The organism is Marinobacter sp. R17, assembly GCF_003789045.1.
Classification (GTDB): domain Bacteria; phylum Pseudomonadota; class Gammaproteobacteria; order Pseudomonadales; family Oleiphilaceae; genus Marinobacter_A; species Marinobacter_A mangrovi.
The window spans coordinates 1-56,234 of the sequence record NZ_RHGZ01000027.1; the positions used below are offsets into that span (position 1 = coordinate 1).

At 62.6% G+C, this 56,234-nt stretch carries 53 protein-coding genes and 1 other RNA gene (1 of these 54 running past the window's edge); 37 read left to right on the forward strand and 17 right to left on the reverse strand.

Going from position 1 to position 56,234, the window contains the following annotated elements; all coding sequences use genetic code 11:
- Positions 1-145: 145 nt before the first annotated feature.
- The 3 genes from EB809_RS16765 to EB809_RS16775 are packed head-to-tail and all read right to left on the reverse strand — an operon-like array spanning position 146 to position 3,052.
- The gene (locus tag EB809_RS16765; RefSeq protein WP_123635992.1) at positions 146-742 is read right to left on the reverse strand and encodes an SIS domain-containing protein; all 597 of its coding nucleotides are present in this window, start codon (positions 740-742) and stop codon (positions 146-148) included.
- Positions 739-1,119: a YraN family protein gene (locus tag EB809_RS16770; RefSeq protein WP_123635993.1), complete on the reverse strand. Its 381-nt coding sequence runs from the start codon at positions 1,117-1,119 to the stop codon at positions 739-741. The genes EB809_RS16765 and EB809_RS16770 overlap by 4 nt, the downstream gene beginning before the upstream one ends.
- A 4-nt stretch (positions 1,120-1,123) precedes the next feature.
- A complete protein-coding gene (locus EB809_RS16775) occupies positions 1,124-3,052 on the reverse strand; it encodes a penicillin-binding protein activator (RefSeq protein ID WP_123635994.1) in 1,929 nt (642 codons plus the stop codon).
- A gap of 215 nt (positions 3,053-3,267) precedes the next feature.
- On the opposite strand from EB809_RS16775, the gene rsmI reads away from it, so the two are divergent.
- The 18 genes from rsmI to lpxC all read left to right on the forward strand — a co-directional run bounded on the left by rsmI (position 3,268) and on the right by lpxC (position 22,905).
- On the forward strand, positions 3,268-4,125 hold the full coding sequence (gene rsmI, locus EB809_RS16780; protein ID WP_123635995.1) for a 16S rRNA (cytidine(1402)-2'-O)-methyltransferase: 858 nt from the start codon (positions 3,268-3,270) through the stop codon (positions 4,123-4,125).
- Positions 4,126-4,178: 53 nt separating this feature from the next.
- Positions 4,179-4,537: RNase P RNA component class A (rnpB, locus tag EB809_RS16785), an RNA gene on the forward strand.
- 367 nt (positions 4,538-4,904) lie between these two features.
- Positions 4,905-5,357, forward strand: coding sequence for a division/cell wall cluster transcriptional repressor MraZ (mraZ, locus tag EB809_RS16790; RefSeq protein ID WP_123635996.1), 453 nt, complete (start codon positions 4,905-4,907; stop codon positions 5,355-5,357).
- Positions 5,354-6,313: a 16S rRNA (cytosine(1402)-N(4))-methyltransferase RsmH gene (gene rsmH, locus EB809_RS16795; protein WP_123635997.1), complete on the forward strand. Its 960-nt coding sequence runs from the start codon at positions 5,354-5,356 to the stop codon at positions 6,311-6,313. Before mraZ ends, rsmH begins: the two co-directional genes overlap by 4 nt.
- Before the next feature lie 2 nt (positions 6,314-6,315).
- Positions 6,316-6,711, forward strand: a complete 396-nt coding sequence (gene ftsL / locus EB809_RS16800) for a cell division protein FtsL (protein ID WP_123635998.1) — start codon at positions 6,316-6,318, stop codon at positions 6,709-6,711.
- Between the two features lie 64 nt (positions 6,712-6,775).
- Complete coding sequence (locus tag EB809_RS16805; RefSeq protein WP_190294946.1) at positions 6,776-8,488, forward strand: peptidoglycan D,D-transpeptidase FtsI family protein; 1,713 nt, start codon at positions 6,776-6,778, stop codon at positions 8,486-8,488.
- Between the two features lie 3 nt (positions 8,489-8,491).
- A complete protein-coding gene (locus tag EB809_RS16810) occupies positions 8,492-9,979 on the forward strand; it encodes a UDP-N-acetylmuramoyl-L-alanyl-D-glutamate--2,6-diaminopimelate ligase (protein WP_123636000.1) in 1,488 nt (495 codons plus the stop codon).
- Positions 9,976-11,343 carry a UDP-N-acetylmuramoyl-tripeptide--D-alanyl-D-alanine ligase gene (locus tag EB809_RS16815; protein ID WP_123636001.1) on the forward strand — a complete coding sequence of 456 codons (1,368 nt, stop codon included), beginning with the start codon at positions 9,976-9,978 and terminating at the stop codon, positions 11,341-11,343. Before EB809_RS16810 ends, EB809_RS16815 begins: the two co-directional genes overlap by 4 nt.
- The gene (gene mraY, locus EB809_RS16820) at positions 11,343-12,428 is read left to right on the forward strand and encodes a phospho-N-acetylmuramoyl-pentapeptide-transferase (RefSeq protein WP_123636002.1); all 1,086 of its coding nucleotides are present in this window, start codon (positions 11,343-11,345) and stop codon (positions 12,426-12,428) included. Before EB809_RS16815 ends, mraY begins: the two co-directional genes overlap by 1 nt.
- Before the next feature lie 15 nt (positions 12,429-12,443).
- Positions 12,444-13,787, forward strand: a complete 1,344-nt coding sequence (gene murD / locus EB809_RS16825) for a UDP-N-acetylmuramoyl-L-alanine--D-glutamate ligase (RefSeq protein ID WP_123636003.1) — start codon at positions 12,444-12,446, stop codon at positions 13,785-13,787.
- The gene (ftsW, locus tag EB809_RS16830; protein ID WP_123636004.1) at positions 13,784-14,986 is read left to right on the forward strand and encodes a putative lipid II flippase FtsW; all 1,203 of its coding nucleotides are present in this window, start codon (positions 13,784-13,786) and stop codon (positions 14,984-14,986) included. The genes murD and ftsW overlap by 4 nt, the downstream gene beginning before the upstream one ends.
- The gene (gene murG / locus EB809_RS16835) at positions 14,976-16,058 is read left to right on the forward strand and encodes an undecaprenyldiphospho-muramoylpentapeptide beta-N-acetylglucosaminyltransferase (RefSeq protein ID WP_123636005.1); all 1,083 of its coding nucleotides are present in this window, start codon (positions 14,976-14,978) and stop codon (positions 16,056-16,058) included. Before ftsW ends, murG begins: the two co-directional genes overlap by 11 nt.
- Complete coding sequence (murC, locus tag EB809_RS16840) at positions 16,051-17,502, forward strand: UDP-N-acetylmuramate--L-alanine ligase (protein WP_123636006.1); 1,452 nt, start codon at positions 16,051-16,053, stop codon at positions 17,500-17,502. Before murG ends, murC begins: the two co-directional genes overlap by 8 nt.
- Positions 17,499-18,455 carry a D-alanine--D-alanine ligase gene (locus EB809_RS16845; RefSeq protein ID WP_123636007.1) on the forward strand — a complete coding sequence of 319 codons (957 nt, stop codon included), beginning with the start codon at positions 17,499-17,501 and terminating at the stop codon, positions 18,453-18,455. Before murC ends, EB809_RS16845 begins: the two co-directional genes overlap by 4 nt.
- The gene (locus EB809_RS16850; protein ID WP_123636008.1) at positions 18,448-19,293 is read left to right on the forward strand and encodes a cell division protein FtsQ/DivIB; all 846 of its coding nucleotides are present in this window, start codon (positions 18,448-18,450) and stop codon (positions 19,291-19,293) included. Before EB809_RS16845 ends, EB809_RS16850 begins: the two co-directional genes overlap by 8 nt.
- 20 nt (positions 19,294-19,313) lie before the next feature.
- Entirely contained in the window at positions 19,314-20,549 is a 1,236-nt protein-coding gene (ftsA, locus tag EB809_RS16855) for a cell division protein FtsA (protein WP_123636009.1), read from the forward strand.
- Between the two features lie 110 nt (positions 20,550-20,659).
- A complete protein-coding gene (ftsZ, locus tag EB809_RS16860) occupies positions 20,660-21,817 on the forward strand; it encodes a cell division protein FtsZ (RefSeq protein ID WP_123636010.1) in 1,158 nt (385 codons plus the stop codon).
- A gap of 170 nt (positions 21,818-21,987) precedes the next feature.
- On the forward strand, positions 21,988-22,905 hold the full coding sequence (lpxC, locus tag EB809_RS16865) for a UDP-3-O-acyl-N-acetylglucosamine deacetylase (RefSeq protein WP_123636011.1): 918 nt from the start codon (positions 21,988-21,990) through the stop codon (positions 22,903-22,905).
- 10 nt (positions 22,906-22,915) lie between these two features.
- Here lpxC and EB809_RS16870 read toward each other — a convergent pair whose 3' ends face one another.
- Positions 22,916-23,371, reverse strand: a complete 456-nt coding sequence (locus EB809_RS16870) for a DciA family protein (protein WP_123636012.1) — start codon at positions 23,369-23,371, stop codon at positions 22,916-22,918.
- 297 nt (positions 23,372-23,668) lie between these two features.
- Between EB809_RS16870 and EB809_RS16875 the strand changes: the two genes are divergently transcribed.
- The 7 genes from EB809_RS16875 (at position 23,669) to ribA (ending at position 32,249) form a co-directional block, all read left to right on the forward strand.
- Entirely contained in the window at positions 23,669-24,607 is a 939-nt protein-coding gene (locus tag EB809_RS16875; protein ID WP_123636013.1) for a M23 family metallopeptidase, read from the forward strand.
- A 383-nt stretch (positions 24,608-24,990) separates the two neighbouring features.
- The gene (secA, locus tag EB809_RS16880; protein ID WP_123636014.1) at positions 24,991-27,735 is read left to right on the forward strand and encodes a preprotein translocase subunit SecA; all 2,745 of its coding nucleotides are present in this window, start codon (positions 24,991-24,993) and stop codon (positions 27,733-27,735) included.
- A 153-nt stretch (positions 27,736-27,888) separates the two neighbouring features.
- Entirely contained in the window at positions 27,889-29,106 is a 1,218-nt protein-coding gene (gene argJ, locus EB809_RS16885; RefSeq protein ID WP_123636015.1) for a bifunctional glutamate N-acetyltransferase/amino-acid acetyltransferase ArgJ, read from the forward strand.
- A gap of 1 nt (position 29,107) precedes the next feature.
- Positions 29,108-30,055, forward strand: coding sequence for a Nudix family hydrolase (locus EB809_RS16890; protein WP_123636016.1), 948 nt, complete (start codon positions 29,108-29,110; stop codon positions 30,053-30,055).
- Positions 30,056-30,072: 17 nt separating this feature from the next.
- Positions 30,073-30,552, forward strand: coding sequence for a cyclic pyranopterin monophosphate synthase MoaC (moaC, locus tag EB809_RS16895; protein WP_123636017.1), 480 nt, complete (start codon positions 30,073-30,075; stop codon positions 30,550-30,552).
- 1 nt (position 30,553) lies between these two features.
- Positions 30,554-31,546, forward strand: a complete 993-nt coding sequence (moaA, locus tag EB809_RS16900; protein WP_123636018.1) for a GTP 3',8-cyclase MoaA — start codon at positions 30,554-30,556, stop codon at positions 31,544-31,546.
- A 94-nt stretch (positions 31,547-31,640) separates the two neighbouring features.
- Complete coding sequence (ribA, locus tag EB809_RS16905) at positions 31,641-32,249, forward strand: GTP cyclohydrolase II (RefSeq protein WP_123636019.1); 609 nt, start codon at positions 31,641-31,643, stop codon at positions 32,247-32,249.
- A gap of 307 nt (positions 32,250-32,556) precedes the next feature.
- Here ribA and dxs read toward each other — a convergent pair whose 3' ends face one another.
- The 3 genes from dxs to EB809_RS16920 all read right to left on the reverse strand — a co-directional run bounded on the left by dxs (position 32,557) and on the right by EB809_RS16920 (position 35,741).
- Positions 32,557-34,491: a 1-deoxy-D-xylulose-5-phosphate synthase gene (gene dxs / locus EB809_RS16910; RefSeq protein WP_123636020.1), complete on the reverse strand. Its 1,935-nt coding sequence runs from the start codon at positions 34,489-34,491 to the stop codon at positions 32,557-32,559.
- Positions 34,492-34,596: 105 nt separating this feature from the next.
- Positions 34,597-35,490: a polyprenyl synthetase family protein gene (locus EB809_RS16915; RefSeq protein WP_123636021.1), complete on the reverse strand. Its 894-nt coding sequence runs from the start codon at positions 35,488-35,490 to the stop codon at positions 34,597-34,599.
- Positions 35,487-35,741: an exodeoxyribonuclease VII small subunit gene (locus EB809_RS16920; RefSeq protein ID WP_123636022.1), complete on the reverse strand. Its 255-nt coding sequence runs from the start codon at positions 35,739-35,741 to the stop codon at positions 35,487-35,489. The genes EB809_RS16915 and EB809_RS16920 overlap by 4 nt, the downstream gene beginning before the upstream one ends.
- Positions 35,742-35,862: 121 nt before the next feature.
- On the opposite strand from EB809_RS16920, the gene EB809_RS16925 reads away from it, so the two are divergent.
- Positions 35,863-36,438, forward strand: coding sequence for a PilZ domain-containing protein (locus EB809_RS16925; RefSeq protein WP_123636023.1), 576 nt, complete (start codon positions 35,863-35,865; stop codon positions 36,436-36,438).
- On the opposite strand, the gene EB809_RS16930 is transcribed toward EB809_RS16925, so the two are convergent.
- Positions 36,417-37,205, reverse strand: a complete 789-nt coding sequence (locus EB809_RS16930; RefSeq protein WP_123636024.1) for an NRDE family protein — start codon at positions 37,203-37,205, stop codon at positions 36,417-36,419. The genes EB809_RS16925 and EB809_RS16930 overlap by 22 nt on opposite strands.
- 110 nt (positions 37,206-37,315) lie before the next feature.
- Between EB809_RS16930 and EB809_RS16935 the strand changes: the two genes are divergently transcribed.
- The 4 genes from EB809_RS16935 to EB809_RS16950 are packed head-to-tail and all read left to right on the forward strand — an operon-like array spanning position 37,316 to position 40,278.
- A complete protein-coding gene (locus EB809_RS16935) occupies positions 37,316-38,098 on the forward strand; it encodes a sulfite exporter TauE/SafE family protein (RefSeq protein WP_263317006.1) in 783 nt (260 codons plus the stop codon).
- 27 nt (positions 38,099-38,125) lie between these two features.
- A complete protein-coding gene (gene lgt, locus EB809_RS16940) occupies positions 38,126-38,914 on the forward strand; it encodes a prolipoprotein diacylglyceryl transferase (protein ID WP_123636026.1) in 789 nt (262 codons plus the stop codon).
- Positions 38,911-39,750 carry a thymidylate synthase gene (locus EB809_RS16945; RefSeq protein ID WP_123636027.1) on the forward strand — a complete coding sequence of 280 codons (840 nt, stop codon included), beginning with the start codon at positions 38,911-38,913 and terminating at the stop codon, positions 39,748-39,750. The genes lgt and EB809_RS16945 overlap by 4 nt, the downstream gene beginning before the upstream one ends.
- Before the next feature lie 12 nt (positions 39,751-39,762).
- Positions 39,763-40,278 (forward strand): dihydrofolate reductase, encoded by a 516-nt coding sequence (locus EB809_RS16950; protein ID WP_123636028.1) that lies wholly within the window; start codon positions 39,763-39,765, stop codon positions 40,276-40,278.
- On the opposite strand, the gene EB809_RS16955 is transcribed toward EB809_RS16950, so the two are convergent.
- The gene (locus EB809_RS16955; RefSeq protein WP_123636029.1) at positions 40,257-41,753 is read right to left on the reverse strand and encodes a DEAD/DEAH box helicase; all 1,497 of its coding nucleotides are present in this window, start codon (positions 41,751-41,753) and stop codon (positions 40,257-40,259) included. The two genes, EB809_RS16950 and EB809_RS16955, sit on opposite strands and share 22 nt — an antisense overlap.
- Before the next feature lie 229 nt (positions 41,754-41,982).
- Here EB809_RS16955 and EB809_RS16960 point away from each other — a divergent pair, with 229 nt between their 5' ends.
- A complete protein-coding gene (locus tag EB809_RS16960) occupies positions 41,983-42,768 on the forward strand; it encodes an acyl-CoA thioesterase (RefSeq protein WP_123636030.1) in 786 nt (261 codons plus the stop codon).
- Here the strand turns inward: EB809_RS16960 and EB809_RS16965 are convergent.
- The 4 genes from EB809_RS16965 to EB809_RS16980 form a co-directional block, all read right to left on the reverse strand.
- Positions 42,765-43,652: a haloalkane dehalogenase gene (locus EB809_RS16965; protein WP_123636031.1), complete on the reverse strand. Its 888-nt coding sequence runs from the start codon at positions 43,650-43,652 to the stop codon at positions 42,765-42,767. The genes EB809_RS16960 and EB809_RS16965 overlap by 4 nt on opposite strands.
- Positions 43,653-43,775: 123 nt before the next feature.
- Positions 43,776-44,024, reverse strand: a complete 249-nt coding sequence (locus EB809_RS16970; RefSeq protein ID WP_123636032.1) for a hypothetical protein — start codon at positions 44,022-44,024, stop codon at positions 43,776-43,778.
- 137 nt (positions 44,025-44,161) lie between these two features.
- Complete coding sequence (locus tag EB809_RS16975) at positions 44,162-45,304, reverse strand: amidohydrolase (protein ID WP_123636033.1); 1,143 nt, start codon at positions 45,302-45,304, stop codon at positions 44,162-44,164.
- A 12-nt stretch (positions 45,305-45,316) separates the two neighbouring features.
- The gene (locus EB809_RS16980; protein WP_123636034.1) at positions 45,317-45,658 is read right to left on the reverse strand and encodes a hypothetical protein; all 342 of its coding nucleotides are present in this window, start codon (positions 45,656-45,658) and stop codon (positions 45,317-45,319) included.
- Between the two features lie 215 nt (positions 45,659-45,873).
- Here EB809_RS16980 and EB809_RS16985 point away from each other — a divergent pair, with 215 nt between their 5' ends.
- The 3 genes from EB809_RS16985 (at position 45,874) to EB809_RS16995 (ending at position 47,980) form a co-directional block, all read left to right on the forward strand.
- Complete coding sequence (locus EB809_RS16985; protein ID WP_123636035.1) at positions 45,874-46,971, forward strand: AI-2E family transporter; 1,098 nt, start codon at positions 45,874-45,876, stop codon at positions 46,969-46,971.
- 87 nt (positions 46,972-47,058) lie between these two features.
- Positions 47,059-47,475: a peptidoglycan-binding domain-containing protein gene (locus EB809_RS16990; RefSeq protein ID WP_123636036.1), complete on the forward strand. Its 417-nt coding sequence runs from the start codon at positions 47,059-47,061 to the stop codon at positions 47,473-47,475.
- Entirely contained in the window at positions 47,396-47,980 is a 585-nt protein-coding gene (locus EB809_RS16995) for a DUF523 domain-containing protein (RefSeq protein WP_317848730.1), read from the forward strand. The genes EB809_RS16990 and EB809_RS16995 overlap by 80 nt, the downstream gene beginning before the upstream one ends.
- A 15-nt stretch (positions 47,981-47,995) precedes the next feature.
- On the opposite strand, the gene ilvD is transcribed toward EB809_RS16995, so the two are convergent.
- Entirely contained in the window at positions 47,996-49,831 is a 1,836-nt protein-coding gene (gene ilvD, locus EB809_RS17000) for a dihydroxy-acid dehydratase (RefSeq protein ID WP_123636037.1), read from the reverse strand.
- Between the two features lie 213 nt (positions 49,832-50,044).
- Here ilvD and EB809_RS17005 point away from each other — a divergent pair, with 213 nt between their 5' ends.
- Both EB809_RS17005 and EB809_RS17010 read left to right on the forward strand, forming a co-directional pair.
- Entirely contained in the window at positions 50,045-51,298 is a 1,254-nt protein-coding gene (locus EB809_RS17005) for an HDOD domain-containing protein (RefSeq protein WP_123636038.1), read from the forward strand.
- Positions 51,299-51,329: 31 nt separating this feature from the next.
- The gene (locus EB809_RS17010) at positions 51,330-51,902 is read left to right on the forward strand and encodes an LON peptidase substrate-binding domain-containing protein (protein WP_123636039.1); all 573 of its coding nucleotides are present in this window, start codon (positions 51,330-51,332) and stop codon (positions 51,900-51,902) included.
- An 11-nt stretch (positions 51,903-51,913) separates the two neighbouring features.
- Here the strand turns inward: EB809_RS17010 and EB809_RS17015 are convergent, their stop codons facing one another.
- From EB809_RS17015 to EB809_RS17025, 3 genes are read right to left on the reverse strand one after another with little or no spacing between them, the layout of a single operon-like run.
- Positions 51,914-53,359: a bifunctional DedA family/phosphatase PAP2 family protein gene (locus EB809_RS17015; RefSeq protein WP_123636040.1), complete on the reverse strand. Its 1,446-nt coding sequence runs from the start codon at positions 53,357-53,359 to the stop codon at positions 51,914-51,916.
- The gene (locus EB809_RS17020; protein ID WP_123636041.1) at positions 53,356-54,354 is read right to left on the reverse strand and encodes a GGDEF domain-containing protein; all 999 of its coding nucleotides are present in this window, start codon (positions 54,352-54,354) and stop codon (positions 53,356-53,358) included. The genes EB809_RS17015 and EB809_RS17020 overlap by 4 nt, the downstream gene beginning before the upstream one ends.
- Entirely contained in the window at positions 54,347-55,366 is a 1,020-nt protein-coding gene (locus tag EB809_RS17025; protein ID WP_123636042.1) for a GGDEF domain-containing protein, read from the reverse strand. The genes EB809_RS17020 and EB809_RS17025 overlap by 8 nt, the downstream gene beginning before the upstream one ends.
- 307 nt (positions 55,367-55,673) lie before the next feature.
- Here EB809_RS17025 and EB809_RS17030 point away from each other — a divergent pair, with 307 nt between their 5' ends.
- Positions 55,674-56,234, forward strand: partial view of a glutamate-5-semialdehyde dehydrogenase gene (locus EB809_RS17030; RefSeq protein WP_123636043.1) — the start only. 696 nt of this gene lie beyond the right edge of the window; the window shows 561 of its 1,257 coding nt (coding positions 1-561); it begins with the start codon at positions 55,674-55,676; its stop codon lies off the right edge, out of view.

Genomic DNA, 56,234 nt, shown 5'->3' on the forward strand with positions numbered 1-56,234 from the left:
TCGACCGGTTAGGCGTGCCGCGTCTCTCGTAAACCTCAACTTCTCGAACCGCCCGGTGCGGACCCGCTTGCCGGGTGGTGTGGGAGGGGCGGAGCCAGAAGGCTCCCCCCTATCCCGATATGGGCGAAAGATTGTCGCGATCGGCTCAGCCGCCGAAGATCTTCTGGTCGATCAGGGCCGAGAGGGCGTTCATGATCAGGACAAATACCCCGGTGGCCTGGGCATTGCCCAGATTGTGCAGGGCTAACTCATGGTCGTCCGGATGGAGCAGGGAAGTGACGTCGGTCTTTTCCCGGGCGCTGAGAACCACCACTCTCATGCCGCGGTCGTGGGCCGCCTGGATCGCCTGGATCAGGTTGGCCTTATGACCGTCGTCGACCACCACGAACAGCGTATCGCCGTCTTTGCCCAGGGCTCTCACCTGCCGCGAGAAAGTCTCATTGAAGCGATTGTCCCGGCAGATGGCGGAGAAGGTGGTGGCGTCCGCACCCAGATTAATCGCCGGTAAGGCGGGGCGATCCTGGTCGAAGCGGTTCAGCAGGTTGGTGCAGAAGTACTGCGTCAGGCAGTTGGCGCCGCCGTTGGCGCACATCAGGATCTTGGCATCGGTCAGCAGTGACGCCACCAGCGTATCGGCGACCGCATCCAGTGCAGGGCCCACTTCGGCCGCGGCATGGGCGGCATTTTCCATGTGCTCGGCGAACATGGCGTTGATCAGCGAATCGGCAGATTGTTCAGTCATGATGAGGCATCAAAAGCATTCTTGATCCAATGGGCCTGATAGCGGCGTAAACGTCCCGGCTGGATGGCGATGACATCGAAGCGACAGGGATATTGCCATAGTTGGTGCCGCTGCAGGTAGTAATTGGCGGCTCGAATCAGGCGTTGCTGTTTGCGTGGGGTGACCGACTCCATGGGATTTTCGTAACTGGTCGTCCCGCGATAGCGGACTTCGATGAAGACCAGTGTCTCGCCATCCCGGGCGATGATGTCCAGCTCGCCACCCCGACAATGAAAGTTGCGTCCAACGATGTGCAGGCCTTTGCGTGCCAGGTAGCGAGCAGCGGCCTCTTCGGCTTGCTCGCCCTGCTTGCGCCGACCGTCCCTGGTCTCGCGCATGGGGTTACTCGCTGGTTGGCGCCGTCGCGCTGGTCGCCGGCGCGGGTGTTGTCCTGTCAATGGCTGCGTCGCGCGAAGGTGCGTCCTGGCGCGTTTCATCCGCTGGCTCGTCAGTGACCGGTTCGTCCAGCGGTGCCGGGACGCCCTTCTGGAAAATCGCCCAGCCCTGTTCCCGGCGTACCAGGCCGTCCGGCGTCATGCTCAGTGTCCCCGTCAGCCCGTCGACGTCGCTGCCCTGGACCTGCGACAGCAGCTGCAGCTTGGAGGACAGGGCATAAGCATCCATGCCCATGGCGAACAGGCGTCCATAGCGTTGGGTGACGTCGGGTAACGCGGCGCTGGCCCGCTGGCGACGCTCGTTGTCCGGATTCAGCATCCACGGGATGTCGGTGAAGCGCACCCGTTCCAGGTCGCCATCACGACTCGGGTCCGGCTGGCCGGTGTAGATCGTGGAGGGCGAGTAGACGGGCAGGTCGCCACCGAAATAGAACGCAAACAGCGGGTTGAACTGACGGCCGATCGTCGGGGACGCCACCAGCACGATGGCGTCGATGTCCTGCCGGCGGCGGGCTTCGAACTCCACGTTCTGGGCGATGGTGTGCTCGATGGTGATGGCCCGCTGACGGCTCTGGTCGATGCCGAACAGGTCCGCCACCGTCTTGCGCAGATTTTCGTTCGGGTCGTAACGAACGGCGTTGAGGATTTTGCCGCCATCCTGGTTCATGCGCTGGATCAGCGCACTTTCCACGCGGTCTCCCCAGTCGCCCCAGGGGATCAGGGCAACGGCTTGCGTGCGATCATCCGCCATCAGGCGATCCGCAATCTGACGAGCTTCGTCTTCAGCAGACAGGCCGTACTGATACAGTTGATCCGGATGCGACTGGCCGTCTTCCAGGTAGTTCAGGGCCAGCACCGGCGTTGGCAGGGAGGTGCGGTCGGCGACCTTGGCCAGGGCGGATTTGTCGAGCGGACCGACGATCAGGTCCGGCTTGGTTTGCTGGATGCGGTCGTAGAGCGCATCAAACGCCTGATCGTTGGTGTCGAAGACCTGGATGCGGGTTTTCGTGCCCTCATTGCGCTTGTCGTCCTCATAGAAGGCGGCAAAAAAACCATCGCGAATGGCTTGGCCTGCTTCGGCCAGCGGCCCGCTGAGGGGCAGTGCCAATGCAATGTGCCCGGGGCGCTCTTCCGAAAGCGTGATAATCAGGCGCAGTTCGCTGGGCAGCGGGTTGGCTGCCGGATGATCCGGCCAGTTTTTCTGCCATTGGCGAATCGTGCGGCCCTGGGTGTCCAGCGTCACACCGGGCTGGCGCAGGGACAGGGCCAGCTCCAGCCAGCCCTGCTGCTCGTAGCCGATGGCGGTCTGGGCCGCCGCGTTCAGTTGACTGTCCGGCGCCCGCTTGAGCAGCTGCCAGATCCGATCGTTGTCGGCCAGAGTGCCGCCATTGGGACGAATCGGGCTGGAGGCAATCAGTGTCTGTGCCGCCTTCAGATATTGCCCCACAATTTCGAAGGTGCTGGTTTGCAGGCGTGCCGCCTGGGTCTGGCGGTTATCGGGATACTTCGAGAACTGATCCACCGGCAGGGCGTCGGCGAAGTCCGCGGCCCAGCCCCGGTCATCGAGCGCGATGATGCTGCCCATGGCCAGCAGACGATACTGGTTGAGCGTATCCCCCTGAGCCTTGTCGAAGGCTTCGCTGCGCAGGATGGTGCGGGCGTCCTTATGACGGTCGGCGTCCTGGTAGCGGGCGGCGGTGCTCAGAAGACCACGCAGGGCGGTGTCGGAATAGCCGGAGGATTCGGCAATCGCCAGCGCGCCCTCCGGAGTGTCAGCCTGGTCGGGCTGGATGCCCATGGGGGTGCAGCCGGCCATCAAGACGGCCAGGGCCAGGAAAAACGCAGGGCGAAGGCGAAGAAACTCTCTCATCGTCATGCAATGCTCACAGTAGGGCGAATGGTTCGGAATTCCGCGGCCGCAACCGATCCCGCGGGACGTCCTGCCATGCCGCCGCTTGTGGTGCCGGCGGAACATGGGCATCATGCCGGAAATTTGCCAAGAAGCGAGTTTACCAGTTCGCCGTGGATTTCTCATGACGTCGCTGTCATTCGCAAACCCGGCGTGTATCGCGCAACTTCAGGAAGGACACCATGCCCGAAAGTGCTGCTGACTGCGGCCTTCTCTATATTGTGGCCACCCCCATCGGCAACCTGGGCGATATCAGTCAGCGGGCGGCCGATATTCTGGCCAGGGTGGATTGTATTGCTGCAGAGGATACGCGCCACACGCAACGCCTCCTGCAGGTGCTGGGCCTGCACCGGCCTCTGGTGGCCCTGCATGAGCACAATGAGCGGGAGCGTCATGAATCGGTCCTGCAACGTCTGCGACAGGGCGAGTCGGTGGCGCTGGTTTCCGATGCCGGCACACCGCTGATTTCCGATCCGGGATTCATCCTGGTCCGTGCCGCGCGCGAGCAGGGGCTGACGGTGGTGCCCATTCCCGGTCCCTGTGCCATCACCACGGCCCTCAGTGCGGCCGGTCTGCCAACGGACCGGTTTACTTTCGAAGGATTTCTGCCCACCAAGCGTAAGGCGCGGCTGGACGCTCTCAAGGCCTTGCGGCACGAATCCCGAACCCTGGTCTTCTATGAAGCGCCACATCGCATTCGGGAAACGGCGGTGGCGCTGGCCGAAGCCTTCGGTGCTGAGCGCTCTGTGGTGCTCGCCCGGGAGCTGACCAAGGCGTTCGAAACGTTTTACAGCGGGACGGCTGGGGATGTGGTCGAGCAGCTCGCCGAGGACGATTACGCCGAGAAGGGCGAGTATGTGGTCATGGTGGCGGGCGCGCCGGCGTCGTCGGAGGATGCCGCCACCGAAATCGATCCCGATGAGCTGCTGACGGTGCTGCTGCGCGAGGTGCCGGTCAAGGTCGCGGCGCGGATGGCGTCCGAGCTGACCGGCTTGTCCCGCAATGAGCTTTACCAGAGGGCGCTCGCCCTGAAGGCGTGATGTTGCGGTCTTTTTCGCTTGCACGCCTGGGGCGGGCGGCGTATTGTCTCGCCTGAGCTCGCCGGGCAGTCGCCGCCGGCCGCCATTGGCGGACGGGGGAGGAAAGTCCGGGCTCCACAGGGCAAGGTGCCAGGTAACGCCTGGGCGGCGTGAGCCGACGGAAAGTGCAGCAGAAAGGAAACCGCCTAAGCGCCTTCGGGCGCCGGTAAGGTTGAAAAGGTGCGGTAAGAGCGCACCGCGTGACTGGCAACAGTTCACGGCGATGGTAAACCCCACCTGGAGCAAGACCAAATAGGAGTCCGATGGCGTGGCCCGCGCTGGACTCGGGTAGGTTGCTTGAGGCTTGTGGTGACGCAAGCCCTAGATGAATGACTGTTCTCGACAGAACCCGGCTTACAGGCGAGCTCGCTTTTCTTTTCTTCCGTGTGATCTCTGTTGTTCGAATTTCCCTCCTGATATAGCGAAAAATTCTTACTCCTCAGGTTTTTTGTATAAATAGTGCTTCAGCTACTTGATTTATCGAAGGTTCTTGTCTCCATTTCCGAGTAGCTTCTCCTCTTCTCCTTCTAAACCCTTGTCATAACAGGAAGTTTTACAGGTGGGCCGCCTCTGACGGCGCTTGCATTGTATTTTTCGTGTTTCTATAGTGTGCAGAAGTGGGAAAAAGTGGATAGAAGTGGTTTTTTGTGGTTTTTGGAGGGCGAGAGTGGGAAAATTGCCCGCTCTTGATTTTGGCCCCGGCGATCCAGCCGGTTTGAGGCCAGCAACTGGCAGCATTTATGAGCAACTTTCTCGGCAGTCATGCCATCAACATGGACGCGAAGGGGCGCATTGCGATCCCGACCCGCGTGCGCGAGGAGCTCGCCGAAGTGTGCGGCGGCCGCATCGTGTTGACGGCCAATGCCGACGAGGAGCGTTGCCTGCTGGTTTACCCCGAGCCGCAATGGGACGAAATCCGCCCCCAGATTGAGGCGTTGCCGAACATGAACAAGGCGGCGCGCCGGCTGCAGCGCAAGATGCTGGGCCACGCCACGCCGCTGGAACTGGACGGTGCCGGCCGGGTGCTGGTGCCGCCGACGCTGCGCAGTTACGCGCGGCTGGAAAAGAAACTGATGCTGGTCGGTCAGGGCAAAAAGCTGGAGCTGTGGAGCGAAGAGCGCTGGTTCGCATGGCTGGATGAGTCCGAGGATGACGACGATATGCCGCCGGAGATGGAGTCACTTTCCCTATGACCGTGCAAAAAGGCGCCTCACCCAAGCATCTTTCGGTGCTCTTGAGTGAGGCGGTCGACGCATTGGTGGTCCGTGCCGACGGGCGTTATGTCGACGGAACCTTCGGGCGCGGCGGCCACAGTCGCCTGGTCCTGGAGAGGCTTTCCGACAGCGGGAGGCTGCTCGGGGTGGACAAGGACCCCGAGGCCATCGCAGTCGGCAGGGAGTTGGCGCAAGCCGACTCCCGTTTTCATATTGGTCACGGCTCTTTTGCCGAGCTTGAACGGTTTCTGATGGAGAGCGGCTGGCAAAGCATCAGCGGCATGCTGATGGATCTCGGCGTGTCATCGCCACAACTGGACGATGCCGCGCGTGGTTTCAGCTTCATGCGGGAAGGGCCGCTGGATATGCGGATGAATCCCCAGCAGTCGCCCAGTGCGGCGGAGTGGCTCAACAACGCGCCGGAAGCCGAAATCGCGGATGTCATCTGGCGCTACGGTGAAGAGCGTTTTTCCCGCCGTATCGCGCGGGCCGTCGTGGCGCGGAGGGCGGAAGAGCCGCTGGCGACCACCCGCGAATTTGCCGAGCTGATTGCCGGCGCCGTGCCCAAAAAGGAAAAGCACAAACACCCGGCGACACGGACATTTCAGGCCGTGCGCATTTTTATTAATCGGGAACTGGAAGACCTGGAAGCCGGCCTGCAAACCGCGGTCGATCACCTCGAACCGGGCGGCCGTCTGGTGGTGATCAGCTTCCACTCATTGGAAGACCGCATCGTCAAGCGGTTCATGCGGGATCTGGCGCGAGGGCCTCAGTTGCCCCGCGGGTTGCCGGTGACGGCCGATCAGGCGGCATCGGACTTCCGCCTGATCGGTAAGGCCGTCAAGGCAGAAACAGACGAAGTGACCGACAACGTTCGGGCCCGGAGCGCCGTCATGCGTGTCCTGGAGCGTCGGTCAGGGAAGAGTGAGGTATAGCAATGGCAGCGGTAACGATTGAACGGCCCCAGGTCCAGACCCGCAAGCGTCTGCACCCGGAAACCATGAAGGCCGGCGTCAACACGGCCATGCGCCTGTCGCGCCGGATTTTTGCCGGACTGTGCCAGCGTCATGTGCTGATTTCTGCGGGCCTGGCCAGCGTGCTGGTGTTCTCGGCGATTGGCGTCGTCTACAGCGCCCACGAGAACCGGGTGCTGTTCAACGACCTGGCCCAGCTCCAGGCGCAGCGGGATGGCTACCAGCGGGAGTGGAGTCAGCTGCTGCTGGAGCAGAGTGCACTCAGTGCCCATAGCCGCGTCGAGGCGCGGGCTTCTCAGGGCATGGACATGGTTGTGCCCGGCAAGCAGGACATTGTCCTGGTGCAGTCGCAGCCATAACAACGATTATATCGAGCCGTCAGGGTAGGGAAACGTGTCCACATCGCAGTCGACACCCAGCACCATGCAGAAGCTGAAAGCGCATCTGGCCGGTTGGCGTCATGCCACCGTGCTGGGCGCGTTTGTGCTTGTCATGGTGGCGCTGGCGGCGCGGCTGGTGCAGTTGCATGTGGTTGATCAGGATTTCCTGCGGCGCCAGGGCGAAGTCCGCACCGTCCGCACCGAGACCATCGATGCCCATCGCGGCATGATCACCGATCGTCACGGCGAACCGCTGGCGGTCAGCACCCCGGTTCAGACCATCTGGGCCAACCCCAGTGAAATGGATCCCAACGATCCCCGGATTGCGCCACTGGCCCGGATGCTCGGCGTCAGTGAGGGCGACCTGCGATCGCGTCTGAAGCGTTATGCCAGTCGCGAATTCATCTACGTCAGTCGCAAGATCCAGCCGGGTCTGGCGCGCAAAGCCATGGCGCTGGATATTCCCGGTATCTACAGCCGCCGGGAATACCGTCGTTACTATCCGACCGGCGAAGTGACCGCTCATGTCGTGGGCTTCACCAATATCGACGAGCACGGTCAGGAAGGCATGGAGCTGGCCTACAACGACTGGCTGTCCGGTGAGCGCGGCAGCAAGCGGGTGCTGAAGGATCGGCGTGGCCACGTCATCAAGGACCTGAGCCTGGTCAAAGACGCCAAGCCGGGTCGCAACCTGGAGCTCAGCCTGGACCTGCGGCTGCAGTATCTGGCTTACCGGGAGCTCAAGGCGGTCGTACAGGCCCATCATGCCCGGGGCGGAACGCTGGTGATGCTGGATGTCGACACCGGCGAGGTGCTCTCCATGGTGAATCAGGGGTCATACAACCCCAACGACAGGAGTCAGCTGGACCCGGCCAATCTCAGGAACAAGGCCATTACGGATCTGTTCGAACCCGGATCCACGATAAAACCCATCACGATGGCGGCCGCCCTGGAGGCCGGTGTGGTGACCCCGAAAACCCGGATCGATACGAATCCGGGTTATCTTCGTTTTGGGCGCTACACCATCCGGGACACCAGCGACCACGGCGTGCTTGATCTCAAGGGCATCATTGCCAAGTCGAGCAACGTGGGGATGAGCAAGATTGCGGCGAAAATGGGTGGCGATCCGATCCGTGACATGTTCCTCAGTGTCGGGCTCGGGCAATCCACCGGTATCGGTTTCCCGGGCGAGGCCGTCGGCGTGCTGCCGGCGCCTACCCAGTGGCACCCGGTGGAAGTGGCGACCCTGTCCTACGGCTACGGCCTCAGCGTCAATGCGCTGCAATTGGCAGAGGCCTATATGGTCCTGGCCAATGGCGGTATCCGCTATCCGCTGAGCCTGATCAAGCGGGACGAACCACCCCAGGGGCAACGCGTCATTCCGGAGCACATTACCGCCCAGGTGCGGGAGATGCTCCAGGCGGTGATTGAAGACGGCACCGGCAAGCGCGCCCAGATCGGTTTCTATGAGGCGGGCGGCAAAACCGGCACCGTCCACCTGGTCGGTCAGCACGGCTACGAGGACAGTGAGTACAAGGCTATTTTCGCCGGTATGGCGCCTGTGGATAACCCCCGCATTGTGTGTGTTGTCGCTGTCGATGCGCCCAAGGGCGGGGAGTATTATGGAGGGGAAGTTGCCGCTCCCGTCTTTTCCCGGGTCATGGGTGACGCGCTGCGTTTGCTGAACGTGCGCCCGGACCTCGATGATAATCCTGTGGCATCCCAGCCACGGGACACATCCGGGGGCAGGGGGTAAGCCATGAGCATGACATCCCTGAACCATCTCCTGACCGGTATCGTCGACGTTCCGTCGGTATTCGATGTCACGATTCATGGGCTGACTGCGGATAGCCGCAAAGTTCAATCCGGCGATGCCTTCGTGGCGATCGCCGGCGCCACTTCGTCAGCGGATCACTATGTGGCCGATGCCATTGAGACGGGCGCCGTTGCCGTCCTGCTCGACGTGGATGACGCCGAGCCGGCCTGTTACGAGCAGTCGGGGGCTCTGATCGTGGCCGTGCCGTCGCTGAAACAACAGATGGGCGTCATTGCCGATCGATTCTATGGATCACCGTCCAATGAACTGGATGTGATCGGCGTGACCGGGACTAACGGCAAGACGTCGGTGACCTATTTCGTCAGCCAGCTGCTGAGCGCCGCCGGCCACAGTTGCGGCATCATCGGCACGCTGGGTTACGGCGTGGGCGGTCAGATGGCGCCGGCGACCCATACCACGCCCGATGTGATCACCATCAACCAGGCGTTGCGCAAGATCCGCGTTTCCGGTGGCAAGGCCGTGGCGATGGAAGTGTCGTCCCATGCGCTGGATCAGGGACGGGTGAACGATGTGCGCATTCGCGGCGCCATTTTCACCAACCTGACCCGGGATCACCTCGACTATCACGGCAGTATGGAGGCCTATGCCGAGGCCAAGAGCCTCCTGTTCCGTCGTGATGGGCTCGAGTTCGCCGTGATCAATTTTGACGATCCGTTCGGGCGTCAGCTCTACGGCCAGCTGGACGGGCAATGCGACCGGGTCCGCTATAGCCTGCACGAATCCCAGACCGAGCTGTGGCTGAAGTCGCTGACCGCCCATGCCGATGGCTTCGACGCCACCTTCGACGGCGCCTGGGGTGAGTTCTCGCTGTCGGCGCCGCTGCTGGGAACGTTTAACGTCAGTAATGTGATGGCGGCGATCGCCACAGCGTTGCAGCTGGGGCTGTCGCGGGATGACGTGGTCTCGGCCGCCAAAAAATTGATGCCTCCGCCGGGCCGGCTTGAAGTGTTTGCCGGTGCCGCCGGCATTCGCGTGGTGGTGGACTACGCCCATACCCCGGATGCGCTTCAGAACGCCCTGCAGGCTCTCAAGCCGCATGTGGAGGGTGATCTTTGGTGCGTCTTTGGTTGCGGGGGGGACCGTGATACCGGGAAGCGTCCGGAAATGGCGTCCGTTGCGGAAAAACTGGCGGATCGCATCATCGTGACCGATGACAATCCCCGCACCGAAGACCCGGGGGCCATTGTCAGTCAGATCATGGCGGGATTCGCCAACCCCGGCCGGGCCGAGGTGATCCACGAGCGGGAAGCCGCGATCCGGCAGGCGGTTTTCGAAGCCCTGCCGGGCGATGTGGTTCTGGTGGCTGGAAAAGGGCACGAAACCTATCAGGAAATCCAGGGCGAGCGGCACGATTTCAGCGATGCCGGCGTCGTGCGTCAGGCGTTGGTCGACAGGGAGGCAGAACAATGATGCAGCGGTTCACCCTCCAGGATGCGGCCGAGATGGCCGGTGCCAGCCCGCAATCGGCGACCGTTGAATTCAGCGGCGTGTCGACCGACACCCGGACGATCAATCCCGGGGATCTTTTCGTCGCCCTGCGCGGTGATCGATTCGACGGCCATCTCTATGTGCTGGATGCGGCCCAGGCGGGTGCCGTGGCGGCGGTGGTCGATCAGCCGGTGGACGGCGTCGCGATCCCGCAACTGGTGGTGGACGACACCCTCAAGGCGCTGGGTCGCCTGGCGCTGGGCAACCGGCTGGCCAGTTCGGCCCGCTGTGTGGCGGTTACCGGTAGCAGCGGCAAGACCACCGTCAAGGAAATGCTGGCCAGCATCCTGCGCCACCAGGGTGAAACCCTGGCCACCCAGGGCAACCTGAACAACCACATTGGGGTGCCGCTGACCCTGTTCCGGTTGTCGCCGGAACACCAGTACGCCGTGATCGAACTGGGAGCGAGCGGGGTCGGCGAGATCGCCTACACCGTCAACCTGGCCCGACCTGAAGTGGCGATGATCACCAATGCCGGTGAAGCCCACCTGGAGGGCTTCGGCAGCTATGAGAACATCGTCGAAGGCAAGGGTGAAATCGTGGAGGGTGTCGACCTGGATGGTGCCGTCGTTCTCAATGCCGACGACCCGGCCTGTCCGATCTGGCGCAAGCGCGCCGGCCAGCGCCGGGTGCTCACGGTGGCAACGACCGACGATAAGGGCGCGGACTATCACTATCGTAATGTTCGTTCAGAAAATGGCCAGGTGACCTTCGAGGCAGTCGGTCCGGGCGGCTGGATTGCGCCGGTGCGACTCAACCTCCCGGGAACCCACAACTTATTGAATGCATTGATGGCCATCGCGGCGACCCGCGAGTTGGGCGCCACCGACGACGCCATCTATCGCGGGCTGGATGAATTAAAACCCGTTAAAGGTCGACTGGAGCAGATTGAGTTACAGTCCGGCGTCAATCTCATCGATGACAGCTACAACGCCAATCCCACATCGATGAAGGCGGCCGTGGATTACCTGTCCCGACAGCCAGGCACGGGCGTGGCTGTGCTCGGATGCATGGCCGAACTTGGCCCCGACGCCCATAAACTGCATGCCGATATCGGCACGTTTGCCCGTAAGCAGGGGGTGTCGCATCTGCTGGCGGTCGGACCCAATACCGACGGTTACCTCGCCGGTTTTGGCGAAGGCGGCCAGGCGTTTGCCACCCACGACGAGGCGGTGGCATGGCTGCTCGCGCACCAGGCGGCGCCCATGACCATTCTCGTAAAAGGTTCTCGCAGTTCTGCCATGGATAACGTGGTCAGAGCATTGATCAAGAAGGTGAAAGACTGATGTTGCTCTGGCTAGCAGACTTCCTCGCGCAGTATTTTGACGAGCTGACGGTCTTCCGTTACCTCACCCTGCGAGGCATTCTCGGCGTGCTGACGGCACTGCTGATCGCATTGATTATCGGGCCCTACATGATCCGCAAGCTGGGTCAGTACCAGATTGGTCAGGCGGTGCGGGACGACGGCCCGCAAACCCACCTGAGCAAGGCCGGTACGCCCACGATGGGGGGCTCGCTGATCCTCGTGGCGATCGCGGTCAGCACCCTGCTCTGGGCCGACCTGACCAACCGCTATGTCTGGATCACCCTGCTGGTGACGCTGCTGTTCGGGGCCGTCGGCTGGGTGGACGACTATCGCAAGGTGGTCGAGCGGAACCCGCGGGGCCTGCCGGCACGCTGGAAGTATCTCTGGCAGTCCGTGATTGGCGCTGGTGCGGCTATTGCCCTGTTCTATTCATCGAGCCTGCCGCAGGAAACATCGCTGTACCTGCCGTTCTTCAAGAACGTCAGCATTGTGATGGGCCCCGCCGCCTTTATCCTGCTGACTTATTTCGTGATTGTGGGCAGCAGCAACGCCGTCAACCTGACCGATGGCCTGGATGGTCTGGCGATCATGCCGACGGTCATGGTGGCCGCGGCCCTGGCCATCTTCTGTTATCTGTCCGGCCACGCGCAATTCGCCTCCTATCTGTTGATTCCGCACCTGCCGGGCAGCGGCGAGCTGATCGTGTTCTGTGGTTCTCTGGTCGGCGCCGGATTGGGCTTCCTCTGGTTCAACACCTATCCCGCCCAGGTCTTTATGGGCGATGTGGGCGCGTTGGCGCTGGGTGCCGCGCTGGGTGTCGTGGCGGTGATCGTTCGTCAGGAGTTGGTGCTGTTCATTATGGGCGGCGTGTTCGTGATGGAAACGGTTTCGGTGATCCTGCAGGTGGCATCCTACCGCCTGACCGGGCGGCGCATCTTCCGGATGGCGCCGTTGCATCACCATTTTGAATTGAAGGGCTGGCCCGAGCCGCGCGTCATCGTGCGGTTTTGGGTCGTGACGGTGGTTCTGGTCCTGGTTGGACTGGCCACGTTGAAGATTCGTTAAGCGGTTGGATCGTCGATGAGTGTCATTGTTTCAGATCGTCGCACATTGATCGTAGGGCTCGGTAAGACCGGGCTCTCGTGCGTGCGCTACCTGTGTGAACAGGGGCGGTCTGTTGCCGTGGCGGATTCCCGGCAGCAACCGCCGGGCCTGGACGAATTGCGCCAGAACTGGCCGGACGTGCCGGTTCATTTGGGTGAATTCGATGCCGAGTTGTTTGCCGGCTTTAACGAGCTGGTGGTCAGCCCCGGTATCAGCATTGCGACTCCGGCGATCAAGGAAGCCAAGGAGAAGGGCGCGCACATTCGCGGGGATATCGACCTGTTCAGCGAGGCGGCCCGGGCCCCGATCGTGGCGATCACCGGTTCCAACGGCAAGACGACCGTCACCACCCTGGTGGGCGAAATGGCCCGTGGTGCCGGAGTGAACGTCGCGGTCGGTGGCAACATCGGCACGCCGGCGCTGGATCTGCTGGCGGAGGACGTCGAGCTGTACGTGCTCGAACTGTCCAGCTTCCAGTTGGAAACCACCGAAGAGCTGAACGCCGCGGCGGCGACCATCCTCAACGTGACCGACGACCATATGGATCGCTATCCCACCAAGATGGCGTATTTCCAGGCCAAGCAGCGCATCTACAACGGCTGCGAGAAGGCGGTGATCAACCTGGACGATGCCCTGAGCCAGCCCATGGCCCGGGACAACCTGACGTTCCGTTGTTATGGCGAACACCGCATCAACCCGGACACCTTCAGCCTGCGCGAGGATGACGGTCAGCTCTGGATCACCTACGGCTTCGATAACCTGATCCGCACCGATGAGCTGCGGTTGATCGGTCGCCACAATCTGCTGAATGTGATGGCAGCGCTGGCATTGGGGGACTGTGTGGGGCTCCCGATGGAGGCCATGTTGAACGTCGCCCGCCAGTTCAAGGGGCTGCCTCACCGTTGCCAGTTTGTCCGCACGTTGAATGGCGTGGAGTACATCAACGACTCCAAGGGCACCAACGTGGGAGCCACCGTGGCGGCTCTGGAAAGCCTGCGGCCGGCCCGGGGCAAGCTGGTACTGATTGCCGGCGGTGACGGTAAAGGCGCCGATTTCACACCGCTGAAGGCGCCGGTGCGCCAAAGCTGCCGGGCAGTCATAGTATTTGGCAAGGACGCGGGCCTGCTGGAAGAGGCTCTGTCCAGCGAGGCCGATGTGCGCCGCGTGGATGATCTGGCCGGCGCGGTCCGTGAAGCAAGCCAGTTGGCTCAACCGGGCGATCGCGTCCTGTTGTCGCCGGCCTGTGCCAGCCTGGACATGTTCACCAATTACGAGGCGCGCGGTGCTGCCTTTATTGAGCAGGTGGAGGCGCTGTCATGAACGCAACGCTTGCCATGAAGCTCCCCCGTACCGGCGGCCTGCAACCGCTGCCGCTGTTGATTTTCAGTGCTGTGACGCTGTTGCTGATCGGCGTGGTGATGATTGGCTCTTCGTCCATGGATACCGCGGCGCAGAACATGGATAACGCCTACTACTACATCAGCCGGCAGTTCGTGTATGCCTTTATGGGCGCTGCACTCTGCCTGGTGGTGGCCAACGTGCCCCTGAGCTGGTGGGAGCGCAGCGGCTGGCTGTTGCTGGGCATCGGTTTGTTGACCCTGGCGCTGGTGTTGACGCCGCTGGGTCGGACGGTCAATGGCTCGACCCGCTGGATTCCGCTGGGCCTGTTCAACGTGCAGGTGTCCGAGGTAGCCAAGATCTGCCTGATCGCCTACCTCGCCGGTTATGTGGTGCGCCGCCGCGACGAACTGGTGAATACCTGGTTCGGCTTCCTCAAGCCGGTGCTGGTGCTCGGTTTCGCCTCCATGCTGTTGGTCATCGAGCCGGACTTCGGTGCGACGGTCGTGCTGATGACCGCGGCGCTGGGCATGATCTTCCTGTCCGGCGTGCGCCTGAGCCGCTTCCTGCCGCTGATCGCCGTGTGCCTGGCCTTGGGTGTGGCGCTGGTGGTATTCCAGCCCTACCGGCTGAAGCGGGTGGTGTCGTATCTCGATCCCTGGCAGGACCAGTTCGACACAGGCTACCAGTTGACCCAGTCGCTGATCGCCTTCGGTCGGGGTGAGTGGTTTGGTGTCGGACTGGGCAATTCGGTGCAGAAGCTCTTCTATCTGCCGGAGGCCCACACCGACTTTATCTTCGCGATCATCGCCGAGGAATTCGGACTGATCGGCTCGCTGTGCATCCTGCTGCTGTTCGGGCTGCTGGTGTGGGTGGGACTGGTGATTTCGCGCCGCGCCGAGCAGGCGGGGATGCCGTTTGCGTCCTGTTTCGGCTACGGCCTGACGCTGCTGATCGGCCTGCAGGCGGCGATCAACATCGCGGTGAATACGGGCCTGTTGCCCACCAAGGGGCTGACCTTGCCGCTGGTCAGTTATGGCGGCAGCAGTCTGCTGGCCACCTGTGTCTGTGTCGGGGTTCTGGCGCGCATCGAGATGGAGCGTCTGGACAAGCTGGAGCAGGCCAGCGAGGCCGGTAAAGGCAAGGCGAAAACCAAAGGAGGGGCCAGTTATGACGACTAGGCGCTTCCTGATCATGGCCGGTGGCACCGGCGGGCACGTGTTCCCGGCGCTGGCAACGGCCCGTCGTCTGCAGGAACAGGGCCATGAGGTGTTCTGGCTCGGCTCCCGCGGCGGTATGGAAGAACGGCTTATCGGCGAAACGGATATCCCGATGGCAACGATTACCGTCTCCGGACTGCGCGGTAAGGGCCGGCTGGCTCTGCTGCTGGCGCCGTTCAAGCTGGGGCGGGCACTGGTCCAGGCGATGGGTGTCATGCGCCGAATCAAACCGCATTGCGTGATCGGTATGGGCGGCTTTGTGACCGGTCCCGGCGGTGTGGCGGCCTGGCTGACCCGGACGCCACTGCTGGTTCACGAACAGAACGCGATCGCCGGCATGACCAACCGGATCCTGGCCCGCTTTGCCGAGACGGTGATGGAGGCGTTTCCCGGCAGCTTTGGCAAGCAGGTGGTGACTCGCTATACCGGCAACCCGGTACGGGGCGACCTGGCCCAAATGGCGGCGCCGGAGGCCCGGTTTGCCGAGCGGAATGGACCGGTTCGTCTGCTGGTACTGGGCGGCAGTCTCGGAGCCCAGGCGATCAATACGACACTGCCGCGTGCACTGGCGTTGATGCCGGAAGACCAGCGCCCCGCCGTGCGTCACCAGTGCGGAACGCGCAACCTGGAGACCACCGAGGCGGCCTATGAGGCGGCGGGTGTGACGGCGACGTTGGAGCCGTTTATCAGCGACATGGCCGAGGCCTATGGTTGGGCCGATATCGTGTTGTGCCGGGCCGGGGCGTTGACGATTACCGAGCTCTGCGCGGTGGGGCTGGGCGCCATTCTGGTGCCGTTCCCCCACGCGGTGGACGATCACCAGACCCTGAACGGGCAGCAAATGGTACAGGCGGGGGCAGCGATCCTGATCCCGCAGAGCAAACTGACAGATGACGTGTTGGCCGACACCCTGAGCACCCTCTGCAGCGACCGCCAGAAAGTGGCGGCGCTGGCGGACGCGGCCCGCTCACTGGCCCGGGCCGACGCTACGGAGCGAGTTGTGAATTATTGTCTGGAGGCGGCCCATGGCTGAATCAACCAATCCGCCGCTGGTGTATCAGGTTCCGGAAATGCGCCGGATCCGCCGCATCCATTTCGTCGGCATCGGCGGCGCGGGCATGTGTGGTATTGCGGAAGTCCTGCATAACCAGGGGTATGAGGTGTCCGGCTCCGATTTGAAAGCCGGCGCCGTGACCGAACGCCTGAAAAGCCTGGGTGTGCAGATCTTTATCGGCCACCGCGAGGAAAACAGTGCGGACGCTGACGTGGTCGTGGTATCGACGGCCGTCAACGCGGAGAACCCGGAAGTGAAAGCGGCCCGGGATCGTCGTGTGCCGATCGTTCCGCGGGCGGAAATGCTGGCGGAGATCATGCGCTATCGCCACGGCATTGCGGTCGCCGGGACCCACGGCAAGACCACCACCACCAGCCTGATTGCTTCGGTGCTGGGCGAGGCCGGCCTGGATCCGACCTTTGTGATCGGTGGCAAGCTCAACAGCGCCGGCACCAATGCCCAACTGGGCGGATCGCGCTATCTGGTGGCGGAAGCGGACGAAAGCGATGCGTCGTTCCTGCACCTGACGCCGGTGATTTCGGTGGTGACCAACATCGAAGCGGATCACATGCACACCTACGGCAACGATCTGGAGAAGCTTAAACAGACGTTTGTCGATTTCCTTCACAACCTCCCGTTCTACGGCGTGGCGGTGATGTGCAGTGACGACGCTTACGTGCGGGAAATTACCCCTCGGATCTCACGAGCCATCATCACCTATGGCATCGAGGATGAGGAGGCGGACTACCGCGCAACCGACATCCAGTCCGACGGTCTGCAGACACACTTTTTGGTCAAGCGGCCCGGCGGTCGGTCGGATCTCAAGGTCTCCCTGCGTATGCCTGGTCGCCACAACGTTCTCAACGCGCTGGCGGCGATTGCCGTCGCCAGTGACGAGGGCGTCGATGATGATGCGATCGTCCGTGGTCTCGCCGGCTTTGCCGGCGTCGGGCGGCGTTTCCAGGTCTATGGCGATTACCCGATCGAAGACGGCACGGTCACCCTGGTGGACGACTACGGTCATCACCCCACTGAAGTGGCCGCGGTGATCCGAGCGGCCCGGGAAGCCTGGCCGGACCGTCGTGTGGTGATGCTGTATCAACCGCATCGTTACAGCCGGACGCGGGATCTCTATGAAGACTTCGTCAAAGTGCTGTCCGACGTGGATGCGTTGTTATTGATGGACGTGTACGCCGCCGGCGAGCCGGCCATTCCCGGAGCAGACGGGCGCAGCCTGTGCCGCAGCATCCGGCAGCGCGGCAACATCGAGCCGATCTTCGTCGAGAAGGACGACGACATCCAGAAACTCCTGTCACGCACCCTGAAGGACGGCGATGTGCTGTTTACCCAGGGCGCCGGTGACATCGGCGGTGTGGCGGCGCGTTTGGCCGCTTCCGGACTCAAAGCGGGAGGTGGCGTATGACGGCACCGATCTATCGCGCCGAACCGGATCTGGTGAATGCGCTTGGCCGCGTGGCGGTCCTGATGGGGGGCAATTCCGCCGAGCGGGCGGTCTCGCTGAAAAGTGGCGACGCCGTGCTGAATGCCCTGATCGCCGCCGGCGTGGACGCGTTTGGCATTGACGTTCAGGGCAGCCTGCTCAACGCGGTTAGTCCGGAGGATTGCGACCGGGTTTTTATCGCCCTGCACGGTCGCGGCGGTGAGGACGGCACCATTCAGGCGATCCTGTCGGAGTCCGGCATCCCCTATACCGGGAGCGACGTGCTGGCCTCAGCCCTGGCCATGGACAAATTGCGCACCAAATACGTGTTCGAAGGCTGCGGTCTGAAAACACCGAAGTTCCGCACCATGACCTCAGTAGAGGATGCGGACGGCATCGTGGCGGCCCTGCGTATGCCACTGAGCGTCAAGCCGGCCCGGGAAGGGTCGAGCATCGGCATCCGCAAGGTCAGCAGTCGCGAGGAACTGGTGGACGCCTATGAAGCGGCCAGCGGGCACGATCCACTCGTGCTGATCGAGGAATGGGTGGAGGGCCCGGAATTTACGGTCAGCGTGCTACAGGGCCACGCGCTGCCGGCGATCGGCCTGAGTACCGATCACGTGTTCTACGACTATGACGCCAAGTACCTGAGCGACGATACCCGTTATCAGGTGCCGTGCGGATTGGCGCCAGACGACGAGTTGCGCCTGCAACAGCTGGCGCTGGAGGCCTTCCGGGTGGTGGGCTGCCGCTCCTGGGGGCGGGTCGACATCATGCAGGACGCCGATGGCGAATTCTGGCTGCTGGAAGTCAACACCGTACCGGGCATGACAGATCACAGTCTGGTGCCCATGGCCGCTCGCGCCGCTGGTATGAGTTTCGAGGAGCTGGTGGTCCGGATCCTTGAGGACACCCTGGAGAACGCCGATGCGTGACCTGCTGAGCCTGCGTATGCGTCAACCCCCGGAACCGCCGAGGCGGCGCGGGGCCACGTCGATGGAGCCGGATCGTCAGCGGTTCAATCCGCTGGGTGTGATCTGGGGTTGGCTACAGACGCTGCCATGGCTGCAGGTGTCACTGGGACTGGCGGTGCTGATCCTGGCCGGGCTGGTTCCCTGGGCGACCGGCTCGGCGCTGAACGCGCTGGATCGTCCCATTGTGGATGTCGAAGTGAAAGGTGATCTCAAGGGATTGGACAAGCAGCAGCTGCGCGCGGACCTGGGCAACTGGGTGGGTCGCAGCTTCTTCGCCACCGACCTGGAGGATGTAAAGCACCAGGTCGAGCGTGAGCCCTGGGTGGAATCCGCCGCGGTGCGCCGGGTCTGGCCCGACCGACTGGCGATCGACATCCGTGAGGAGCGCCCGCTGGCCTACTGGAATGACGGCGAGCTGATTGGTCGCTCGGGTCACGTGTTCCGGCCGGCCAACCCGCAAGTGGCAGGTAGCCTGCCGCATCTGGCGGGACCGGAGGAGCGGGCCGAGGAAGTGGTGTCCGTGGCCCGGAAAATGGCCAACAAGCTGCATGACAAGGACATCGGCTTCGCCGGCCTGACCCTGGAAAAGCGGGGCGCCTGGACGTTGAAACTGTCCAACGGCATTGAAGTCGCCCTGGGGCGTGACCAGGTGGACAGTCGCTTCGACCGGTTTATGACGGTCTACCAGAAACGACTGGCCTCGCGCGCCGATGAAGTGGAACGCATTGATGCCCGCTACACCAACGGTGTGGCGGTGCGCTGGAAGACGCTTGAGAAAGCGCCTGAGAAAAATTCATAGACCATTCAATTGGTGAGCACATGTCAGGGGATGAAACGGAAAACATGATTGTCGGCCTGGATATTGGCACCTCCAAGGTGGTGGCCATTGTCGGCAAGCGCAAACTCGACGGCACGATCGAAATCGTCGGGATCGGATCCAATCCATCCCGCGGTCTCAAGCGTGGTGTGGTGGTGAACATCGAAACCACGGTGCACGCGATCCAGCGGGCGGTCGAGGAAGCCGAGCTGATGGCCGGATGCCGTATCCATTCGGTCTACGCCGGTATTGCGGGCAGTCATATCCGCAGCCTCAACTCCCACGGCATTGTGGCGATCCGGGATCGGGAAGTGACCCAGGCCGATATCGACCGGGTCATCGATGCGGCCCAGGCCGTCGCGATTCCGGCGGACCAGAAAGTGCTCCACATCCTGCCCCAGGAATTCGTGATCGATAACCAGGAGGGCATCAAGGAGCCCCTGGGCATGTCCGGTGTGCGTCTGGAAGCCAAGGTGCATCTGGTGACCTGCGCGGTGAATGCGTCGCAGAACATCGAGAAATGCGTGCGCCGCTGTGGCCTGGATGTGGACGACATCATCCTCGAGCAACTGGCGTCCAGCTACGCCGTGCTGACCGAGGACGAAAAGGAACTGGGCGTGTGCGTGGTGGACATCGGCGGTGGCACCACCGATATCGCCGTCTTCACCGGCGGCGCGATCCGGCACACGGCGGTCATTCCGATTGCCGGTGACCAGGTCACCAACGACATTGCCATGGCCCTGCGGACGCCCACGCAGAACGCCGAGGAAATCAAGATCAAGTACGCCTGCGCGCTGACTCAGCTGGCCGGTGCCGATGAAACCATCAAGGTGCCGAGCGTGGGCGAACGTGCGCCGCGGGATCTGTCGCGCCAGGCGCTGGCCGAGGTGGTCGAGCCGCGCTACGAGGAGCTGTTCACCCTGGTGCAGGCGGAACTGCGCCGCTCGGGCTTTGAAGAGATGATTCCGGCCGGGATCGTCATCACGGGCGGCTCGTCCACGATGGAAGGGGTTGTGGAACTGGCCGAAGAAATTTTCCACATGCCGGTGCGCCTGGCGTCACCGCAGGCCGTGTCCGGCATGACCGATGTAGTCAATAACCCGATCTACGCCACGGGTGTCGGGTTGTTGATCTACGGGTTCCGCCAGATGGATCTGGGTAAGGGGCCGGTGCTCAAGCAGGAGGATGCCCCCTCTCTGCTGGAGCGCATGAAAGCCTGGTTCACAGGGAATTTCTGACGAACCCGGGAAACGTGGCATGACCGGCATTGCCGGAGCAGTAAAAACGAAGGTCTCTCGAAAAAATATCGGTCACCGAAGGCCGGAAAGATAACGAAGGAGTAGGGGAAATGTTCGAACTGGTCGATAACGTTCAACAGAACGCAGTCATTAAAGTCATTGGCGTCGGTGGTGGTGGCGGTAATGCCGTCCGTCACATGCTCACCAGCGACATCGAAGGTGTGGAATTCATCTGCGCCAACACAGACGCCCAGGCCCTGGCCGATATGGGCGCCAAACAGGTCATCCAGCTGGGTGGCAACATCACCAAGGGGCTGGGTGCCGGTGCCAACCCGGAAGTCGGTCGCCAGGCCGCCCTGGAAGACCGTGACCGCATCGCCGAGGCGCTGCAAGGCGCCGACATGGTGTTCATCACCGCGGGTATGGGTGGCGGAACCGGAACCGGTGCAGCGCCGATCGTGGCCGAAGTGGCCCGCGAGCTGGGCATCCTGACCGTCGCGGTTGTCACCAAGCCGTTCACCTTCGAAGGTGGCAAGCGGATGACGGTTGCCGAGTCCGGTCTGAAAGATCTGGAAGACAGCGTCGACTCGCTGATTACGATTCCTAACGAAAAACTGCTTGCAGTTCTGGGTAAGAAGACTAGTCTGCTCGATGCCTTCGCGGCCGCCAACGACGTGCTGTTGGGCGCCGTACAGGGCATTGCCGACCTGATTACCCGCAACGGCATGATCAACGTCGACTTTGCCGACGTGAAAACCGTGATGTCCGAGATGGGCATGGCGATGATGGGGACGGCCCGCGCCACGGGCGAGAATCGCGCCCGCGAAGCCGCCGAAGCCGCTGTACGCAGCCCGCTGCTGGAAGACATCAACCTGCAGGGCGCGAAAGGCATCCTGGTCAACATCACCGCTGGTATGGACCTCAACCTGGGCGAATTCTCCGAGGTGGGCGACATTGTTCGCGAGTTTGCCTCTGACGCCGCCACTGTGGTTGTGGGCACCGTGATCGATCCGGAAATGACCGACGAGCTGAAGGTGACCGTGGTTGCAACCGGCCTGGGTGGCGAGCGCGACAAGCCGACCAAGGTGGTCGACAACACCCGCACCCTGGATGGCAAGACAGACTATCACCAGCTGGATCGTCCGGCGGTCCTGCGTCGTCGCGCCGTTGCCAATGGCAATGTGGCGATCGATCAGGAGCGTGACGGCGAAGAGCAGAGTGTGGATTATCTCGATATTCCCGCATTCCTGCGCCGTCAGGCGGATTGATAAGCTGTCTCAATAGGGATTCGGGATAGAATAGAAAGAAGCTAGAAAGGTCATAGCCATAGCCTTCGGACATTACCGATTGGTTAAATGGTGTTCAGTAGGACTTTCTGGTAAGCTTCGCGCAGTTTTTGCCCGAATAATATCTAACATTTGTGACGGATTTTTGTACGATGATCAGACAACGTACGCTCAAAAACACCATCCGTGCGACCGGTGTCGGTTTGCACTCGGGTGAGAAAGTCTATCTGACGCTCAAGCCTGCGCCGGTCGAGACAGGGATTGTGTTTCGGCGGACGGATCTGGATCCGGTTGTCGAGATCAAGGCGTGCGCTGAGAACGTCGGCGAAACCATGCTGTCCACGACACTGGTCAAGAACGGTGTCCGCGTGGCAACCGTCGAGCACCTGCTCTCTGCTATGGCGGGGCTGGGCATCGACAACTGCTTCGTGGAGCTGAGTGCGGCCGAAGTGCCCATCATGGACGGCAGTGCCGGGCCTTTCGTCTTTCTCCTGCAATCGGCGGGCATTGCCGAGCAGGACGCGGCCAAGCGCTTCATCCGCATCAAGCGGGAAGTGACGCTGGAAGAAGACGACAAGAAGGCGACGTTCCTGCCGTTTGAAGGCTTCAAGGTCAGTTTCGGCATCGATTTTGACCATCCGGTCTTCAAGGGCCGTGCCCAGAACGCCACGGTAGACTTTTCCAGCACGTCGTTCGTGAAGGAAGTCAGCCGGGCCCGCACCTTCGGGTTCATGCGTGACATCGAGAAGTTGCGCTCCATGAACCTGGCGCTGGGCGGCAGCGTGGACAACGCCATCGTCGTTGACGACTACAAAATCCTCAACGAAGACGGCTTGCGTTACGAAGATGAGTTCGTCAAGCACAAGGTACTGGACGCCATCGGTGACCTGTACCTGCTGGGCAACAGCCTGATTGGCGAATTCCGCGGCGTGAAGTCAGGTCACGACCTGAACAACAAGCTGCTGCGCAAGCTGCTGGCTGAAGAAGATGCGTGGGAAGTGGTGACCTTCGAAGACGAGGCCACGGCTCCGATTTCGTATCTCAAGCCCGTTCTCGCGTCACAGGCCTGAGGCAGGATACTCAGTCCTCCCCGTCCTTGACGTGACGGGAGAGTTTTTCGAGAACTTCGCGTAAACCTTCGTCCTTCGTATGCCCGGCTTCCTCTTTGAGGAGCCGGGCATTTTCGTTACTTAACGGCTCCTTCTTGAACACGGCCTTTGCCTTCGGGCGCGGCGGTGCCACCTTGACCTTCAAGCGCCAAGCGTACTGGAAATCCGGATCCTTTCTCAGTTCCGCCAGAATCTCGCGCTGCCGCAGACGCACCTGGCTGGCCACGACGCTGCCGTCGGCCGACACGGCCAGATCGCCGTCGTGATAACTGAGAAAGCGGCAGTGGTCACGCAGGTTGGCCGGGATGGAGGCCAGCACCAGCTGTTCCGCCCGACGGTGGATCTCGGCATGGGCCAGCAACCTGCGCAGGTTAGGTTCGTGGCGGGAATCGCTGGGATCCAGTGTGAGTTGGGTCTTGCGCTTCATCGTTTTCTCACGGCATTCGATGCTCTGGACGGCGCCGGGACTCGACGGTACCCGTTACGATTGGTTACTATTTGGCACGGTTTGTGGATGTGGCCTGTATTAGACTGTTTTTACCCTCTTGAATTGGTCCCTGTCCAGCGCTGTTTCAAGGCGGAGGTCGGGGTGCCGTGATCGTCTCCATGCCGAAATGGCCCATTGTGCGGCGCCGGGGCATGTAGGCCAGACAGGCGCGTTTGTGTTGGGCGATAGCTGGCGGTAACAAGACCGGCGTCGTTCGGGGAATGTGATCGACTTATTATGAACATTATCTTCGTTGGCAAAAATCCCGGGCAGTCCCGGTCGTTGCACGTGAGCATCGGCGTTGTCGCCTGCGCATTCGTGCTGAGCGCCGCCGTGATCGGTGGTGCTGGTTGGGCCGGATACAGGCTGGCGTCCAAGGCGCCGGAGCCGGTGGCTTATGGCGCGTCGGCGCCTCTGGTTAAAAGCTGGGAATCCCGTCTGGGTGAGCAACAGGCACAGTTGCAGCATGTGCGTCAGACCGCCGGTCAGCAGGTGGATGCGTTGACACTGCGCCTGGGCCAGATGCAGGGGCGTTTGCTGCGGCTCGATGCGCTGGGGCAGCGCCTGGTGGAATCTGCTCATCTGGATAATGGTGAGTTTGATTTTGACCAGGCTCCAGCGGTGGGTGGTCCGGAAGAAGCCGGTGGTGGCGAATCCTTCCAGACCCCGGAGCTGAGCGCCATGATCGATCAGCTCGATGCCCGCATCAGTAATCGCGAGCAGCAACTGCGCCTGCTGGATCAGCTGTTGTCCCGCGAGCGTATCGAGGAAGAGCGTTTCGTGGCCGGTCGTCCCATCAAATGGGGCTGGCTGTCATCTCACTATGGCTATCGCACCGATCCGTTCACCGGCAAGCGCGCCTGGCACAGCGGCGTTGATCTGGCGGGCAAGGAAGGCAGCGATATCATTTCAGTGGCTGCGGGCGTTGTCACCTGGGCTGGTGACCGTTATGGCTACGGCAACCTGGTCGAAATCGACCACGGCAACGGCTTGCGCACCCGCTACGCCCACTGCAAGAAGGTGGACGTGTCCGTTGGCGACGTCGTCGAGAAAGGACAAGTGGTTGCCCAGATGGGCAGCACCGGTCGTTCCACCGGGCCCCACGTGCATTTCGAGGTGCGGCGCAACGGCAAGACGCTCGACCCGGAAGATTACATCCAGCGGGCCAGTCGCTGAGTCAGCGTCAGTAAAAAGCCACTGCGGGTTCGCCTCCAGTGGCTTTTTTGTGGCCGGCCCGCTCTTCAATAGCGCACTAACACCCTGTAATGTGAGCTGTCACCCGAGGACAAGGCCGTACCTTTCGCCCGCAAAAGAAATAAGGTTAGAATGCCGTCTTTGTAGGGGGACTTCTGAAAAGCTCAGCCTCGCAGGCCAACCTCCGGATTCCGGGACTTTTTCAGTCGTTCTCAAGGCATACCCGGGATGGGTCCCCTTGTCCCATCGTGCCTCGGTACGGTGTCTTCTGTGATGCCTTCCCCCGCAAGGGGTCCTGAATTGGCAGGCGCCTGTGGCCGACCGGGTCACTGGGTGCATTTCGTTAATCAAAGAAGCAGTGGTCTATGTTCACGAAGGTCGCAACGAAGTTGTTCGGCAGTAAAAACGCCCGAGAAATTAAGCGGATGCGGAAGGCCGTCTCCCGGATCAATGAGCTGGAAGAGTCCTTCGGGGCGCTGTCGGATACTGAGCTGCAGGGCAAGACAGCCGAGTTCCGGCGTCGGCTGGACGAGGGTGAAACCCTGGATCAACTGCTGCCCGAAGCCTTCGCTACGGCCCGGGAAGCGGGCAAGCGGGTGCTGGGCATGCGGCACTTCGACGTCCAGATGATCGGTGCCATGACCCTGCACGAAGGCCGCATCGCCGAGATGAAGACCGGTGAGGGTAAGACCCTGGTGGCAACGGCTTCCGTGTACCTCAATGCCCTCCCGGGGGATGGCGTTCACGTGGTGACCGTTAACGACTACCTCGCCTCCCGGGATGCCGAGTGGATGGGCAAGCTCTATCGCTTCCTCGGCCTGCAAGTGGGCGTCATCGTTGCCGGTCAGGATGCGGCGGCCAAGCGTGAAGCTTATGCTGCCGACATCACCTACGGCACCAACAACGAATTCGGTTTCGACTACCTGCGCGACAACATGGCGTTCAGCACCGCCGACAAGGTGCAGCGCGGCCTGAACTACGCCATTGTGGACGAAGTCGACTCCATCCTGATCGACGAAGCGCGTACCCCGCTGATCATCTCCGGTGCGGCGGAAGACAGCTCCAAGATCTACCTGGCGGTGAATACGCTGGTTCCGAGCCTGGATAAGGGCGAGCCGGTGGAGGAGGGCGAGCCCTCCGGTGATTTCACCATCGACGAGAAGAGCCGTCAGGTCGAGTTGACCGAAGCCGGTCATGAGAAAGTGGAAGACCTGCTGATCGAGAAGGGACTGCTGGGTAAAGAGGAAAGCCTCTACTCCGCGTCGAACCTCAGTCTTCTGCACCATGTGCATTCAGCGCTGCGGGCGCATCACCTGTTCCAGCGCGACGTGGACTACATCGTCCAGGGCGGTCAGGTGGTGATCGTTGATGAACACACCGGCCGGACCATGCCGGGCCGCCGTTGGAGTGAGGGCCTGCACCAGGCCATCGAGGCCAAAGAAGGCGTCAACATCCAGGCCGAGAGTCAGACCCTGGCCTCCACCACCTTCCAGAACTACTTCCGTCTGTATAACAAACTGGCCGGCATGACCGGTACCGCCGACACGGAAGCCTTCGAGTTCCGCCAGATCTACGGCCTGGACGTGGTGGTTATTCCGCCCAACCGTCCGATTCAGCGTATTGACTACAACGATCTGGTCTACCTGACGCAGGAAGAGAAGTACCAGGCGATCATCGACGAAATCAAGGACGTCACCAGTGAAGGTCGTCCGGTGCTGGTGGGCACCGGCTCCATCGAGGCCTCCGAACTGCTGTCGATGCTGCTGCGCAAGGCCAAGATCGACCACCAGGTCCTGAACGCCAAGCAGCACGAGAAAGAGGCCCACGTCATCGCCCAGGCCGGTCGTCCGGGAGCGGTGACCATCGCCACCAACATGGCGGGCCGGGGGACGGACATCGTGCTCGGCGGTAACTGGGAAGAAGAGGTCGCCCAGTTGGAAAATCCGACCGAAGAGCAGGTGGCCCGGGTCAAGGCGGAGTGGACCGAGACCCACAACAAGGTATTGGAAGCGGGCGGCCTGCACATTGTGGGTACCGAACGTCACGAATCCCGCCGTATCGACAACCAGCTGCGTGGTCGTGCCGGCCGTCAGGGGGATCCGGGCTCCTCCCGTTTCTTCCTGTCGCTGGAAGACAACCTGATGCGGATCTTCGCCCCGGATCGCGTGAAGAATATCATGCAGGCGATGGGCATGAAGAAGGGCGAGGCCATCGAGCACCGCATGGTCACCAATGCCATCGAAAAATCACAGCGCAAGGTTGAAGGCCGTAACTTCGACATGCGGAAGACGCTGCTGGAGTACGACGACGTCGCCAACGACCAGCGCAGTGTCATCTACGAGCAGCGTAACGAGGTCATGGCTTCCGAAGACATCAGCGAGCTGGTCGATACCGTGCGCGCCGATGTGGTCGACAGCGTGATCAGCGAGTACATCCCGCCGCAGAGCATGCCGGAACAGTGGGATGTCGCCGGTCTAGAGGCTCAGTTGCAGTCTGAACTGGCGGTGGAGCTGCCGGTCCAGAAATGGCTGGATGAAGACCAGAGTCTCTACGAAGAGAGCCTCCGGGAACGCATTCTCGAGGAAATCATCAAGGTCTACCGTGAGAAGGAAGAGGTTGCCGGCGCCGAAGCCATGCGCAACTTCGAGAAACAGGTCTTCCTGCAGGTGCTGGATACCCTCTGGAAAGAGCACCTGTCCAACATGGACCACCTGCGTCGCGGTATCCACCTGCGCGGCTACGCTCAGAAGAACCCGAAACAGGAATACAAGCGTGAGGCGTTCAACCTGTTCGAAGCCATGCTGGACGCCATGAAGCGAGACGTCACCCGGATTCTCTGCCACGTGCGGGTCCAGGGTGAGACTGAGATGGAAGAGATCGAGCGTCGGCGCCGTGAAGAGCTGGAGCGCCAGATGGCAGCTGCCAACCTGAAGCATGAGCAGGCCAGCGCCACCGGGCAATCAGCCGCCGGTGACGGCGACGATGAGCAGCAACAGGCCCAGGGCCAACCGGAGACCTACGTGCGCAGTGAACGCAAAGTCGGGCGGAACGAGCCCTGCCCGTGCGGCTCCGGTAAGAAATACAAGCAGTGTCACGGCCGGGTGGCCTGACAGACGACTTGAAAACGCACTGTCGGCCTTGGCAGGCAGTGCTCAGGAACAAGCAACGTCCGCTGAATCGGAGCCGCTGGAGCGGGCCGGGAGAGCGGACGTTTTTCGTATCTGAGGAGCCGATTGGAGGTTCCCCGAACCAGGAGAATTAGCATGGCGGTTGGATTGGGCCCCTTGCCGGATTTCTACCCCGTTGCCGGTCTGCGGTTGGGCGTGGCCCGCGCAGGCATCAAGAAGCCGGGGCGCCGCGATCTGGTGCTGATGGCGCTGGATGAAGGCGCCCGAGTGGCCGGCATATTTACGCGCAACCAGTTCTGTGCGGCACCGGTGCTGGTGACCCGAGACCATTTGGGGCAGGCGGCGCCACGTTACCTGATGATCAATACGGGCAACGCCAACGCCGGAAACGGCGAGCAGGGACGCACCGATGCCGAGGCCTGTTGTGCGGCACTGGCGGAGCTGTCCGGTGTCACCGCCCAACAGGTGCTGCCGTTCTCCACCGGGGTCATTGGCGAGCCGCTGCCGGTGGAGAAGATCCGCAATGGCCTGCCGGAAGCGCTGGATACCCTGTCGGAAACCCGCTGGGCCGAGGCCGCCGAAGGCATCATGACCACCGACACCCTGCCCAAGGGCGCCACTCGTCGGCTGGAAGTCGACGGTCAGCCGGTCCACATATCCGGCATCAGCAAGGGCGCCGGCATGATCCGCCCCAACATGGCGACCATGCTGGGCTTTATAGCCACGGATATCGCCATCGAGCCGTCGCTGCTCCAGACGCTGGTTTCGGACCTGGGGGAGCAGTCGTTCAACCGCATCACCATCGATGGCGATACCTCGACCAACGACTGTTGCATGCTGGTGGCCACTGGCAAGAGCGACGCGCCGGAGCTGACGGCCGACAGTCCGCACCTGCCGGTCTTCCGCGAAGCACTGCGGGAACTGTTCATGACCCTGGCCCACGCGATTGTGAGGGACGGCGAGGGCGCCACCAAGTTCATCACCATTCGCGTGGAGACGGCAGGCAACCAGCAGGAGGCACTGGATGTGGCTTACACGCTCGCCCATTCGCCTCTGGTCAAGACCGCCCTGTTTGCGTCGGATCCGAACTGGGGCCGCATCCTGGCGGCCGTCGGTCGCGCCGGCGTGCCGGACCTGAATCTGACGGACATCGAGATCGATCTGGGTGATGTGGCGCTGGTGCGCAACGGTGGCCGGGCAGCGGATTACACCGAAGCGCGCGGCCAGGCCGTGATGGACCAGTCCGACATCAGCATCCGTATTGCGTTGGGCCGTGGCGATGTCAACGAGACGGTCTGGACCTGCGACTTGTCCCATGATTATGTGACCATCAACGCCGAGTACCGGACCTGATATGAAGGAAGTCCATGTCGCTGTCGGTGTGGTGCGCCAGGGGAATCGCATCCTGATTGCCCGGCGCCCCGATGAGGCGCATCAGGGCGGTTTGCTGGAGTTTCCCGGTGGCAAAGTCGAGCCCGGTGAACGTGTTCAGCAAGCGCTGGTTCGCGAACTGGATGAGGAAGTCGGCATCCACATCGCCGAGGGCGACCTTCAGCCGGTGATCGGCATTCGCCACGACTACGGCGACAAGCGGGTGTTTCTCGATGTCTGGGAGACCGTGCGCTTTCAGGGCGAACCGCACGGGCGGGAAGGGCAGCCGGTGCAGTGGTTGGCGCTGGATGCCCTGAGCGATGACGATTTTCCGGCTGCAAACCGGCCGATCATCCGGGCGTCGCGATTGCCTCATCAGTACCCGATCACCGGTGGCGCCGGTCTGGATGGTGGGACGCTGGTTGCGCAGACGTGCCGGCACCTGGCGGAGCTGTCACCTTCAATCTGCCTGTTCCGCGCGCCCTGGCTGTCCCGCGAAGCCTATCTGGACGCTGCCGGCCAATTGCTCGACTGGTGTTCGGCTCGCTCGATACGTCTGATGCTCCACGGCGACCCGAAGCTCCTGGAGTCCGTGCCTGCGGCCGGTATACACCTGCCATGGCGAGTGGCCGGGCAGCTCGATACGCGACCGTTGGCCAGTTCGGGGTTGTTGGGCGTATCCTGTCATCAGGTTGATGAATTGGCGCATGCCGCTCGTTTGGGCGCTGATTTTGCCACCCTGGGCCCGGTCGCCAGAACGGCCAGCCACCCGGATATGGCGCCCATAGGATGGGCCCGATTTACGGACCTCGTGGCCACGGCCACGGTACCGGTGTATGCACTGGGCGGATTGGCGTTGAACCAGGTGAATCAGGCCCGTAAAGCCGGGGCACAGGGCGTTGCGGGCATTGGCATGTGGTGGCGGAATTGAATGCTGGAGAAAAACGATTGAGTGAACTGACCCACCTGGACGAAACCGGTGCCGCGCGCATGGTCGATGTGACGGAAAAAGCCGTCACCAGCCGTGAGGCGCGGGCCGAAGGGTTTATCGCCATGCGGCCCGAGACGGTTGCGATGATCGTCGACGGCGAGCACCCCAAGGGCGATGTGCTGGCCACGGCGCGCATTGCCGGCATCATGGCGGCCAAGAAGACCCATGAACTGATTCCGCTGTGCCATGCCCTGAACCTGACCTCGGTGAAGGTCCATCTGGCACCCGTACTTGACGGCGATACCGGCGTGCATCTGGAAGCGGTCTGCCGACTGACGGGGCAGACCGGGGTCGAAATGGAAGCGCTGACGGCGGTTAACATCGCCGCATTGACGCTTTACGACATGTGCAAAGCCGTGGACCGGGGTATGGTTATCCGGGATGTGCGTCTGCTCGAAAAGCAGGGCGGGCGGTCTGGTCACTGGAAAAGGGGGTAGCATGACGGCAGCGCTGGTGGACAATTTTGGGCGGGAGGTCACGTACGTCCGCATCTCCGTCACGGATCGCTGCGATTTTCGTTGTGTGTATTGCATGTCCGAGGACATGACCTTCCTGCCGAAGTCCGAGATCCTGTCCCTGGAAGAAATTGAGGTCATTGCCCGCAACCTGGTGGCCTGTGGCGTCCGCAAGATTCGTCTGACCGGTGGAGAGCCGCTGGTGCGGCCGGGTGTGGTCGGCTTGGCCGAGCGACTGAAAGCGCTGCCGGGGCTGCGCGAACTGTGTATGACCACCAATGGCGGCCGTCTGGAGGAATTCGCCGAGCCGCTCAAGGCGGCGGGCGTGGACCGGCTCAATATCAGCCTGGACAGCCTGGACCCCGAGCGATTCCGGGAACTGACCCGGATTGGCAAACTGGAGCGGGTACTGGCCGGCATCGATGCCGCCCAGCGAGCCGGATTCCAGCACACCAAGCTCAATGCCGTCGTCCTAAAGGGGCGTAACGCAGACGAAGTGATTCCCCTGGTTCGCTTTGCGGTGGAAAAGGGACTCGATATCAGCTTTATCGAAGAAATGCCCCTGGGGGTTATCACCGAGCACGACCGGGCCGAAGCCTTCTGCTCCAGTGACGAGATTCGCGAGACGCTGGCCACGGTTTTTGACCTGCAACCGGTTGGCGATGACACCGGCGGGCCTTCCCGTTACTGGCAGGTGGATGGCCATCCCAATCGGATTGGCTTTATCTCCCCGCACAGCCATAACTTCTGCGGCGACTGCAACCGGGTGCGTTTGACCACGGAAGGGCGTCTGCTGTTGTGCCTGGGCAACGAACACTCCATGGACCTGCGCGAGGTGATCCGCTCGCGACCGGGGGACGACCTGGCGGTGCAGAAGGCGCTGCATGAGGCCATGACGCTCAAACCGGAGCGGCATTATTTCTCCCACGATGCCGAACCCCAGATTCTTCGCTTTATGAACGCCACGGGCGGTTGATACGGATCGGGCGCATCTACGTAGGTTTCAGGGTACGCCGACCCGGTCCATTCTGCTAAAATGCGCCGCCTGTTAATCTGAGTGAGGTACCGCCGTGGCCGTTCGCTATGTCCAGAGCTGCCGACTCCCGACGCCTTTCGGCGTTTTCGACATGCATGGGTTCGAGGAACCGGACACCGGCAAGGAGCACGTTGCACTGACCCTCGGGTCGGTCGACGGGGATGCGCCCGTGCTGGCCCGTACCCACTCCGAGTGCCTCACCGGCGATGCGCTCTACAGCATGCGCTGTGACTGTGGTTATCAGCTGGAAGAAGCGTTACGCAGTATTGCCCGGGAAGGGCGGGGGATCCTCATGTACCTGCGTCAGGAAGGCCGGGGCATTGGCCTGCTGAATAAAATCCGGGCGTATCACCTGCAGGACCAGGGCGCGGACACCGTCGAAGCCAACGAGCAGTTGGGGTTTGCGGCGGATCTGCGGGATTACAGCATGTGCAAGGACATGCTGGATCACCTGGGCATCGCCCGCCTCAAGCTCATGACCAACAACCCCCGTAAGGTTAACGCCCTGCGCGGCCTGGGTATCGACATCGTCGAACGGGTGCCGCTGCACGTGGGCCGCAATCCCCATAACGAAAACTACCTCGCCACAAAGCAGAGCAAGCTGGGACATTGGTTGGAGACGCATCAGGACGACGAGGCCTGAATTCCGGCGGATTCGCTTTGGGAAGGAGAAGGAATGGCAGCCCTGGCGGGCTGCTCCGAAGCTGAAGCGTCGGCTACATTTCGAGGCACACTCGAGTATACAGTTGCCACGTAGGTTGGGCTGACGCAGGAAGCCCAACAACCGAAGCCTTCAGTTGGCTATGACATCGAGCCTGTTTCGCCCTGCCTGCTAATGCTCTGATCGGAGAAGCACCGTTTTGAAGGCTTCTCCGAGAAATCCCCTGTCGAGCTTCCTGCGTCAGCCCAAGCTACGCTACTGAACGCCCTAAAGGGGCAAGGTGCCCCGCCTATTTAACCGCCCGCAACGCCTTCAGATCGCTCATCTGGGTCAAACGATCCTCAATCCGTGTCCGAATGGCTTCGGTCGTCAGGCCGCACTCTTCAAGCTGCTCGCCGTGTTTACCGTGTTCGATGAACTGGTCGGGCAGGCCAATCTGCAGCAGTGACGCTTCGATCCCTTCGCCGTTGAGGTACTCGGACACGGCGCTACCGGCACCGCCGGCGATGACGTTTTCCTCCAGTGTCACGATCAGGTCATGCTGTTCCACCAGATCTCGAATCAGGTCGGTGTCCAGTGGTTTGACGAAGCGCATGTCGGCGACGGTGGCATCCAGTGCTTCTGCAGCCGGCAGGGCCGTGGACAGCAGGGTGCCGAAGTTCAGCAGGGCAATGCGCTTGCCTTCGCGAATGATCCGGCCCTTGCCGATCGGGGCCGTTTTCAGGGCGGTATCGATCACCGCGCCGGGACCCGTGCCACGAGGGTATCGCACCGAAGTCGGGCCTTCGTGGGCCAGACCGGTCTGCAGCAGCAGTCGGGTCTCGTTTTCATCGGACGGCGCCATCACCACCATATTGGGGATGCAGCGCAGGTAGCTGATGTCGAAAGCGCCACCGTGGGTCGGGCCGTCCTCGCCCACCAGGCCGGCGCGGTCGATGGCGAACAGGACATCCAGATTCTGGATGGCGACATCGTGGATCAGTTGGTCATAGGCGCGTTGCAGGAAGGTGGAATAGATCGCCACCACGGGCTTGGCCCCGTCGCAGGCCAGGCCGGCGGCGAGAGTGACGGCGTGCTGCTCGGCGATGGCCACATCGTAATAGCGATCGGGGAAGCGTTCGCTAAATTTGACCAGGTCCGAGCCCTCGCGCATGGCCGGCGTAATGCCCACCACGCGTTCGTCCTGCTCCGCGGAGTCGCACAACCACTGACCGAAGACGTTGGCGTACTTGGGCAGCTTGGGCGCCGGCTTGCTGTCCGCCGGTTTGACCGGCGGCTTGGGCTCGATCTTGTTGATGGCGTGGTAGCCGATGGGGTCGGCTTCCGCCGGTGCAAAGCCTTTACCTTTCTTGGTGACCACATGCAGAAACTGCGGGCCGTCCAGCTCGCGGATGTTCTGTAGCGTGTCGATCAGCAGCGGCAGATCATGACCGTCGATCGGGCCAATATAGTTGAATCCCAGCTCTTCAAAGAAAGTGCCCCCGGCGATCAGGCCCTTGAAGTGTTCTTCCGTCTTGCGTGCGAACGCCATCAGGTTGGGGGCGCCCTGCAGAAATTTCTTGCTGCCGTCGCGGACCTGGTTATACGTGCGACTGGCCAGCAGCTTGGCAAAATAGCTGGAAAGACCGCCCACGTTCTGGGAAATCGACATGTCGTTGTCGTTCAGGATCACCAGCATGTTGGTGCGCAGGTGACCGGCGTGGGTCAGGGCCTCGAAGGCCATGCCAGCGGTCATGGCGCCGTCACCGATCACGGCAATGCTCTTGCGCCGGGAGTCCTGCATGCGGGCGGCGATTGCCATGCCCAGTGCCGCACTGATGGAGGTGCTGGAGTGGCCCACACCAAAGGTGTCGTAGTCGCTTTCACCGCGCTTGGGGAACCCGGCCAGGCCGTCTTTCTTGCGAATGGTGCCCATGCGGGCGCGGCGACCGGTGAGGATCTTGTGTGGGTAGGCCTGGTGGCCCACATCCCAGACCAGGCGATCGTCCGGGGTGTTGAAGACGTAGTGCAGGGCCACCGTCAGTTCCAGCACGCCCAGCCCGGCGCCAAAGTGGCCTCCGGACTGGCCGACGCTCCACAGCAGGAACGCACGGAGCTCCCGGGCCAGTTGGGGTAACTGATCCTCACTCAGCTCACGCAGCTGATCCGGGGTGTTGACCCGGTCCAGCAGGGGCGTGTTGGGCTGGCGAGACGGAATCTCCTTAAATATGGTTGTGTCCTGCATCCGCTTAGATCTTCTGAATCGATATGGGGCGATTATACGGGATCGGTCACCGGACTTTCACATTTCCCTTTGGAAATGTGGGCCAGGGCGTTAGCCCGAGGCCTTCTAATGGGTCCGGGTGACTACAAAATCGGCAATCTGGCGCAGCGGATCGGCGCTGCGACCCAATACTGCGAGCGCCGAGACAGCTTGTTCCTGCAAGGATCGAAGATGATCGCGGGTGCCGTCAATACCCAGGCACGCCGGATAGGTGGGCTTGTTGCGCGCGGCATCCGATCCCTGGGGCTTGCCAATGGTGTCGGTAGCGCCTTCGATGTCCAGCAGGTCATCCTGCACCTGGAACGCCAGGCCCAGCGCCCGGCCATAGGTCCGCAACGCGTCGATCTGTGTCTCGTCGGCGGTTTCCGCAGCCAGGGCGCCCAGGCTGATGCTGGCTTCAATCAGAGCGCCGGTCTTGCAGCGGTGCATGCGTTGCAGATCTTCCAGCGGCAGGGTTCGGCCCACCGAGCCCAGATCGATGGCCTGGCCGCCGACCATGCCCGCCTGGCCGCTGGCCCGGCTCAGAATCTGCAGCATCCGCACGCGGGTGGGGGCACTGTAATCGCCTTCGGATCCGATCGCCTCGAACGCCAGGGCTTGCAGGGCGTCGCCGGCGAGAATCGCGGTGGCTTCGTCGTAGGCAATGTGAACCGTGGGCTTGCCGCGGCGCAGAGCGTCGTCGTCCATAGCCGGCAAGTCATCGTGGATCAGCGAATAGGCGTGGATCAGTTCAACCGCGCAGCCGGGAACGAGGGCGGTATCCGGGGGATGCCCGACGGCCATCGCCGAGGCCATGGCCAAGATCGGTCGGATCCGCTTGCCGCCGCCCAGGACCGCGTAGCGCATGGCGTCCTGCAGCCGGGGAGCCGGGGCGTCCGGGTTATCCAGCCAGCGGTCCAGGGTGGCTTCGATGACGGTGCGCCACTGGGCCTGCAGTTCGCTCATCGGTTGGCTGCTCATTGCCCCTCTTCGTCCTCATGGAACGGTTGGGTCTCGAAGTTGTCGCCGTCGGCCTTGACCAGTTTTTCCACCCGTTGCTCCGCCTGGCGCAGGGCCTGCTGGCACTCGCGGGTCAATCGGACACCGCGCTCGAACGCCGCCAGCGATTTCTCCAGGGGCAGGTCACCCTGCTCGAGGTCGCGGACCAGGGCTTCGAGCTCGTTGAGGGATTTTTCGAAGTCGGCAATGGTAACGCCTGTCTCGTCAGTCATGACGGGGATTCTCCGCGGCAGGTCTGTTTGGGGCGGAGTATATCAGAGCGGGACCTGTTTGCGTTTTCTATAGTGGTGGAGGCAGCTATTCTCTATAAACCATATCCCAGTGGAGCAGATCATGTGGCAGGGCGAGGAACGCAGGCGGTATTACCGGGTCGATGACCGGGTGGCGCTGCGCTATATCCGGTTGTCGGACGGCGAGTCGGTGGCGGGCGAATTGTCGGACCTGTCGCTGCGGTCACGGCTGGCGGATCTGGAGCTGATGCTGGATCAGGCGCTGAGCAAGCTGACGGTGGCAGCGCCGGAGGTCCGGGAGGTGGCGGATCTGCTCAACCGCAAGCTGGATCTGGCGCTGGAGGGCGCCGGTCTGGGACTCGACGGTGAGCGCCCGGCAACGCTGGTCACCCGGGATGTCAGCCTCTCCGGGAGCGGCTTTGCCTTTCCGGTCGATGAAGTCATTGAGGTGGGCGAAATGGTGTTGGTGGATCTGCTGTTCCATCCGGAGCGACGGACCATTCGCGCCCTGGCCCGGGTGGTGGCTTCGGGCCGTGAAGACTCCGATCACTACCTGCGCCTGGATATCGAGCGCATCACCGAGGCGGATCAGGAATTGCTCATGGGCCACATCATGCGGTTGCAAAGTGCCCGCTTGCGCCAACGGGATGAATCCCCTCAGTCCGATCCGGCCGAATGACTGGCGGCCTCGCGCTGCCAGGTAAAGACCTGGCGCTCGCCCCGTTCGCCCCCGCGTAGCCAGCCCTGTTCGGTGACCGACACGGTGCCGTCCCGATGCACTGAAACAATGGTGGTGGCCCGCGTTCCATAAGTCTCGCTGCGGATAAAGGGCGAGGACAGGAAGCGCTCACGCTCCAGGCCAATGCCGGTATCGGGCAGGAAAGCATCCGGCGCTGGCGTCGTGTCCATCAGTGCGTCGATCAGTACGTCGTGCAGCTGTGACTGCGGGGTATCGTGCAGGCGGTCGTGCAGGGTCTTGCGTAGCCGCACCAACTTGGGCCAGGGGCTCTGCAGCAGGTGGTTGCTCAGGCCGTAGACGCCGCGATGCAGGGTGCGTCCGGGATGGCTGTCCCGGTTGCTGAAATACCAGCCCTGGCGAGCATCCACGCGGAACAGGTTATAACCCGCAAACCGGTCTGTAATGTCCCGCTGATGCTGATCAAGCTGGTCTGAATTCTCCGTCAGCGCCTGGACCGGCAGTTGCCCCCGGGACCAATCCCCCCGCTCGGGCTGGCCGTCGCGGAAATTGGTGACGGCGGCCACCTGGCCGTCCCGGGTCACCCCCAGCCAGGTCCCGCCGGACTGCTCGTCCTTTCCGGCCAGTATCTCCGGAGACGACCACCAATGCATGGCGCGGGTCGGGCGCTGGTAGAACTCGTCGCGGTTGGCGGCGACTACCAGCGGCAGGTCAGGGTGCTGGCCAATGGCGAACAGGATGAGGCACATCGCGATTTCCGGTTGGTTTCTGGTGTCGGTGCAGTGAACCCGAAGTCTCCCCTGTGTATCATACGGGCCTTTATGCTGGCTATCGGAGCAAGGGCATTATGAGCCTGGCCATTCTGTTTGCAATCTACCTGGTGCTGGGTGCCTGTGCAGGCGTGTTGGCCGGCCTGTTCGGCATCGGGGGTGGTCTGGTGATTGTGCCGGTGCTGATCTTCAGCTTCGGGCTGCAGGGCTTCGATCCGGAGATTGCCGCCCATCTGGCCGTGGGCACCTCCCTGGCGACCATCGTCTTCACGTCAATCAGCTCGGTACGCTCCCACCATGCCCGTGGTGCGGTGGACTGGCCGGTGTTCCGGTCGATGGCTGTGGGGATCGTCATCGGTGCCATGATCGGTGCCTGGACCGCCTCCCTGTTATCCGGGGCCGCGCTGGAACTGATCATCGGCGTGTTTGTCATTCTGGTCGGGCTGAAGATGCTGTTCGACGTCAAGCCCAGGCCGGGTCGGGACGTGCCGGGCAAGCCCGGCCTGGTTGCCGCCGGTGGCGGGATCGGCTGGGCATCGGCCATCTTCGGGATCGGGGGCGGTACGCTGACCGTGCCGTTCCTGAGCTGGTGCAACGTGCGCATGCAGCGTGCCGTGGGGACGTCGTCCGCTTGCGGTCTGCCGATTGCCATCGCCGGTGCGCTGACCAATATCGCCACCGGCTGGCAGGCGCCGTCATTGCCTGAATACAGCCTGGGCTTTATCTATCTGCCGGCCCTGGTAGGCATTGTCGCGACCAGCGTCCTGTTCGCCCGGGTGGGGGCTGCGCTGGCCCACCGGCTGGATGCCATGTTACTGAAACGGATTTTTGCCATGGTCCTGCTGGTGGTGGGTATCCGCTTCCTGATCTGACCGGCTTCCATTAACGAGAGAAACTGCATGCTGCGTTATCCACAGATTGACCCGATTGCTGTCTCCATCGGCCCGCTCAAAATCCACTGGTATGGCCTGACCTACCTCGTGGGCTTTGTTATGGGCTGGTGGCTGGGCCGCATCCGCACCCGCAAACCCTGGTCGCCCATCAACGAGGAGCAAATGGGGGACCTGCTGTTCTATATTGCGCTGGGGGTCGTCCTGGGCGGGCGCTTTGGCTATGTCATCTTCTACAATTTCGATACCTTCCTGGCTGACCCGCTCTGGCTGTTCCGGGTCTGGGAAGGCGGGATGTCATTCCACGGCGGGCTGATCGGTGTCATGCTGGCCATGTGGTGGTTTGGCCGCAAGGTGAACTGCGGTTTCTTTGCCATCGCCGATTTTGTCGCGCCGCTGGTCCCCATTGGCCTGGGTGCGGGCCGTATTGGCAACTTCATCAATGGTGAACTCTGGGGCCGCCCCACCGACGTGCCCTGGGCGATGGTCTTCCCGACCGCACCGGACGCGCTGCCGCGTCATCCGTCCCAGCTGTACGAATTTGCGATGGAAGGGGTGCTGCTGTTTATCATTCTCTGGGTTTTCTCCAGCAAGCAGCGGCCGCGCATGGCCGTTTCCGGGCTGTTCCTGGTCGGCTACGCCTGCTTCCGCATCCTGGCGGAATTCTTCCGGCAACCGGATGCCCAGCTGGGCTTCCTGGCCTTTGACTGGGTGACCATGGGGCAGATCCTGTCCCTGCCGATGCTGCTGGCGGGTATTGTATTAATGGTTTGGGCATACAGGAGCAAAACGCAATGAAAGCCTATCTGGACCTGATGCGTGATGTGGTCGACAACGGCACCGACCGGGGCGACCGGACCGGCGTGGGGACGCGTTCGGTATTTGGTCGTCAGATGCGCTTCGACCTGGGTGAGGGCTTTCCGCTGCTGACCACCAAGAAGGTCCACCTGCGCAGCATCATCTACGAATTGCTCTGGTTTCTGAACGGGTCCACCGACAACAACTGGTTGCGCGAACGCAAGGTCAGCATCTGGAACGAGTGGGCGTTGGACAACGGCGACCTGGGGCCGATCTACGGCAAACAGTGGCGCAGCTGGCAGTGTCCGAACGGCGATGTGGTCGATCAGATCAGCGATGTGGTGCGTCAGATCCAGACCAAGCCTACGTCACGCCGCCTGATTGTTTCGGCCTGGAACCCGGCGGAGCTGCCTGACGAGTCCATCAGCCCGCAGGAAAACGTGGAGCAGGGCCGTATGGCCCTGGCGCCGTGCCACTGCCTGTTCCAGTTCTATGTGGCGGAAGGCAAGCTGTCCTGCCAGCTCTACCAGCGCAGCGCCGATCTGTTCCTCGGGGTGCCGTTCAATATCGCGTCCTACAGTCTGCTGACCCACATGATCGCCCAGCAGTGCGATCTGGATGTGGGCGAGTTTGTGCACACGTTTGGCGATTGCCACCTCTACCAGAACCACCTCACGGACGAGATCGTGTTCGAGCAGCTCAAGCGTGAGCCGCGTCCGCTGCCGACGCTGAACATCCGTCGCAAACCGGCCAGCCTGTTCGAGTACGAACTGGACGACTTTGAATTCGAGGGCTACGACCCGCAGCCGGTCATCAAGGCGCCCATCGCGATCTGAGGAGCGAATAGCATGCGTAAGGCGCTGATTGTCGCCATGTCACAGAACCGGGTGATCGGCCGGAATAACGCACTGCCATGGTACCTGCCCGGTGATCTGCGTTATTTCAAGCAAGCCACCATGGGCAAGCCGATCCTGATGGGGCGCAAGACTTTCGAATCCATCGGGCGTCCCTTGCCAGGGCGTTTGAACGTGGTGATTACCCGGGATGAGCGTTGGGAGGCCCCTGCCGGGGTCGCGGTTGACCACACGCTGGCAGACGCTTATCGCCGGGCGGAAGCCCAGGCTGAGCTGGAAGGCGGGGATGAGATCATGATCATCGGCGGTGGCCAGATCTATGCCGAGGCCTTGCCGGAGATCGACCGCATGTATGTCACGCGGGTGCATGCGGATGTGGAGGGCGATGCCTGGTTCCCGGAAGTGGACTGGGACCAGTGGGAAGAACTCGGACGGGAGGATTTCTCCGCGTCCGAGAACAATCCGTACGACTACAGCTTTATCGTCTATCAGCGTCGCTCGGACGACTGACGACGAGGCGGTTTGCCCTTGGGTTTGCCGCCGGATCCCGGCTTGCCATTGCGCGGACCTTTCTTGAAGCCCGGCTTGTGGCCGGGTTTGCCGCCGCGGCGGTCGCCACCCTTGAACGGCCGTTTGCTGCGCGCCGGGGGAATCGGCAGATCCGTCGGGGCTTCCAGCGGCATCGCGCCCGGTTGGGCGGATTCCAGCCAGCAGGCCAGGGCGCCGGCGACCATCGCCGGGTCCAGGTCATTGCGCTCGGCAATGCCATCCAGAAGACCCATTGCCTTGGCCAGTCGGCCGTCTTCGGCAAAGCCCAGCAACTGTTCCTCGAACTGCTTCTCACGCAGCTTCTGCAGCTCCGCCGGCGGCGGCAGCTGATAGTCGCTCATCGGTGAGTTGGTGGCCCGTTCCAGGGTCCGCAGCCAGCTGCGTTCGCGCGGGGTCACCAGCAGGATCGCCTTGCCCTCACGGCCGGCCCGGCCGGTACGGCCCACCCGGTGGATATAGGCTTCGCTGTCGTAGGGCACGTCGTAGTTGATGACGTGGGTGATGCGCGGCACATCCAGACCACGGGCCGCCACGTCGGTGGCCACCACGATGTCCAACTTGCCTCGGCGCAGGTCTTCCACCGCCTGCTCACGCTGGCGCTGGTTGATGTCGCCGTTCAGCGGTGCCACGGCGTGCCCGCGTGCGGAGAGCTTGTCAGCCAGCAGTGTCGTTTCCGCCTTGGTGCGCACGAAGATGATCGTTGCGTCCACCGGCTCAACTTCCAGGATGCGGGTCAGGGCATCCAGCTTGCGCTCGGCAAACACCGGCAGCACGAACTGGGCAATGCGTGACACGGTCCGGGTCTGGCTTTCGATCTTCACTTCTTCGGCGTTGGCCAGGTAGGTCTGGGCCACCTTTCGGATCGGTCCCGGCATGGTCGCTGAGAACAGGGCCCGCTGGCAGTTTTCCGGCGTCTTGGCCAGGATGGCTTCGATGTCGTCAATGAAGCCCATGCGCAGCATTTCGTCCGCTTCGTCGAGGACGACGGAGCGCAACTGGTCCAGCTTGAGCGTACCGCGACGCAGGTGGTCCAGCAGGCGGCCTGGTGTACCCACGATGACCTGGGTACCGCGCTGCAGTGCTTTCAGTTGGGGGCGGAAATCCTGGCCGCCGTAAATCGGCAGGACTTGCAGGCCCTTAATGCTCGCGGAATAGGTGGTGAACGCCTCCGCGACCTGGATGGCCAGTTCGCGGGTAGGCGCCAGCACCAGGATCTGGGGCGCATGCAGCGTCGGATCGATAGAGCTCAGCAGCGGCAGTGCAAACGCGGCTGTCTTGCCGGTACCCGTCTGGGCCATGCCCAGCAGATTGCGGCCGGCCAGCAGAATGGGGATGGATTGCGCCTGGATAGGCGACGGGGTTTCATAACCCACGGACGAAACCGCATCAAGGACCGCCGGATGGAGGCCAAGCTCGGCAAAGGTTTTTGTTTGCATTCAGGAAACTCGGAATTCGGGGAGGTGAGCGACGCTCCCGGAACTGCGTCCTAAACGAGACAGAGGGAGCCATATGTCGCGTAGTATAGACGTTTTCAGCCGCTATAGATATGTGCAGGGTGTGGCATCGGGTAGGTAAATGTACGCCGGTAGCCATTGCGCAACGGCAGCCGTCAGGGCAGGATGCTTAGCTTCCTTTCGATCAAACGATGCGGTGGAGTAACGGACAATGCATTTTGATGAGCTGCTGGCCGGTGTTGAAAAAGACGATCTGGTCATTCCCGCCAGTTGGGGGCAGGGGCGAGCAACCTTTGGTGGCCTCGTGGCGGCCCTGACGTTCCAGAAGATGCAGGGTGCCGTACAGCCCGGGCGCCCGTTGCGTGCCTTGCAGGTGGCGTTTGTCGGCCCGGTCACGGTCGACGAGCCGGTCACATTTGAGGTCGAACTGCTGCGGGAAGGTCGCGCGGCCAGCCAGGTTCAGGGGCGTCTGCGGCAAGGTGGCGAGGTCCGCCTTGCGGCGCTGGCCAGTTTCGGGAGCGAGCGCGAATCCTCCGTGATGGTGGCCGCCGACCCGGCGCCCGAGGTGCCGACGCCGGACGCTTGTCCGGAGCTGAGGCATATCCCCGGTGTCACGCCCGAATTCACCCAGCACATTGATATGCGTTGGGCCTTTGGCCACTTCCCCTTCGCCGGCAAACCGGCCCGGGAAATGGGCGGTTGGATGCGTTTTCGTGAAGCGGGCAACGCCATGGGCGACGCACACGTGATCGCGCTGGTCGATGCCTGGCCGCCGGCGGTGCTGCAGCATCTGAAAAAGCCCGCTCCGGCCAGTTCCATGAGCTGGTCGCTGGAAATCGTCCACCCGCGCCCGGAAATGCGGGCGGACGATCCGTTACTGTATCGCGCGGTGATCGACCAGGCGGGCGGCGGTTACGGCCATACCCAGGCCACCATCTGGAATCGTCAGGGTGAGCTGGTGGCGCTCAGTCGCCAGACCGTGACGGTCTTTGGCTAGCGCCGGCAGGCGTCGATAATCACTCGGGCGAAATCCTCCGGCGCGTCTTCCTGCAGGAAATGGCCGCCCCGCAACGTCGTGTGGGGTTGCCCTTGTGCGCCCGGAATCTTGCGTTGCATGTAGCGGTCGCCACCCCGGGTGATCGGATCGCCGTTGCTGAAGCAGGTGATGAACGGCTTGTTCCAGCTGCTCAGGCTCTTCCAGGCCGCACGATTGGCCTCGCTGGCCGGATCGTCCGGCGTGATCGGGACCAGGCGCGGAAAGGCCCGGGCGCCAGCCTTGTAGCGCGACGACGGGAAGGGTGCATCATAGGCGGCCCGTTCAGCATCGCTCAGCGAGCGCCCGGTACCCATCTGGATAATCCGGCTGATGGGAAACCAGGGGCTGAATGAGGCAAATCCCTTCCAGAGGCGAAACACGGCGGGTACCTTGCCGTCGCCAGTCGGCAGCATACCGTTACCGACGATGATGCGGCTAAAACGGTCGGGATGCTCACCCGCCAGACGCAGGCCCAGTAACGAGCCCCAATCCTGGCACACCAGCGTCACGTTATTGAGTTTCAGTGCGTCAAACCAGGCCAGCAGCCAGTCCATGTGTGTCTGGTAGCTGTAGTCGTCCAGCGCCGCCGGTTTGTCGGAGCGGCCGAAGCCAATCAGGTCCGGCGCCAGCACCCGCAGACCTGCTACGGCCACCGGCGGAATCATATGGCGGTAGAGGTAGCTCCAGGACGGCTCGCCGTGCAGCATGACGACGGTCTCGCCGTCATGGGGGCCCTCATCCACATAGTGCATGCGCAGATTGGGCGCGACGTCGAGGTAATGCGGTGCGAAGGGAAAATCGGGCAACTGCGCGAAGCGCTGTTCCTCGGTACGAAGAATACGCATTCTGTCCAATATCCTTTTAAAGCAACGAGTTTGGCCTTACGAGGCCGGTTGTCAGGAAAGGATAGCGCAGAATGGCGTAAGGGCGGGTGCGGGGATCACATCCCCGGCAGAGCGGTTCCGGATTTAACCGGCCGCCTGCTGATCTTGGTTCTGTTGTTCAAGTTGGCGAATGGCATCGTCCATGCTGTTCACCGCACCGCAATCGTCTGCAGCGCACAGGCCGATGGTGTGGCAGGCCAGGTTCTGGCGGTTGTCACCGTCGTTGGGGAAAATACGCCCCTTCGGCAGGATCGATCCGCAGTGACCGCACTGGAACGTCGGAATCACGCTGCCTTCGGCCAGTTTTGCAATGTAATGTTCGTGTTGACTCATAGTCTCTCCTTCGTTGCGTTCTGGATGTGTTCTCCATTCCACAGCCCATCTACCCAACCTAAGGGCCTTTTGTTGCAATTCCAAGACAAATTTGACGCATGGAGATACGTAGAAAACGAGACAGGGGATCAGCAGACTCAGCCGGATGCGCTGAGTCCATTGATTCTTCGGATAATTATCCGGAAAACGTCGAGGCCGACCGGTATCAGCGCGTCCGGGAAGTCGTAATCCGGATTGTGGAGCTGCGGGTGGATGTTACCCGCGCCCAGCCCGAACATGGCGCCTTCGGCATGCTGGGTAAAGACGCCGAAATCTTCAGACCAGCGGAAGCCTTCCGGCATACGGTGGAAAGGCACCCCGATCTCCAGGCAGGCTTCGGCCACATGGTCGAAACCGGTTTGGCCATTCACGCTGGCGAGGAAGTCATCCTCCCACTCAAAGGTGACGTCCAGGCCAGCTTCCGCGGCCGCCTCCCGAGCCAGTGTGCAGGCCCTGTCGGACAGTGCCGACATCACCTCGTTGGTTTCGCTGCGCAAGGTGGCCATCAATACGGCCTCGCCGGGCGCTGTGCCAAAACTTTTTTCGCCGAGGCGCGCATGCACCAGCGTAACCCAGGCGGATTCCGTGAACTGCCGGGGTAGCGTGGGCAGTGTCTGCATCAGTCGGGCCAGAGCCGGAGCCGGGCTGATGCCATCCTCTGGGTGCGCGGCATGGGAGGTCTTGCCGGTGAGCCGGATAATCATCCCTTTTGATGCGCAGTTGAACGAGCCGGGACGCGTGAACACCTCTCCCAGCGGCAGTCCGGGCACGTTGTGTAGCGCGAAGGCGAAGTCCGGCTTGTAGGGTGCAAAGCGTGGATCGTGGAACACGCGTCGGGCGCCCTGGCCGTCTTCCTCGGCGGGCTGGAACAGCAGGACCACCCGGCCCTGTTGTGGCCGTTGCTCTCGCAGTGTTTGCGCCAGACCCAGGATAATGCTCATGTGGCCATCGTGGCCGCAGGCATGGGCACAACCAGGGATGGCGGAACGGTGTTCGTGGTCGCCCCGCTCGTGGATGGGCAGGGCGTCCAGCTCACAGCGGATCAGTGTGGTTGGCCCATCGGACCCGCCATCGAAGACGGCCAGCAGGCCGGCGCCGCCCAGCCCGGTGACAAGGCGGTCTGGCGTGCAGGCTTCGAGCAGGGAGCGGATGCGTTCGGCCGTGGCCTGCTCCTGGCCGGAGAGTTCCGGGTGGCGATGCAGTTCCCGGCGGATCCGGGTGAGGTCGTTCAGGTCGGTCATAGGTGTCGGGAATCAGTTTTCGGGTGGTGCCGGGCGGCGGTTGGAGCGGGGGTCGTCCCAGTCCAGGGAGCGCGGATCGTACCACTCCATTTCATCAAGAACTTTTTCGTGGGTGGTGGGCGAGAGTGTCGGCCACAGGGTCTGGAACTCGTCCAGACCTTCTTCACGACGCCGTGCCTGTTTGCTACGCAGCTTGGCAAGGATCGTGGGCAAGCGCAGGGCCTCGCCCAACTGACCCGGGCGAATGACTTCCTGGCCCATGACTTTCTTGCGATGCGTCCGGCGCGCCAGCGTTTTCTGCAGGGCTTCGGCCGCTTCGATGGCGGTTTCGATGGAAAAGTCGATATTGTCCAAAATCCTGTTCCCGTCAGACGGGCGTCTGTCCCGGTCAAATTCGCGGCCGGCTACAGCTGAAGATGACATAAAATCGGGCTGCAACAGGCAATAATGTACTATAGCCTCACCGGGTACCCACTTGCCATGGGCAGGAGTGCTTACGGCAAGCCGGGCGTGCCGCCACCATCGATAGTTTCCCGGAAAAGGGATGTGACCAGGGAGTTCCGACTGATATGTACGATGTCCTCGAGCGACGCTCATTTCTTGCCATGCTGCTGGTGGTGTCGCTGGCGTTCCTGTTCCTGATCAAACCCTTCACCGGCCCGATATTCTGGGCGGTGGCGATTGCGGTGATTTTCAATCCGGTCCAGCTCTGGCTGATCCGGCGACTGCCCGGGCGCCACAATCTGGTGGCGTTCCTGACGTTGATGCTGTGTCTGGTGATCGTCATTCTGCCCAGTCTGGCGCTGATTTCCTCGCTGGTGACCGAGGGTGTGGGTCTGTACCAGCGCGTCCAGTCCGGCGAGCTGAATCCGGGCCAGTACATCGACCAGATCAATCAGGCGTTCCCGGCCTTCCAGTCCTTTCTCGACCGGTTCGACGTGGATCTGAGCAAGCTGCGGGAGGGCGTGGTGTCCACCTTTGTCGGTGGCAGCAAGCTACTGGCCAAGCAGGCGCTGGGCATTGGCCAGAATACGTTCCAGTTTTTCCTGTCCTTTTCGCTGATGGTGTACCTGGCGTTCTTCCTGTTGCGCGACGGTTCGCGGCTGATTGAACTGCTGATCCGCGCACTGCCGCTGGGCGATGAGCGTGAGCGCCTGCTGTTTGCGAAATTCGCCGAAGTGACCCGGGCCACGGTCAAGGGCAATCTTCTGGTGGCGGCCGCCCAGGGGGCGTTGGGGGGCTTCATCTTCTGGGCCCTGGGCATTAACGGCGCGCTGCTCTGGGGGGTGGTGATGGCCATCGCGTCACTGATCCCGGCGGTGGGCGCTGCGCTGGTTTGGGTGCCGGCCGCGCTGTATCTGGCCGCCGTCGGCGACTATGTGCATGCGGCCATCCTGACGGCGTTCGGGGTCCTGGTGATCGGGCTGGCGGACAACCTGCTGCGGCCGATCCTGGTGGGGCGCGACACCAAGCTGCCGGACTATATGGTGTTGTTATCAACGTTGGGCGGAATTGTAATGTTTGGTATCAACGGATTCGTCATGGGCCCCCTGGTGGCGGCGCTTTTCGTGGCTTTCTGGGGCATTTTTATCCGTGAATTCAATGAGCCGGCGGCCGCCATGACCGAGTCGGAGCGGGGCGGTCCGGAAGGGCCGGACAAGAGCTGACCTGAGCCGGCAAAATGGGGTAGCATGACGCCTGGAGCGGCAGAGCAAGCGCTTGGCCCTCCGGATCCGAATTCTCAGGAGAATAAGATGAATAAAACAATCCCGAGCAAAAAATGGCTGGCGACAGGGGCTCTGGCAGCCCTGGTGACGTTGGGGGGCGCGCCGGCCTACGCCGCAGACGACGTGTTTGCCCTGCAGAATGCCCTCTACGGGGCGGGTTACCGTATTGATAGTGTGGATGGCCAGATGGGGCCGTCGACCAAGTCCGCGTTGGAAGCCTTCCAGAAAGATCACGCCGGCCTGAAAGCCACCGGCAAGCTGGACCAGGCCACCAAGGAAGCTCTGGGCATGGTGTCGGTTCAGGTTGCTGAAGCCGACGTGGCCCAGTCCAAGCCGGCGCCGGCCAAACAGGCCAAACAGGCGGATGAACCGAAACCGGCCGCCGACGAGGAGGCCGAAGACGCCGTCGAAGAAGATGATGATGGTGGTTGGCTCTTCTTCTGATCCTATCTCCCGGCCCCCGCATCGCATTCTCGTCAGCGCCTGTCTGATGGGCGAAAACGTGCGTTATGACGGGGGCAACCTCTTTGCCGATCATCCCCGGATCCAGACATGGCGCCTTGAAGGTCGTCTGGTTTCCGTATGCCCGGAACTGGCTGGCGGTTTGCCGGTGCCACGTCCTGCTGCCGAGACCCGGGGCGGTGATGGTCGCGCCGTGCTGGCCGGTCAGGCCCGGGTCATCGCCCGCGACGGTACTGATGTCACATCAGCCTTTGTTGAGGGCGCCGAGGCGGCCTTGAAAACCGCACAGGAACGGCACTGTGTGATGGCCATATTGGCGGCAAAAAGCCCCAGCTGCGGCAACCGGAACATCTACGACGGGAGCTTTTCGGGTCGGCTTGTAGCCGGGCAGGGAACGGCGGCCGCAGCGTTGACGGCCGCCGGTATTCCGGTGTTCAACCAGCATGAGCTGGAGGACGCAGAGACCTACCTGCGCTCACTCGGTTGAGTCGCGCAGGCCGGATCAGTCCAGTTTTTCCAGATCCCGGACGCCACCCTTATCAGCGCTGGTGGCCAGCAGGGCGTAGGCTTTCAGGGCTGCGGACACCTTGCGGGTGCGCGGCGCTTCCGGTTTCCAGCCCATCTCGTCGCGGGCAGCCCGCCGCTGGTCCAGTTCCGCCTGATCCACCATCACATTGATGCTGCGCTCGGGGATATTGATCAGGATGGTATCGCCGTTCTCGATCAGCCCGATGGCGCCACCCGCCGCCGCTTCCGGCGAAGCGTGGCCGATGGACAGGCCGGAGGTGCCGCCGGAGAAGCGGCCATCGGTGAGCAGCGCGCACTCTTTGCCCAGCCCCTTGGATTTCAGGTAGCTGGTCGGGTAAAGCATTTCCTGCATGCCCGGGCCACCCTTGGGGCCTTCGTAGCGAATGATGACCACATCGCCCGCTTTGACTTCGTCGTTGAGGATGCCGGCGACAGCGCTGTCCTGGCTTTCGAAGACGCGGGCCCGGCCCTCGAACACGTAGATGCTCTCGTCCACACCGGCGGTTTTCACCACGCAACCGTCCAGGGCAATGTTGCCGTAGAGGATGGCCAGGCCGCCTTCGGTGGAGTAGGCATTTTCCAGCGAACGGATGCAGCCGTTTTCCCGGTCACCGTCCAGTGACGGCCAGCGGGTGCTCTGGCTGAAGGCCTGCTGGGTGGGAATGCCGGCCGGTCCGGCCTTGAAGAATTCCACCACGGCCTCGGAGGGCTGGCGCATGATGTCCCAGTCGTTCAGGGCATCGGCGAGGGTCGGGCTATGTACGGTCGGAATGTCCGTCTTGATCAGGCCGGCCCGGTCCAGTTCACCGAGGATGCCCATGATGCCGCCGGCCCGATGCACGTCTTCCATATGGTACTTGGGCGAGTTCGGGGCGACCTTGCACAGCTGCGGCACCTTGCGCGACAGCTGGTCGATTTCCGCCAGGGTGAACGGCACCTGACCTTCCTGGGCCGCGGCCAGCAGGTGAAGGATCGTGTTGGTGGAGCCGCCCATGGCGATGTCCAGGGTCATGGCGTTGTAGAACGCGTCCATGGAGGCGATGCTCAGCGGCAACACGCTGGCGTCGTCCTGCTCGTAGTAACGACGGGCGTTCTCGACGATCTGGCGGCCGGCCTTGAGGAACAGCTGCTCCCGATCGGCGTGGGTGGCCAGCATGGAGCCGTTCCCCGGCAGCGACAGGCCAATGGCCTCGGTCAGGCAGTTCATGGAGTTGGCGGTGAACATCCCGGAGCAGGAACCACAGGTAGGGCAGGCGCTGCGCTCGTATTCCTCGACCTGCTCGTCGGTGGCGTTGGGGTCGGCGGCAATGACCATGGCGTCCACCAGGTCCAGCTTGTGCTCGGACAGCTTGGTCTTGCCGGCCTCCATCGGGCCGCCGGAGACGAAGATGGTCGGGATGTTCAGGCGCATGGCGGCCATCAGCATGCCCGGCGTGATCTTGTCGCAGTTGGAGATGCACACCAGCGCGTCGGCGCAGTGGGCGTTCACCATGTATTCCACCGAATCGGCGATGATTTCCCGGGACGGCAGGGAGTACAGCATGCCGTCGTGCCCCATGGCGATCCCGTCGTCCACCGCAATCGTATTGAATTCCTTGGCAACGCCGCCGGCCGCCTCGATTTCGCGACAGACCAGTTGCCCCAGGTCCTTGAGGTGGACGTGGCCGGGCACGAACTGGGTGAAGGAGTTGGCGACCGCAATGATCGGCTTGCCGAAGTCATCGTTCTTCATCCCGGTGGCACGCCAGAGGGCGCGGGCACCGGCCATGTTGCGACCTGCGGTGGAGGTCTTGGAGCGGTACTGGGGCATGGTTTTCTCTCGTTGTGGCGGGAGGGTCATCCGGTCGCGGAGGGACCCTCTGTTTTCGGAAAAAACAGAGAATAACAGAAGTTAGGTCGCTACGGGGATGATGCTTGACGATGGTCGTGCTGGCCCATCTGGTTACAATTGGTCACAATGACCTGTGACAGGCTCGTCACTTTACCGGTGGCGCAGTCTCCAAATGTTGGGGAGAGATAGTGGATGTCTGCTCGGGAACCTTTACCCATTCGCCGGCTGCGCGAGTTCCAGCCGCTTGATCGACTGACCGATGAACAGCTGATCCTGTTGGCCACCCGGGCTGAAACCCGGCGTCTCGGCCCGGGGCAGCGGTTACTGGAGCGGGGCTCCCGGGACGGTCAGGAGTATTTCCTGATCGATGGCGAGGTCGAATTGGAGGCTGTGGACGGCCGCACGACGGCCATCGCGGCCGGCAGCCCGACCGGAAAAAATCCCATTGCCCGGTTGCAGCCGCGCATGTACACCGTGACGGCCTCGGTGCCCAGCCAATTCCTGGTGGTGGAGCAGGACACGCTCAACCAGTTGCTGCGGGCAGCACCGGTCAGCGATGACGGCGTTTCCGAGATGGCCGATGATAGCGGGGACGATGAGGCGCATGACCTGCTGATGGAGTTCTACGCCGATCTCCGTGCCAACAAGCTGACATTGCCCAGCGTGCCGGATGTGGCCTGGAAGGTTCGACGCGCCACGGAGCGGGACGAGTCCACCGCCGAAGACATCGCCCGCGTGATTACGGTGGATCCCTCGATTTCCGCCAAACTGGTACGCGCCTGCAACAGCCCGCTGTATCGGGGCTTCAACGATGTCCGCACGGTACGCGAGGCAGTGGTTCGCCTGGGGACCCGGACTACCCGTCAACTGGTGACGGTGTTCTCCATGCGGGAAGTGTTCAAAACCCAGCGCAAAGAACTGCAGGCAGCGATGGAGCAGCTTTGGCGGCACTCCCGGGAGGTCGCCGCGCTGTGCTGGGTGCTGGCGGATGCGGTCACCAGTCTGGATCCGGAAGAAGCCCTGCTGGCGGGACTGCTGCACGACATCGGCGCAATTCCCGTCATCGTCCACGCTGAGCACCACGTCAATGTATTCGCCGATCCCAAACTACTGGAGCAGGTCGTCGGCGAACTCAAGGCCGACACCGGAGCCGCGGTGCTGGAGCGCTGGGAATTTCCGGAGAGCTTTGTTACGGCCGCTCGCCATGCGGAAGACTGGGCCTACCAGCCGGCGCAGGAAGAGCCTCAACTTGTCGATGTGGTGATACTGGCTAAACTCCATGCCATGATCCGTGAACGTCAGGGCAAGACGCTTCCCCGATTCGAGACGGTGCCTGCCTATACGCGGCTCGGCGAGCTCAAGTTGAGCGCCTCCCGCAGCCTGGAAATTCTCAATATGGCGCAGGCGCGCATCGACGAAGTGCAGAAGCTGCTGTCGATTCACTGACTGTCGACGACCAACCGAGGCCGACCGGTTCATGCACATCCCGCTGTTTCCACTTAATTCCATCATCCTGCCCGGGGGGCGGATCCCCCTGCAGCTGTTCGAGCCGCGTTACATCGATATGCTGACCCGTTGTCTCAAGGACGACGGCGGCTTTGTGATCGTCCTGCTGCGGGAGGGCGAGGAAACCGACACCCTGGCCAGGTTCTACGATTTCGGCACCCGGGTGCGGATTGTCGATTTCCAGCAGCTGGAAAACGGTCTGCTGGGGATCACCGTGGAAGGCGACGCCAAGGTGGCCGTGCTCGATCACTGGCAGGCGCCGGATGGCCTGCATATGGGGCAGGTGGAATTGCTGGAGGAAGAGAGCGATCTGGCCGTGCCGGACGACCAGGCCGAGCTGGCGGTGGTGCTCAAGGCGCTGTTGCGGCATCCCGTGGTGCGGGACCTGGGCATGACCGTGGACTTCGACAGTGCCCGCGAGGTGGGCTGGCGCCTGGCCGAGCTGCTGCCCATCGAAAAGACCGATAAGCAGCGCCTGTTGGAGATGCAGGATCCGCTGGACCGGCTCGACCGCCTCTACAGCCTGCTCCAGGCCATGGAGTAGCCGGAGGCGCTTCAGTTTATCGGCGTGTAACGCCAGATCCCCGCCGGCAGCGCCAGCCAGACATAACACGCGGCCGTCACGGCCATCGCCGCCAGGGTGCTCAACGTCAGCGCATTCTGGCTCAGGCGGTGGCGATCGTAGCGGCTGTAGCTCACCCGCGTCAGCCCGCAGATGCTGAGTCCCAGCAACAGACCGCCCACCACATCCGTAAACCAGTGCACGCCGAGATACAGGCGGCTGACCGCGATCAACAGCATTGGCAGACCAAAGACACCGTACACCACCCAGCGTTGCCGGCGTGGCCACTCGTGGGCGACAAAGCTGGCGGCCAGGCCGATCATGGTGGCGACGCCGGCCGCATGGCCACTGGGGTAGGCAAAGGAGGCCGGTGGCACGCTGACTTCGTCAGGTCTGGGCACGGCGAAGCCGGCTTTCAGCAAGGTGGTGGCCAGCGTGACCATGACGCCGGCTGCAATCAGGTGCAGGGCGGCGGCTGGCATGCCGCGTAGCAGGAAGAAGGTGATGGCGATCAGGCTCAGCAGGGTGAGCAGCGCGGGATCCCCCAACAGGGTCAGCGTCACCGCCACCGGATCGAACAGCGGATTGCGCAAGGGCGCAAAAAAGGCCGCCGTTGCCTGGTCCAGTGGCGACAGCATGTGGGTTTCCAGGCACAGCAGCGACCAGAGGGCGAACAGCGAAAGGCTGCCAACGGTCAGCATGATCGAGGCCAGCGGAAACTCGGGGCCTTGAGGCCGGTCGCTGGAGAGTGCCTGCCAGATGCGGTCGGCGACGGGATGGTTCCGGGCCAGTGTCTGCGTACGCCGGTACAGGTAGCCGTCGCTGCCCAGCCCTATCTGCAGGCGGAAGATGAACAGATAGATGAGCGCCAGCAGCCCCAGACTCAGGGCCATGACCGGGTAGAAGTGTGGCGGTAGCGTGAGGTCCAGGGCCATGGCGCTGCCCACCAGGTAGCCGGGAATGACATAGACCGGCGCCCAGCCCAGTGCCGACACCACATTGAAGGCCACGAAACGCTGTGCGGGCATATGAAAGGCCCCGGCGATCAGCGGCAGGATCGGTCGCAGGGGGCCGACGAAACGGCCGATCACGATGCTTTTGCCGCCGTGCTGATGAAAGAAGCGGGCACCCCGCTCAATCATGTTCGGATAACGGGAAAACGGCCACAGTCGGTCCAGCCGACCCTGGAACTGCCGGCCCAGCCAGAAACTGGCGCCATCGCCGGCCACCGCACCGGCGGCGGCCCAGGCCAGGGCCTCGATCAGCGGCATGTTCACCTGGCCGGCGAGGGTGGACACCGCAAACAGAATAGCCACACCAGGTACCACGACGCCGGCGATGGCCAGTGATTCCACGAAGGCGGTGGCAAAGATGGCGCCGGAGAGCCAGCCCGGGTGCTCACCGAGCCAGGCAATCAGGTGGTGGAGGGTGTCCATCATGCGGCGTTGGGGTGCCCCGCCAGGAACCAGGCCCGGTCCGTGCCCCGTTGCTGGGCCTGTTGCAGGGCTTCACCGGCGCGATCCCGCAGGTGGTCGCTGGTGGTGTCGCTGGCGGCCCAGGCGGTGCAGCCCAGGCTGACGGTCAGGCGTCCCACCACGGGCCATTCGGCCTCACCCAATGTACGGCGAACCCGTTCCGCCATCACCCGGACGCCTTCTTCCGGCGTGAAAGGCAACACCAGGAAGAAGTCGCCATCGCCCAGTGCGTACAGCGTATCGCCGGCCCGGATGACGCCGAACAGGGTCTGGGTCACTTCCCGCATGAGCAGGGCCATACGGTCCTGGCCGTGCAGGTCGTTGACCTCGTCCAGATGATCCATGTGCAGCCGGATCACCGACAGCGGATTACCCGTGGCCCGGGCCCGGCTGATTTCCTTCTGCAGGGTTTCGTCCAGGAAGCGTGCGTTGTGCGCGCCGGTCTGTGTGTCGGTAATGGCCAGATCCTCGGCCGACTGGGCCATGTTGGAGTAATGCCAACTGTAGAACACGCCGGTGCCGAACAGCAGCAACAGACCGCCCAGCGTCACAATGGCCTGGGTGGGGTCGGTCGCCATGAACAGCCAGATGGCCACGCAGGCAATCAGCGCCAGCGTCATGGCCAGCGCCGTGCGCAGCGGCAGGATCAGCAGGTTGAGCAGAACCAGCGCCAGGGTCCAGTGGGACACATCGGGCTGGGAGCTGGCGAAGACGGCCAGCACCGCGAGCAGATTCATGACGGCCAGCAGGAGGGTATGGCCCGGCGCCATCAGCTGACGTCGGCGCATGACCCACGTGTAGGCGACGCCGGCCGCAGCGCCAAGACCCAGTGCCACGGCGAGGTAGAACAGATCGTAGAAACCGTAGCGCAGGTTCTGTGCGGCCAGGGCGATCATGAACAGCAGCGTCAGGCTGTAAGCCAGGCCGTGGGTGAGGGTGCGCAGCCGGGTCTCAGTCATGGGAGGTGGCCTCCGTCCCGGATGCGCCCGTACCGTCGGCACCGGACCAGGCGCTGAACGACTGGGTGCGGTTACCGCCCTGTTGTTGAGCCCGCTGCAGGGCCCGGCCTGCGCTTTGCTGCAGGCTGTCAGCATCGTCACCGATGTTGAGTCCGGCGACACCGGCGCTGACGGTCAGGGTCAGGTCATGGGACGCCAGCAGGCTGCCCAGCCCCTGGCGGATGACTTCGGCGCGGCGGGTGGCTTCGGTGGTGTTGATGCCCGGCAGGATGGCCAGGAACTGGAGGTCCGCCACCCGATAATAGCTGTCGAAATCCCGCAGCTGTGAATGCAGGTAGCGACCGATGCGCGGCAGGATGGCGCGAATGTCGTCTTCCGGCAGGGGCTCGCCCCGATGGATGTCCAGGCCAATCAGCAGGACGGCCATTTCGATCCCTTCCCGTTCACTGCGCTGGATTTCCTTGTGCAGGTCGGCGGACAGGTAGTCGCGGCTGGCGGCCTGGGTCAGTTCATCGGTACGCCGAAGCGGCGCCAGCTGCCGGCTCTTGTATTCCCGCAGGAACACGAACACGGCCGACAACAGGATGGCGAGCAGGGCGCAGGCAACAAACTGGTGACGGTCGGGGCCAAGGGCCGGGTCCAGGCCGGCTATGATCACCAGCGCCAGATAGGGCATTACCAGCAAAACGGCCCAGCCGAGGGACCAGAGTGCAAAGGTGGCCAGTGGATACACATAACTCCACTGGGACAGGCCGGGCGCGTTGGCGAGAATGGCCGGCGTCAGTGCCGTGAGGAACAGCAGGTTGGAGACGCGGGCGATGGCCAGGGGCAGCGTGCTGTCTTTGGCGATGCCGGCGTGATAGCGGGTCCAGACCATGACCGCGCAAATGGCGCTGGTCACGGCGGCCGCATAGGCGGCCTGCCACAGGGTGAACGCGGCAAGCAGCAACAAGGCAGCGGCGGCGAACCGGGCAAAGCGGCTCAACAAAAAAGTCTCTGCCACATTAGGCATTCGAGGTCTCCATGACGACATTTCCCGCAGGGAGCATTCCTGACTGCGGCAGACAGGCGGAAATGTACCGTAATTCCTTGGATCCGGCCTGTCATCATGGGACTGGAAGGCCACCGGTGACTTAAACCGAATCGATCGCCCGCGTATAATAACGTCTATGCGTGTATCCTGACATCCGGAGAGCCGTCGATTGGCTCCCACGAATGCAGATCGTCGTGTCGATACCTTATAAATTAGCAAACGTGCCTCCGATTCACGCCAGAATCTGAGACGCCTGAAAGCAATTCAGCAGATGGTAGGACCCTTGATGGATATTTCGGCTTACATGGCAGACGTTGGCCAGAAGGCGCGTGAAGCGGCAACCGCCGTGGCGCGCTCCAGCACAGCGGAACGTAATGACGCGCTGCTGGCTATGGCGGACGCACTCGATGCCTCCCGTGACGCCCTGACGGACGCAAACCGTCAGGACCTGGACGCCGGCCGTGAGAATGGACTGGAGCCAGCCATGCTCGATCGCCTGGAGCTGACGCCGGCACGCATCGATACCATGATCGAGGGTCTGCGTCAGGTGGCGTCCTTGCCGGATCCGATCGGGGAGATCACCGGCATGAGCTACCGGCCGTCCGGCATCCAGGTGGGCAAGATGCGGGTGCCGCTGGGTGTGATCGGCATCATCTATGAATCCCGCCCCAATGTGACCGTGGAAGCGGCCAGCCTGTGCCTGAAGTCCGGCAACGCGACGGTTCTGCGCGGCGGGTCCGAATCGCTGCATTCCAACCAGGCGATTGCCGCCTGCATCGCCGAGGGGCTGCGCCAGGTCGGGCTGCCGGAAGAGGCTGTCCAGGTCATCAAGACCCGGGATCGCGAG

Excerpts from the sequence above, each read along its gene's own strand:
- EB809_RS16965 (WP_123636031.1), bottom strand. The coding sequence starts at position 43,652 with ATGCGTATTCTTCGTACCGAGGAACAGCGCTTCGCGCAGTTGCCCGAT.
- ftsW (WP_123636004.1), top strand. The coding sequence starts at position 13,784 with ATGAACGCAACGCTTGCCATGAAGCTCCCCCGTACCGGCGGCCTGCAA.
- lpxC (WP_123636011.1), top strand. The coding sequence starts at position 21,988 with ATGATCAGACAACGTACGCTCAAAAACACCATCCGTGCGACCGGTGTC.
- EB809_RS17010 (WP_123636039.1), top strand. The coding sequence starts at position 51,330 with ATGCACATCCCGCTGTTTCCACTTAATTCCATCATCCTGCCCGGGGGG.
- EB809_RS16955 (WP_123636029.1), bottom strand. The coding sequence starts at position 41,753 with ATGCAAACAAAAACCTTTGCCGAGCTTGGCCTCCATCCGGCGGTCCTT.
- EB809_RS16950 (WP_123636028.1), top strand. The coding sequence starts at position 39,763 with ATGCGTAAGGCGCTGATTGTCGCCATGTCACAGAACCGGGTGATCGGC.
- secA (WP_123636014.1), top strand. The coding sequence starts at position 24,991 with ATGTTCACGAAGGTCGCAACGAAGTTGTTCGGCAGTAAAAACGCCCGA.
- EB809_RS16995 (WP_317848730.1), top strand. The coding sequence starts at position 47,396 with ATGAACCGAAACCGGCCGCCGACGAGGAGGCCGAAGACGCCGTCGAAG.
- EB809_RS16815 (WP_123636001.1), top strand. The coding sequence starts at position 9,976 with ATGATGCAGCGGTTCACCCTCCAGGATGCGGCCGAGATGGCCGGTGCC.
- ftsL (WP_123635998.1), top strand. The coding sequence starts at position 6,316 with ATGGCAGCGGTAACGATTGAACGGCCCCAGGTCCAGACCCGCAAGCGT.
- EB809_RS16970 (WP_123636032.1), bottom strand. The coding sequence starts at position 44,024 with ATGAGTCAACACGAACATTACATTGCAAAACTGGCCGAAGGCAGCGTG.
- EB809_RS16930 (WP_123636024.1), bottom strand. The coding sequence starts at position 37,205 with ATGTGCCTCATCCTGTTCGCCATTGGCCAGCACCCTGACCTGCCGCTG.
- EB809_RS16870 (WP_123636012.1), bottom strand. The coding sequence starts at position 23,371 with ATGAAGCGCAAGACCCAACTCACACTGGATCCCAGCGATTCCCGCCAC.
- EB809_RS16845 (WP_123636007.1), top strand. The coding sequence starts at position 17,499 with ATGACGGCACCGATCTATCGCGCCGAACCGGATCTGGTGAATGCGCTT.
- EB809_RS17020 (WP_123636041.1), bottom strand. The coding sequence starts at position 54,354 with ATGACTGAGACCCGGCTGCGCACCCTCACCCACGGCCTGGCTTACAGC.
- argJ (WP_123636015.1), top strand. The coding sequence starts at position 27,889 with ATGGCGGTTGGATTGGGCCCCTTGCCGGATTTCTACCCCGTTGCCGGT.
- EB809_RS16925 (WP_123636023.1), top strand. The coding sequence starts at position 35,863 with ATGTGGCAGGGCGAGGAACGCAGGCGGTATTACCGGGTCGATGACCGG.
- EB809_RS16775 (WP_123635994.1), bottom strand. The coding sequence starts at position 3,052 with ATGACGATGAGAGAGTTTCTTCGCCTTCGCCCTGCGTTTTTCCTGGCC.
- murG (WP_123636005.1), top strand. The coding sequence starts at position 14,976 with ATGACGACTAGGCGCTTCCTGATCATGGCCGGTGGCACCGGCGGGCAC.
- EB809_RS16920 (WP_123636022.1), bottom strand. The coding sequence starts at position 35,741 with ATGACTGACGAGACAGGCGTTACCATTGCCGACTTCGAAAAATCCCTC.
- mraZ (WP_123635996.1), top strand. The coding sequence starts at position 4,905 with ATGAGCAACTTTCTCGGCAGTCATGCCATCAACATGGACGCGAAGGGG.
- EB809_RS16810 (WP_123636000.1), top strand. The coding sequence starts at position 8,492 with ATGAGCATGACATCCCTGAACCATCTCCTGACCGGTATCGTCGACGTT.
- ftsA (WP_123636009.1), top strand. The coding sequence starts at position 19,314 with ATGTCAGGGGATGAAACGGAAAACATGATTGTCGGCCTGGATATTGGC.
- EB809_RS16990 (WP_123636036.1), top strand. The coding sequence starts at position 47,059 with ATGAATAAAACAATCCCGAGCAAAAAATGGCTGGCGACAGGGGCTCTG.
- EB809_RS16875 (WP_123636013.1), top strand. The coding sequence starts at position 23,669 with ATGAACATTATCTTCGTTGGCAAAAATCCCGGGCAGTCCCGGTCGTTG.
- EB809_RS16770 (WP_123635993.1), bottom strand. The coding sequence starts at position 1,119 with ATGCGCGAGACCAGGGACGGTCGGCGCAAGCAGGGCGAGCAAGCCGAA.
- mraY (WP_123636002.1), top strand. The coding sequence starts at position 11,343 with ATGTTGCTCTGGCTAGCAGACTTCCTCGCGCAGTATTTTGACGAGCTG.
- murD (WP_123636003.1), top strand. The coding sequence starts at position 12,444 with ATGAGTGTCATTGTTTCAGATCGTCGCACATTGATCGTAGGGCTCGGT.
- EB809_RS16805 (WP_190294946.1), top strand. The coding sequence starts at position 6,776 with ATGCAGAAGCTGAAAGCGCATCTGGCCGGTTGGCGTCATGCCACCGTG.
- moaA (WP_123636018.1), top strand. The coding sequence starts at position 30,554 with ATGACGGCAGCGCTGGTGGACAATTTTGGGCGGGAGGTCACGTACGTC.
- ilvD (WP_123636037.1), bottom strand. The coding sequence starts at position 49,831 with ATGCCCCAGTACCGCTCCAAGACCTCCACCGCAGGTCGCAACATGGCC.
- EB809_RS16985 (WP_123636035.1), top strand. The coding sequence starts at position 45,874 with ATGTACGATGTCCTCGAGCGACGCTCATTTCTTGCCATGCTGCTGGTG.
- EB809_RS16915 (WP_123636021.1), bottom strand. The coding sequence starts at position 35,490 with ATGAGCAGCCAACCGATGAGCGAACTGCAGGCCCAGTGGCGCACCGTC.
- ftsZ (WP_123636010.1), top strand. The coding sequence starts at position 20,660 with ATGTTCGAACTGGTCGATAACGTTCAACAGAACGCAGTCATTAAAGTC.
- rsmI (WP_123635995.1), top strand. The coding sequence starts at position 3,268 with ATGCCCGAAAGTGCTGCTGACTGCGGCCTTCTCTATATTGTGGCCACC.
- EB809_RS16960 (WP_123636030.1), top strand. The coding sequence starts at position 41,983 with ATGCATTTTGATGAGCTGCTGGCCGGTGTTGAAAAAGACGATCTGGTC.
- EB809_RS16975 (WP_123636033.1), bottom strand. The coding sequence starts at position 45,304 with ATGACCGACCTGAACGACCTCACCCGGATCCGCCGGGAACTGCATCGC.
- EB809_RS17005 (WP_123636038.1), top strand. The coding sequence starts at position 50,045 with ATGTCTGCTCGGGAACCTTTACCCATTCGCCGGCTGCGCGAGTTCCAG.
- rsmH (WP_123635997.1), top strand. The coding sequence starts at position 5,354 with ATGACCGTGCAAAAAGGCGCCTCACCCAAGCATCTTTCGGTGCTCTTG.
- EB809_RS16945 (WP_123636027.1), top strand. The coding sequence starts at position 38,911 with ATGAAAGCCTATCTGGACCTGATGCGTGATGTGGTCGACAACGGCACC.
- EB809_RS16890 (WP_123636016.1), top strand. The coding sequence starts at position 29,108 with ATGAAGGAAGTCCATGTCGCTGTCGGTGTGGTGCGCCAGGGGAATCGC.
- lgt (WP_123636026.1), top strand. The coding sequence starts at position 38,126 with ATGCTGCGTTATCCACAGATTGACCCGATTGCTGTCTCCATCGGCCCG.
- murC (WP_123636006.1), top strand. The coding sequence starts at position 16,051 with ATGGCTGAATCAACCAATCCGCCGCTGGTGTATCAGGTTCCGGAAATG.
- EB809_RS16765 (WP_123635992.1), bottom strand. The coding sequence starts at position 742 with ATGACTGAACAATCTGCCGATTCGCTGATCAACGCCATGTTCGCCGAG.
- dxs (WP_123636020.1), bottom strand. The coding sequence starts at position 34,491 with ATGCAGGACACAACCATATTTAAGGAGATTCCGTCTCGCCAGCCCAAC.
- EB809_RS17015 (WP_123636040.1), bottom strand. The coding sequence starts at position 53,359 with ATGATGGACACCCTCCACCACCTGATTGCCTGGCTCGGTGAGCACCCG.
- EB809_RS16850 (WP_123636008.1), top strand. The coding sequence starts at position 18,448 with ATGCGTGACCTGCTGAGCCTGCGTATGCGTCAACCCCCGGAACCGCCG.
- EB809_RS17025 (WP_123636042.1), bottom strand. The coding sequence starts at position 55,366 with ATGCCTAATGTGGCAGAGACTTTTTTGTTGAGCCGCTTTGCCCGGTTC.